At 60.2% G+C, this 55517-nt stretch carries 60 protein-coding genes (1 of these 60 running past the window's edge); 36 read left to right on the top strand and 24 right to left on the bottom strand.

Annotated features, from left to right (window positions below; all coding sequences use genetic code 11):
- The 4 genes in view from Q4S41_RS23415 to Q4S41_RS23400 are tightly spaced (at most 12 nt apart) and all read left to right on the top strand, a layout consistent with a single transcriptional unit that may run on beyond the window.
- Positions 1-876, top strand: partial view of a KAP family P-loop NTPase fold protein gene (locus Q4S41_RS23415; RefSeq protein WP_305033558.1) — the final stretch only. Its footprint begins 1032 nt before the window's first position; 876 of the gene's 1908 nt are visible here — the last part of the coding sequence; the start codon falls outside the window, past its left edge; its stop codon occupies positions 874-876.
- 3 nt (positions 877-879) lie between these two features.
- Positions 880-1686, top strand: a complete 807-nt coding sequence (locus tag Q4S41_RS23410; RefSeq protein WP_305033557.1) for a hypothetical protein — start codon at positions 880-882, stop codon at positions 1684-1686.
- Positions 1687-1688: 2 nt separating this feature from the next.
- Complete coding sequence (gene qatC, locus Q4S41_RS23405; RefSeq protein ID WP_305033556.1) at positions 1689-3020, top strand: Qat anti-phage system QueC-like protein QatC; 1332 nt, start codon at positions 1689-1691, stop codon at positions 3018-3020.
- A 12-nt stretch (positions 3021-3032) separates the two neighbouring features.
- On the top strand, positions 3033-3776 hold the full coding sequence (locus Q4S41_RS23400; protein WP_305033555.1) for a TatD family hydrolase: 744 nt from the start codon (positions 3033-3035) through the stop codon (positions 3774-3776).
- Between the two features lie 29 nt (positions 3777-3805).
- Here the strand turns inward: Q4S41_RS23400 and mobC are convergent, their stop codons facing one another.
- The 3 genes from mobC to Q4S41_RS23385 form a co-directional block, all read right to left on the bottom strand.
- Positions 3806-5818 (bottom strand): conjugal transfer protein MobC, encoded by a 2013-nt coding sequence (gene mobC / locus Q4S41_RS23395; RefSeq protein WP_305033554.1) that lies wholly within the window; start codon positions 5816-5818, stop codon positions 3806-3808.
- 135 nt (positions 5819-5953) lie between these two features.
- Positions 5954-6826, bottom strand: a complete 873-nt coding sequence (locus Q4S41_RS23390) for a relaxase/mobilization nuclease domain-containing protein (protein WP_305033553.1) — start codon at positions 6824-6826, stop codon at positions 5954-5956.
- A complete protein-coding gene (locus Q4S41_RS23385; RefSeq protein ID WP_305033552.1) occupies positions 6823-7146 on the bottom strand; it encodes a plasmid mobilization protein in 324 nt (107 codons plus the stop codon). The genes Q4S41_RS23390 and Q4S41_RS23385 overlap by 4 nt, the downstream gene beginning before the upstream one ends.
- Positions 7147-7834: 688 nt before the next feature.
- On the opposite strand from Q4S41_RS23385, the gene Q4S41_RS23380 reads away from it, so the two are divergent.
- From Q4S41_RS23380 to Q4S41_RS23360, 5 genes are all read left to right on the top strand, one after another.
- Positions 7835-8620, top strand: a complete 786-nt coding sequence (locus Q4S41_RS23380) for a ParA family protein (RefSeq protein WP_198070552.1) — start codon at positions 7835-7837, stop codon at positions 8618-8620.
- A 61-nt stretch (positions 8621-8681) separates the two neighbouring features.
- Positions 8682-9419: a hypothetical protein gene (locus tag Q4S41_RS23375; RefSeq protein WP_305033550.1), complete on the top strand. Its 738-nt coding sequence runs from the start codon at positions 8682-8684 to the stop codon at positions 9417-9419.
- Between the two features lie 173 nt (positions 9420-9592).
- The gene (locus tag Q4S41_RS23370) at positions 9593-11461 is read left to right on the top strand and encodes a sensor histidine kinase (protein WP_305033549.1); all 1869 of its coding nucleotides are present in this window, start codon (positions 9593-9595) and stop codon (positions 11459-11461) included.
- Between the two features lie 32 nt (positions 11462-11493).
- Complete coding sequence (locus Q4S41_RS23365) at positions 11494-12258, top strand: LytTR family transcriptional regulator DNA-binding domain-containing protein (RefSeq protein ID WP_198070549.1); 765 nt, start codon at positions 11494-11496, stop codon at positions 12256-12258.
- Between the two features lie 274 nt (positions 12259-12532).
- Positions 12533-13465 (top strand): alpha/beta fold hydrolase, encoded by a 933-nt coding sequence (locus Q4S41_RS23360; protein ID WP_305033548.1) that lies wholly within the window; start codon positions 12533-12535, stop codon positions 13463-13465.
- A gap of 231 nt (positions 13466-13696) precedes the next feature.
- On the opposite strand, the gene Q4S41_RS23355 is transcribed toward Q4S41_RS23360, so the two are convergent.
- The 4 genes from Q4S41_RS23355 to Q4S41_RS23340 form a co-directional block, all read right to left on the bottom strand.
- Positions 13697-15298 (bottom strand): c-type cytochrome, encoded by a 1602-nt coding sequence (locus Q4S41_RS23355; RefSeq protein WP_305033547.1) that lies wholly within the window; start codon positions 15296-15298, stop codon positions 13697-13699.
- A gap of 76 nt (positions 15299-15374) precedes the next feature.
- The gene (locus tag Q4S41_RS23350) at positions 15375-15917 is read right to left on the bottom strand and encodes an RNA polymerase sigma factor (RefSeq protein WP_305033546.1); all 543 of its coding nucleotides are present in this window, start codon (positions 15915-15917) and stop codon (positions 15375-15377) included.
- A gap of 186 nt (positions 15918-16103) precedes the next feature.
- A complete protein-coding gene (locus Q4S41_RS23345; protein WP_305033545.1) occupies positions 16104-16871 on the bottom strand; it encodes a LytR/AlgR family response regulator transcription factor in 768 nt (255 codons plus the stop codon).
- A 9-nt stretch (positions 16872-16880) separates the two neighbouring features.
- Complete coding sequence (locus Q4S41_RS23340; RefSeq protein WP_305033544.1) at positions 16881-17933, bottom strand: sensor histidine kinase; 1053 nt, start codon at positions 17931-17933, stop codon at positions 16881-16883.
- A 508-nt stretch (positions 17934-18441) separates the two neighbouring features.
- On the opposite strand from Q4S41_RS23340, the gene Q4S41_RS23335 reads away from it, so the two are divergent.
- The 12 genes from Q4S41_RS23335 to Q4S41_RS23280 all read left to right on the top strand — a co-directional run bounded on the left by Q4S41_RS23335 (position 18442) and on the right by Q4S41_RS23280 (position 28599).
- Positions 18442-19221: a hypothetical protein gene (locus Q4S41_RS23335; RefSeq protein WP_305033543.1), complete on the top strand. Its 780-nt coding sequence runs from the start codon at positions 18442-18444 to the stop codon at positions 19219-19221.
- Positions 19222-19272: 51 nt separating this feature from the next.
- Positions 19273-19590 (top strand): DUF4134 domain-containing protein, encoded by a 318-nt coding sequence (locus Q4S41_RS23330; protein ID WP_305013227.1) that lies wholly within the window; start codon positions 19273-19275, stop codon positions 19588-19590.
- A gap of 9 nt (positions 19591-19599) precedes the next feature.
- A complete protein-coding gene (locus tag Q4S41_RS23325; RefSeq protein WP_044518331.1) occupies positions 19600-19932 on the top strand; it encodes a DUF4133 domain-containing protein in 333 nt (110 codons plus the stop codon).
- Between the two features lie 26 nt (positions 19933-19958).
- Positions 19959-22445 (top strand): TraG family conjugative transposon ATPase, encoded by a 2487-nt coding sequence (locus tag Q4S41_RS23320; protein WP_305033542.1) that lies wholly within the window; start codon positions 19959-19961, stop codon positions 22443-22445.
- Positions 22446-22507: 62 nt separating this feature from the next.
- Positions 22508-23038, top strand: a complete 531-nt coding sequence (locus Q4S41_RS23315) for a hypothetical protein (protein WP_305033541.1) — start codon at positions 22508-22510, stop codon at positions 23036-23038.
- A gap of 30 nt (positions 23039-23068) precedes the next feature.
- Entirely contained in the window at positions 23069-23716 is a 648-nt protein-coding gene (locus Q4S41_RS23310; protein WP_198070539.1) for a hypothetical protein, read from the top strand.
- A 14-nt stretch (positions 23717-23730) separates the two neighbouring features.
- Complete coding sequence (locus Q4S41_RS23305; protein WP_198070538.1) at positions 23731-24381, top strand: hypothetical protein; 651 nt, start codon at positions 23731-23733, stop codon at positions 24379-24381.
- 39 nt (positions 24382-24420) lie between these two features.
- Positions 24421-25563 (top strand): conjugative transposon protein TraJ, encoded by a 1143-nt coding sequence (traJ, locus tag Q4S41_RS23300; protein ID WP_198070537.1) that lies wholly within the window; start codon positions 24421-24423, stop codon positions 25561-25563.
- Between the two features lie 39 nt (positions 25564-25602).
- Positions 25603-26217, top strand: coding sequence for a conjugative transposon protein TraK (gene traK, locus Q4S41_RS23295; RefSeq protein ID WP_196294758.1), 615 nt, complete (start codon positions 25603-25605; stop codon positions 26215-26217).
- 12 nt (positions 26218-26229) lie between these two features.
- A complete protein-coding gene (gene traM / locus Q4S41_RS23290; RefSeq protein ID WP_305033540.1) occupies positions 26230-27438 on the top strand; it encodes a conjugative transposon protein TraM in 1209 nt (402 codons plus the stop codon).
- 12 nt (positions 27439-27450) lie between these two features.
- A complete protein-coding gene (gene traN, locus Q4S41_RS23285) occupies positions 27451-28314 on the top strand; it encodes a conjugative transposon protein TraN (protein WP_201982562.1) in 864 nt (287 codons plus the stop codon).
- A gap of 93 nt (positions 28315-28407) precedes the next feature.
- Positions 28408-28599: a hypothetical protein gene (locus tag Q4S41_RS23280; RefSeq protein WP_305033539.1), complete on the top strand. Its 192-nt coding sequence runs from the start codon at positions 28408-28410 to the stop codon at positions 28597-28599.
- Positions 28600-28613: 14 nt separating this feature from the next.
- Here the strand turns inward: Q4S41_RS23280 and Q4S41_RS23275 are convergent, their stop codons facing one another.
- From Q4S41_RS23275 to Q4S41_RS23245, 7 genes are all read right to left on the bottom strand, one after another.
- Positions 28614-29342: a nucleotidyl transferase AbiEii/AbiGii toxin family protein gene (locus Q4S41_RS23275; RefSeq protein ID WP_198070533.1), complete on the bottom strand. Its 729-nt coding sequence runs from the start codon at positions 29340-29342 to the stop codon at positions 28614-28616.
- A gap of 8 nt (positions 29343-29350) precedes the next feature.
- Positions 29351-29701, bottom strand: coding sequence for a DUF6922 domain-containing protein (locus tag Q4S41_RS23270; protein ID WP_305033538.1), 351 nt, complete (start codon positions 29699-29701; stop codon positions 29351-29353).
- 167 nt (positions 29702-29868) lie between these two features.
- A complete protein-coding gene (locus tag Q4S41_RS23265) occupies positions 29869-30189 on the bottom strand; it encodes an antitoxin VbhA family protein (RefSeq protein WP_305033537.1) in 321 nt (106 codons plus the stop codon).
- A gap of 68 nt (positions 30190-30257) precedes the next feature.
- Positions 30258-31349, bottom strand: a complete 1092-nt coding sequence (locus Q4S41_RS23260) for a Fic/DOC family protein (RefSeq protein ID WP_305033536.1) — start codon at positions 31347-31349, stop codon at positions 30258-30260.
- A gap of 86 nt (positions 31350-31435) precedes the next feature.
- Entirely contained in the window at positions 31436-31735 is a 300-nt protein-coding gene (locus Q4S41_RS23255; protein WP_196294766.1) for an antitoxin VbhA family protein, read from the bottom strand.
- A 63-nt stretch (positions 31736-31798) separates the two neighbouring features.
- The gene (locus Q4S41_RS23250) at positions 31799-32077 is read right to left on the bottom strand and encodes a hypothetical protein (RefSeq protein ID WP_305033535.1); all 279 of its coding nucleotides are present in this window, start codon (positions 32075-32077) and stop codon (positions 31799-31801) included.
- 106 nt (positions 32078-32183) lie between these two features.
- Positions 32184-33770: a class I SAM-dependent methyltransferase gene (locus Q4S41_RS23245; protein WP_305033534.1), complete on the bottom strand. Its 1587-nt coding sequence runs from the start codon at positions 33768-33770 to the stop codon at positions 32184-32186.
- A 643-nt stretch (positions 33771-34413) separates the two neighbouring features.
- On the opposite strand from Q4S41_RS23245, the gene Q4S41_RS23240 reads away from it, so the two are divergent.
- From Q4S41_RS23240 to Q4S41_RS23200, 9 genes are all read left to right on the top strand, one after another.
- Entirely contained in the window at positions 34414-34680 is a 267-nt protein-coding gene (locus tag Q4S41_RS23240; protein WP_305033533.1) for a hypothetical protein, read from the top strand.
- Positions 34677-35027 carry an ArsR/SmtB family transcription factor gene (locus tag Q4S41_RS23235; protein ID WP_196294770.1) on the top strand — a complete coding sequence of 117 codons (351 nt, stop codon included), beginning with the start codon at positions 34677-34679 and terminating at the stop codon, positions 35025-35027. Before Q4S41_RS23240 ends, Q4S41_RS23235 begins: the two co-directional genes overlap by 4 nt.
- A 40-nt stretch (positions 35028-35067) precedes the next feature.
- Positions 35068-35532: a DUF6428 family protein gene (locus Q4S41_RS23230; RefSeq protein ID WP_044518371.1), complete on the top strand. Its 465-nt coding sequence runs from the start codon at positions 35068-35070 to the stop codon at positions 35530-35532.
- Positions 35533-35604: 72 nt separating this feature from the next.
- A complete protein-coding gene (locus Q4S41_RS23225) occupies positions 35605-36378 on the top strand; it encodes a metallophosphoesterase family protein (RefSeq protein WP_044518373.1) in 774 nt (257 codons plus the stop codon).
- A gap of 12 nt (positions 36379-36390) precedes the next feature.
- Positions 36391-36885, top strand: a complete 495-nt coding sequence (locus Q4S41_RS23220) for a GNAT family N-acetyltransferase (protein WP_305033532.1) — start codon at positions 36391-36393, stop codon at positions 36883-36885.
- Between the two features lie 13 nt (positions 36886-36898).
- Positions 36899-38005 (top strand): ACR3 family arsenite efflux transporter, encoded by a 1107-nt coding sequence (arsB, locus tag Q4S41_RS23215; RefSeq protein WP_305033531.1) that lies wholly within the window; start codon positions 36899-36901, stop codon positions 38003-38005.
- Between the two features lie 35 nt (positions 38006-38040).
- Complete coding sequence (locus Q4S41_RS23210; protein WP_305033530.1) at positions 38041-38472, top strand: arsenate reductase ArsC; 432 nt, start codon at positions 38041-38043, stop codon at positions 38470-38472.
- 103 nt (positions 38473-38575) lie between these two features.
- A complete protein-coding gene (locus tag Q4S41_RS23205; protein WP_044518383.1) occupies positions 38576-38758 on the top strand; it encodes a hypothetical protein in 183 nt (60 codons plus the stop codon).
- A gap of 85 nt (positions 38759-38843) precedes the next feature.
- Positions 38844-39713: a DUF4238 domain-containing protein gene (locus tag Q4S41_RS23200; protein WP_305033529.1), complete on the top strand. Its 870-nt coding sequence runs from the start codon at positions 38844-38846 to the stop codon at positions 39711-39713.
- A gap of 87 nt (positions 39714-39800) precedes the next feature.
- On the opposite strand, the gene Q4S41_RS23195 is transcribed toward Q4S41_RS23200, so the two are convergent.
- From Q4S41_RS23195 to Q4S41_RS23150, 10 genes are all read right to left on the bottom strand, one after another.
- On the bottom strand, positions 39801-40997 hold the full coding sequence (locus Q4S41_RS23195; RefSeq protein WP_305033528.1) for a restriction endonuclease: 1197 nt from the start codon (positions 40995-40997) through the stop codon (positions 39801-39803).
- Between the two features lie 50 nt (positions 40998-41047).
- Positions 41048-42295, bottom strand: coding sequence for a hypothetical protein (locus Q4S41_RS23190; RefSeq protein WP_305033527.1), 1248 nt, complete (start codon positions 42293-42295; stop codon positions 41048-41050).
- 98 nt (positions 42296-42393) lie between these two features.
- Complete coding sequence (locus Q4S41_RS23185) at positions 42394-43362, bottom strand: DUF4396 domain-containing protein (protein WP_305033526.1); 969 nt, start codon at positions 43360-43362, stop codon at positions 42394-42396.
- 78 nt (positions 43363-43440) lie between these two features.
- Entirely contained in the window at positions 43441-44073 is a 633-nt protein-coding gene (locus tag Q4S41_RS23180; RefSeq protein WP_305033525.1) for a DUF305 domain-containing protein, read from the bottom strand.
- A 196-nt stretch (positions 44074-44269) separates the two neighbouring features.
- A complete protein-coding gene (locus tag Q4S41_RS23175) occupies positions 44270-44878 on the bottom strand; it encodes a DUF305 domain-containing protein (protein ID WP_305033524.1) in 609 nt (202 codons plus the stop codon).
- A 97-nt stretch (positions 44879-44975) separates the two neighbouring features.
- Positions 44976-46733, bottom strand: a complete 1758-nt coding sequence (locus Q4S41_RS23170; RefSeq protein WP_305033523.1) for a hypothetical protein — start codon at positions 46731-46733, stop codon at positions 44976-44978.
- 126 nt (positions 46734-46859) lie between these two features.
- On the bottom strand, positions 46860-47483 hold the full coding sequence (locus Q4S41_RS23165; protein WP_305033522.1) for a helix-turn-helix domain-containing protein: 624 nt from the start codon (positions 47481-47483) through the stop codon (positions 46860-46862).
- 11 nt (positions 47484-47494) lie between these two features.
- A complete protein-coding gene (locus tag Q4S41_RS23160; RefSeq protein ID WP_305033521.1) occupies positions 47495-47872 on the bottom strand; it encodes a cupredoxin domain-containing protein in 378 nt (125 codons plus the stop codon).
- Positions 47873-47882: 10 nt separating this feature from the next.
- Positions 47883-50150: a heavy metal translocating P-type ATPase gene (locus Q4S41_RS23155; protein WP_305033520.1), complete on the bottom strand. Its 2268-nt coding sequence runs from the start codon at positions 50148-50150 to the stop codon at positions 47883-47885.
- Positions 50151-50283: 133 nt separating this feature from the next.
- The gene (locus tag Q4S41_RS23150; protein ID WP_305033519.1) at positions 50284-51195 is read right to left on the bottom strand and encodes a hypothetical protein; all 912 of its coding nucleotides are present in this window, start codon (positions 51193-51195) and stop codon (positions 50284-50286) included.
- Between the two features lie 379 nt (positions 51196-51574).
- Here Q4S41_RS23150 and Q4S41_RS23145 point away from each other — a divergent pair, with 379 nt between their 5' ends.
- The 6 genes from Q4S41_RS23145 to Q4S41_RS23120 all read left to right on the top strand — a co-directional run.
- On the top strand, positions 51575-52063 hold the full coding sequence (locus Q4S41_RS23145) for a hypothetical protein (RefSeq protein WP_305033518.1): 489 nt from the start codon (positions 51575-51577) through the stop codon (positions 52061-52063).
- 128 nt (positions 52064-52191) lie between these two features.
- Complete coding sequence (locus tag Q4S41_RS23140; protein ID WP_262386163.1) at positions 52192-52323, top strand: hypothetical protein; 132 nt, start codon at positions 52192-52194, stop codon at positions 52321-52323.
- Positions 52324-52372: 49 nt separating this feature from the next.
- Positions 52373-53320 (top strand): heavy metal-binding domain-containing protein, encoded by a 948-nt coding sequence (locus tag Q4S41_RS23135; RefSeq protein ID WP_305033517.1) that lies wholly within the window; start codon positions 52373-52375, stop codon positions 53318-53320.
- Positions 53321-53370: 50 nt separating this feature from the next.
- On the top strand, positions 53371-54195 hold the full coding sequence (locus tag Q4S41_RS23130; RefSeq protein ID WP_305033516.1) for a DUF305 domain-containing protein: 825 nt from the start codon (positions 53371-53373) through the stop codon (positions 54193-54195).
- A gap of 34 nt (positions 54196-54229) precedes the next feature.
- The gene (locus tag Q4S41_RS23125) at positions 54230-54757 is read left to right on the top strand and encodes a heavy metal-binding domain-containing protein (protein ID WP_305033515.1); all 528 of its coding nucleotides are present in this window, start codon (positions 54230-54232) and stop codon (positions 54755-54757) included.
- Between the two features lie 92 nt (positions 54758-54849).
- Positions 54850-55517 (top strand): TolC family protein (locus Q4S41_RS23120; protein WP_305033514.1); only part of this gene is annotated, 668 nt, incomplete at its 3' end.

The following is a 55517-nucleotide window of genomic DNA, read 5'->3' as shown; positions in this document are numbered from 1 at the left end:
ATCAAACAGGTCATCAACCCACTGCCTCAACCCTTGGCAGAGAGCTTGGCCTTTACCAGCGAGGCCAGTGCGCTACTCACAGAGGGGCTAAAGGGCAACCCCAGGCAAGTAAAGCGCTTCTTGAATGCCCTGATGCTGCGCCAGAAACTGGCTGCCGTAGCGCAGATGAATCACCTAAAGGATGAAGTGCTGGTCAAATTAATGCTTCTGGAATACGCTCATCCTAAGCAATATAAGGAGCTGTACGAATGGCAGTCGCAGCACAAAGGACAGCCGCCACAACTTCAAAAGCTGGAAACTTTGGAAGTGCCTGCCGGGGAAGACGCTGATGCACTGGTACGCCCGATAGCAGAAACCTGGACCGGGACCCGACTCCGGCGCTGGGTAACCATGGAGCCCCGCTTAGCAGATATAGACCTGCGGGACTACTATTGGATTTCCCGTGACCGGTTGTCTTCTACCTTCAGCGGGGTGGCCATGATTCCGCCCCTGGTACGGCGGCTTTTTGCATCGATGGCCAAACAGGATACTGCTTTGAATGAAAAGCTGCTTCCCGAAGCACGACAGCTGACGGATGTTGAGCGCGGGGCACTATTTGATTTGTTCAGTTCGCATTTGCGACAGCAACCGGGCGATTTGAAGGTGTTCGATGCGTTGGTACTTTTAACGCAGCATCGTTTACCCGACGCAGCTACCACTCTTAAGGAAGCTATCGAGGTAGCTGGCAGCAAAAACGTGCCGGCCTCGGTTGGTGTCCGGCTGCGTAGCATAATTCAGGCTGGGGGTGAAGAAGCGGAAGTACTGCGTTCAACTGTTGAAAAGCTACAAGCTTCTGATTCACGAGCAGGCCGGGCTTCGCGGCCTAAAAACCAATAAACCATGGGTACTTCTACCGATTATAAATCACCCAGCGGCACGAACTGGCGTGGTCATAAGTCCCGCGTCACACACGCTGCTTCCTCCGGCACGAACGACAGCAAAAAGCTGGAAAAGGTAGTTGGCAGCTTTTTGTCAGCGGCTGGCGCACCAGCAACCGGCACTGGGGGAACAGGCACTGGTAGTGGCTCGGGTGGTGGCGGTGGCAGTGGTGGCCGCGGTGGCGGCGGGAGGAGTGGCGGCGGCTCACGGGGCGGTGTTGGTGGACGGGCCGGGCGAAGCGCAGCCCGACGTTTAGGCAGTTTTGCCTACACACTAGGAAGCCAGGGGCTTGCTCCCGCTCTACAGGAATTAGGGCTAGGCAACTTAATAGGTAGCAACGCTGAATCAATCCAAGATGCACTGGTTGATGTGCTTTGTGAAGATGGCGGCCTGCTGGACGAGGGCGATGCTCGGGCGGCTATGGACGATTCCCTTGTTGAATTACTTGACGGCGCTCAAAATTATCAAGATGTAGAAACTGCCCTGACCGATAGTCTGAGTGCCGCAAATTTGCGAGAGGTACTGTACCGGTTTTTTGGCAACTATATCTATCGGCAGTTGCTGCGGCATCATTATGAGCGTTTGCTACGCGCCCAAGGCCAGCAATCAACCGAGGACTTTTTTCAGGAAGTGAAGTCAACCATCCGTAGCTCTATTGACGAGTTCACGACTCAGAATCCGGCACCGGTGTTGAATTGGAGTACTCACGACGTGGAAGGGTTCATCACGCAAGTGCAAGAGGATATTTTCGACATCTTTCAGGCATAGTAATGGGATTTACTTTAACTATCACCGAGCCCACCTCTCCCGGACAATTTGCTCAGATTCGGCTGACGGATGGTACTAAATCGGCCGCACTGAAGTTTGAGCAAGCATCTGACCTGCTGCGTATGTATCGGGTTGACACGCCAACGAGCGAATTGGTACTCGATGTTTTATTGCTCGGTATCACTGCCTTTGGCCTTGACCGCTTTGTGCCCCGCAGCACGGCGGAAGACGCTTGGACACGGGAGTTGCAACTCACGCTACCCGTTTCCGATGTGGCTCTCTGGGAGCAAGTGCGCGAAGGCGCTGAACGCTGTCTGACGTTTATTTCCGGTGATGCGTGGCAGCTAGAATTTGTGCCTCGCACAGAAAAACTCGTATTGCCGGCCGTACCATCCAATTTTCCGGTGGCACAGGTTGTCTCGCTCTACTCTGGGGGCCTGGATTCCTTCATTGGAGCTATTAATTATTTAGAGGCAAACCCAACGCACGCCATGATTCTCGTTGGGCACCGCGACTATCGGGGCGTGCGGGGCGTACTTTCCGACCAAACCGAAACATACGATGAGCTGAGCCGGGCCTACCCCGACCGAGCCTACCTCAGGCAGGCGGTCATCGGGTGCGTGCCAGCAACGGAAAACACGTTGCGCAGCCGCTCTTTCCTGTTTCTCTGCATGGGTTTGCTCGCGGCCCACGGCTCCGGTGATAACACAGTGCTTATGATACCGGAGAATGGCAATATCGCCCTTAACTCACCACTAACTCCTTCCCGCACCGGTAGTTGCAGTACCCGAACTGTGCATCCCCACTTCCTCACGTATTTTCGGCGGCTGCTCGCCGGATTAGGTATTCAGAACCCCGTAGAAAATCCACTAGGGCTTAGCACCAAAGGGGAATGTGTTCGTGATTGCCTCAACCAAACGCTACTACGCCGCGCGCATGGTGCCACCAATTCCTGCGCTAAGCGCAGCCACCGCAGCACTTGGCTCGATAAGCACGCTTCGCACTGTGGCCGATGCATGCCTTGCATTTATCGTCGAGCATCACTCCACACAATTGGGGCCGATACGGCGGCTTACGGTCGAGATATTTGCATTGGCGAAGTCGACCCCCAAGCCACGCTGATTTATACCAACGACTTTCGGGCCTGTCTCTCCTTGTTGCGCTCAAATCCTAGTCAACGGGAAATCGCGCGTGCGCTCCTGACCAGTGGTCACCTGGAGCTGAGTGACCTGGCTGCGTATGCAGCCGTCTTTCGGCGGGCACTGGCCGAAGTACGCAGCCTGCTCGTCGCCAAAGGAACACCCGCAATCAAAAGCGCGGCGGGCATTCCATAAAGTTGCTTCTCTATGCTTGACACCCACTGCCACATCGACCAATACCCAGACCCGTTGGCAATTGCCGAATTGGCAGAAAGGGAGAAGGTCACAACCATTGGCGTGACGACGCTGCCCAGCCATTTTCAGGAGGGTAGGGAATTTGTTAAAAATTTCCGCTATGTACGTCTGGCTCTGGGCCTTCATCCACTAGCGGCTTCACAGCACACACCCAGAGAGTTATTGCTTTTTAAGCAGTTGCTACCTTCAACTGCTTTTGTAGGCGAGGTAGGACTCGACTTCTCGCGGGCCGGTAAGGCAACGGCTACTCGTCAGGTGGCCAGTTTTCAATATGTGTTGGAGCAAATGCAAGGCCGGCCACGCTTTCTGACGCTTCACTCGCGGGGAGCTGAAACACGTGTTTTAACGATGTTAACTGATTACCAAATGCCACCTGCTGTATTTCACTGGTATTCGGGTCCAGTAACACATATCGAAGATATTCAAGCGGCTGGCCACTATTTTTCAATTAATCCGGCTATGCTTCAATCAGAAAATGGCCGGAGAATTATCCAGCAAATAATTCCTGACCGTGCCCTGCTAGAGTCAGATGGCCCCTATGTGCAGCTAAACAACCGAACCGTATTGCCCACCGATGGAGAACAAACCCTCATCCGTTTGGCTACTTTATGGGGCACTGATGCATTTGCGCTACGCGCGCAGATTCAGAGCAATTTCAACTCACTAATGCGACCAATAAAGGATGCGGCCAAGTGATATTTGACCAATAGTTGGCTCCGAGCAAATCAAGCTTTTTCCGACTTCTCCTTGATAAGGTGCCGTAGCGTGGGGTCCTGCCCAATGCGTAGCAGCTCGCGCGCGCACAGCTCCTTCACTTCAGTTTTCACGCGGTTGAAATTGGCCTTTATCATCTCTTCTGCCTCGTCCTTACCGGTGGCCGGGTTAATAAAGCTGGTAATGTCGGGAATGGGCTGGTAGGCCTGGGCCTCGGCGGCCACCGCCTTCACGTCCACCTGTATCCGGGCGTGAAATACCTTCTGGTCGATTTCCTCGCCGAAGTTGTCGGCCACGGCCCCCACGAAGTTGCCCTGGGTGAGGTTGGCAATGGTGCTGGCCGGAATCATGCTATCCATCTGAGTTGAAAGGCTGGTGCTGGTTTCGCGCATATTGATGCTCAGACTCTGGCGCTGCTGCAGAATTTTGCCGAACCGCTCGCTCAGCCACTTGCCGCTGTTGCCCGACACCTGCCCGCTGAACACGTTACCCACGGTGTTCTTAATGACTTCGGCCTCCTTCTGGCCGTAGTCGCGCTCCAGCTGCGAGAAGTCCTGAAAGCCCAGGCAGGTGCTCACTTTGTTACTGCGGGCCGTGGCAATGAGGTTGTCCAGCCCCTTAAAGTAGATGGTGGGCAGCTCATCGATGATGATGGACGATTTACGCTTACCCTTCTGGTTCACCAGCTTCACCAGCCGGGCGTTGTAGAGGCCCAGCGCTGCCCCGTAAATGGCTTGGCGCTCGGGGTTGTTTCCCACGCACAAGACCTTGGGCTCCTCGTTGCTGTTGATGTCAAGCGTGAAATCGTTGCCCGACATCACCCAGTAGAGCTGTGGCGAGGCCAGCCGGCCCAGCGGAATCCGCGCCGAAGCAATCTGGCCTTCCAGCTGCTCAATGGCATCTTTCTGGAACGCCGACACGAACGGCTTTACCAGATTCTCAATCTCGGGGTACGAAGCCAGCACCGGGAAAATCTCCTCGTAGTCGCGGCTCAGAAACTCGATGACGTGGGGAAAGGTGCAGTATTTGCCTTTCTCAAACAGCTTCAAAAACCAAATAATGGCCGCCACAAAGTTGATGGGCGACTCCACGAAAAAGTCGCCCTGCTTCTGAATCCAGCTCTTGTTGAGGTTAAGCATGATGGTCGAGGCGCTTTCGTAGGCGTCCACGATGTCGGTCATCAGCTCGGGCAGCAGCGGGTTGCAGCGGTGGCTTTTGCGGGGATTGTCGAAGTTGATGACGTAGAAGCCCACGGGCTTATCAAACTTGTCCTGGTGGCGCAGCAACGTGTTGTAGCAGATGCGGCTCAAATCGTCAAACTTGTAGTCGTAGATGTACATGCAGAAGCCCTTGGCCAAGTGCTGCCGGATGAACTCGTTGATAATGGCGAACGACTTGCCCGAGCCCGGCGTGCCCAGCACCATGGTAGCTCGAAACGGATTCACCACGTTCAGCCAGCCGTGGTGCTGCTTGCCGCGCAACTGGTATTCGGTGCGCAGGTTCACCGAGTACTCGTTTTCCATCAGCCGCTCCTCCTGCGGGAAGCTTTCGTTGGCCTTGTTAAAGATGTCCTTCATCAGGTCGTTGTTAAACAACCTACTCAGCCAGGCCCCGGCGCTCAGCAGCAGCAGAAAGCCCGCCGACAGCAGCCCGGTATATAGCGCCGTCGTTAGCCCGGCCCCCAGCGCGAAGCTGCGCACGATATCCGACCCGAAAATCAGCGCCAACCCGATGACCGCGTAGCCCGCCACGGAAGCCCCTTTGAGCTTTTCATTTGCCCGCCCCCGCGTGCCGAGGCAGCTCAGCAGTAGGAACACCACGGATAGCGTCTTACTCACCCAACTGGCCTTAAACAGGAAGGTATTTTTGGTAAAGCTCTCCAGAATATGCTCGACCACGGCCGGTGTCCAGCCCATGCTTTTGAAGTAGCCGAAGCAGTAATAGTAGATGTTAATGCCCATCAGCACAATGGCAAACAGGCGCATAAACTCCATGATTTTCCGCAGTCCTTTCTCGTCTTCCATCGCTTGAATCGCTTGGTGAATCAAGCAACTTACCCCCGCCGGCAGCGCCCGGCGCGGATTATTTGACGAGCGGTCCAAAGTCAGCGGTGAGGTGCACGCCAGGCACACGAATGAACCGCCCTACCCGTCCGGCCGCTACCGGGCGGGCCCTTTCCGGCGGGGGCGCTTCGTCGGCTCTGGCCAACTGGGCTTCGGCAGTACGGCTGGCGTGTCCGTGGCGGGCGCACGCGCAACTTCCGGCCCTAGCGCCGCCTGCAACCCGAGCGCGGCCAATGCCTCGCGTAGCTGCGCTCCTTTATAGCCTACCTCCTGCCCCCGGACCGCCACGCCATTCAGTTCAAAACTCACACCCCGAAGTATGCCCCCCTTGTCGTGGGTATAGCGAACTCCAATCAGCTCTTTTTGCAATTGCAAAGCCAGCCATTCCTCCCCTCCCCTATCAGCTTGCGCGAGTAAGTGCTGCAACGCCCGGCTGACCTGCTCCCGCGCGGCCTCTTTCGTGGGGTCCAGCGCCCGCAGGCTGCGCCGCCGCTCGGGGATGGGGTCCATCCCCAGTTCCTGGCTTATCTGCCGCGTAATGGCCGGTTGCCGGTAGAAGTTATTATCCGTCCGCAACGCCGGTCCTCCATCAATCGGCACACGGTTCAGGTAGATGTGCACGTGCGCGTGCTTCTTATCCCGGTGCTCATAAACCACCACCTGGTGCCGGTCAATGGGCGCACCAATCAGCTCACAATACCGCTGGGCGGCGGCCACTTTCTGCGCCTGGCTCACCACCTCCCCCGCCTTCCACGAGAGCACGGTGTGCCATACCGGCTTCTGAATCTTTTTGCTCTGCGCTGCCACCGCCCGCATATCCTGGGCCATCTCCCTGGGAGTACCCGGAATCAGATTAGCCACGACCAAAAGCGGGGCCTCCCCCGGCTCCTTGCCACGGCCCTGGCGCTGCCCCGCACCATAGGTTAGTGCCCCCTCGAAGTCATTGCCGGTGGTGGTCTTTGCAATCATACTAAGTACCCTCTGATAATGGCCAGCGCCTGTACTAACTGAGCTTCGTGGGAACTAAAGGACTTACCAGCCTGCGCCAGTCGAACTATCTGATTCAGGTTAGTACCGATACCTACCAGTTGCCGTCGCAGCTCCGGCGGGATATTTTCTTTGACCTCCACCCCCCGGCCTACGTCACGTAAATAAGCCGACACTTTTTTGTAGCCGGCGGCCGTTGCTTTTGCCTGCAAATCCTTTTTCTCATCCGGACTTACCCGCACGTCAATACGCAAAGTACGGCCTGCTTCAACGTTAATTTCGGCTTGCTTATCTGGTTCCATGATGATTCTCGTGACATTAGATTACCGAGGTTTACTAAAACTACTTTAGAATTTTGAATCACTAGTTGCTATACGCTAAACTAGCAAGCCAAGCCATGTGAGCCTGCGAACTTGGCGGTATCATTGAATCGGGCAAACGAAGTTTGTCCGGACAATGACATGGCTTGCTGGACGATGAACGAGCTATTGGAACGGGGGCGTTGCACGGTGCTAGGACTAGGGCTAGGCTTAGTGAGTTATGCCACAATGCAACTTTAAACCTTTGCAACTTTACACCATATGGTTTCAACAATTTTGTCTTTATTACATACATCATCTCCTGGTTAATTCTGCCACATTATCCCATTGCACCTTTGCAACTATACAACTTGAGACAGGACAGAATATACTGCGCCCGAAGATTTGATTGATTGCACCAATACACCAAAACAACTTTGCAACTTTACCACACAGCCTCTTTACAAATTTTTGCCATAAAGTTGCTTTGCAACAATACAACTAATTACCTTCGCCACATTACAACTAAACAACATTGTCGCATCCAACCTTTGTTGTTTTGCAACTTTGAAACTAGGCAACTTTCACTTTTTGCAACAAAGCAACTTTATTGCGTTGCACCATTGCACCTAAGTGGCTATGCCACAACGCCACTTTGCAACTAACATCTTCAAACCCTCTGGCCCTTCGCATGAATCAACCCCACGTACTCGCATTTGCCACCCAGAAGGGAGGCGCTGGTAAGTCGACCATCGGCACGCACATGGCCTCTGCGCTGTGCTACTACTATGGCTACAAGGTGGCCATGGTGGACTGCGACTACCCGCAGAACTCCCTGCACGCCTACCGCCTTGAAGAGCAGAACCGGCTGCAGTCGGAAGCGCCGTTTCAGGCCCGCCTGCTGAAGCAGGGCATCCCGCCGTATCCGGTTATCATTTCCAGCGTGGAAAAAGCCGTGAGTTCCATCGAGGGATTGTTTGAGCAGGACTATGATTTCATCCTGGTGGATACGCCCGGCACGGTGAACGTGGTGGGGCTCCCCGAACTGCTCCGGCTGGTGGACTACATTTTCCTGCCGATTGAGCCGGACAAGGGCTCAATTGCTTCCACCATGTCCTACATGGGCATTCTGGGTCAGTTCGTGCAGGCCCGCGATGAAGACTCCAACCTACTGGGCTTCTACGCCTTCTGGAACAAGTTCGTGAAGTCCGAGAAAAAGGGGATTTATGACAAGACGGAGGAGCTGTTTCAGGAGAAAGGGCTGCCCTTGCTCAAAAGCCGGGTGGAGCTACTGATGACTTACAAGGAAAACCGCTCCACGATGTTTCCGCTACCAGAGCGCGACCTCAGCCGGCTCGGTTTGGGCCAGCTCATTCTGGAAATCCTTACCCTCGTGGTAGGAGAGGGGGCCGTTACGCCCTCGGGTAAAACCATTGCGTTTACGGCCCCGGCTGTCGAGTCAGCCCCCGGCGCGTAGCCTCACGGCCCATCCGCCGCTGCTTTCCCTTTAAAATTTCAAGCCTGCATCCTCCTTCATCATGGCCAAAGCCTCCACCAAAAAACCTAAACTCACCCCGGAAGAACAAATGGCTGAGCTGGCCCGCCTGACAGGCTCCGTCGCGGCCATCAGCCACATGGGGACCAGTCAGCCCTTCGTACTGCCCACCCCGGCCCCGGAGGCTACGCCCACCCCGGAGGCTACGCCCACCCCGGCGGCTACGGCCCCGGAGGCGGCAGCGGTGCAGGAGGCGGCAGCGGTGCCCGTCGAAGCCGCGCCCGCGGTCCCAGCAGCAAAACTGGAACCGTCGGTGCCGGTCGCACCCGTTGCCGCCACGGAGCCCGCGCCTCAGCTTGCTGCGGCTCCCGAGCCAGCCGCCAGTGCAGTACCAGTAGAACCAAAGGGAGAAAAAGCATCGGCCGTGGTGGCACCGGTACCGCCGGCCGCTCCGGCGGCTGTGCTACCCGTTGCAGATGAGGAGGAAGAAGAGGCGGTGGAAGTGGAAGCTGCGCCGATGCCAGCTGGCACGGGGGACGGCAAGGATAAGCTGGACCTGACTTCCCTCTTTGCGGATTCAGCGGAGAAGAAGACCTTTCAGATTCGCATCACGGCCAGCCACCAGCAGTTTTTCCAGCAGATGGGCCTGCTGCTGGGTGGGGGGGCCTCCTCGACTGATGTTATTCACAACATCCTCGCCCAGTTCAAGGCGGCGAACGAGGCCCAGATTCAGAAAGCGTTTCAGCGGCAGCTGCGCCAGATGATGTCGCCCAAAAAGTAAGCGTATCCGTTAGGGGCTATTTCGCCGGCCCGGCTCGATTGGGGGCCGGGCGGTTCTTCCATCCCTATTTCAAACTATCCCTCCGCTGCCGGCCCACCTGGGCAGGGTAGGGGAGGGGTCCTATTCTCTACCAGCAATGCGCAGCAGCAGTACTTCCATTCACAGCCCCCAAGGTGCGTCGAAGCGACGTGGCGGGCGGTAAGCGTTTGACCGTGCTGGCCCTGCTGTGGGCCGGTACGGTAGCCCGCGCAACTGGTTTGCCGGCCGAAAACAGTCTGACCTCGTCCGGGGACAGCGCCACCGTTGACTCGCTGCGCGAGGTGGCCCGGCGGCGGCAACTGCCGGACTCGGTCCGGTTTCAGACGCTGCGCGCTTTAAGTGACGCGCTATTTGCGCAGGATGAGCCGGAGGCCCGCCGGGTAGGGGAGCAGGCCGTGCAGCTGGCCCGTCACCGGCGGGACTGGCCGCGCGTGGCCGATGGCTTGTACCAGCTGGTGGTGAACTGTGAGCGGGCGGCCGACTACGTGGCCGCCATGCGGTACAGCCAGGAGGGGGCCGGCGTGGCCAGGGTGCACCGGCTACCCGACGAGTGGCGCTTCACGCAGTGCATGGGCCTGGTATCGGTAGACACCAAAGACGTGACCGGGGGCCTGAAATACATGCGGCAGGCTTACCAGCAGCAAGGGGCCGTGGGAAACGTTCTACCCCGCGAGCGGGGCGGCCTGCTACTCAACCTGGCCAACACCTTTCTGGTGATGCAGCGCTACGACTCGGTGCTGCACTATGCGACCCGGGCCCTGCCATACATGCAGCGGGCGAAAGACGCCCGGGGCCTGGGCTACGTGTACCAGTTCCGGGGCGAGGTGTACGCCATGATTCAACCCCAAAGCAGGGCCACACTGGATTCGGCGGCCACGAACATGAATCGGGCGCTACGCGTCATGCAGCGCCACGGGTTTCGGCCCCAGACGGCCAGTTCGGCGCTGGCGCTGGCCCGCGTGTACCGGCTGCAAGAACAGCCGGCAATATCGCAGCGGATGGCGGAATTGGCCCTCACCCTGGCCCGCGAGCTGAAGATGCCCGATTACGAGGCCGACGCGTTGGCCAACCTGGCCTGGGCGCATGCCGACCAGGGTCAGATGCGCCGCTCCTTCGACCTTGACAACCGGGCCCAGAACCTGCGTGACTCCCTCTTCAACGGCGACAAGGCGCAGGCGCTGGCCCAGCTGCAGGTGCGCTACGACGTGAAGCTGCTCACTGAGCAGAAGCGGGCCGCCGAGTTTGAGCAGCGTAGCCAGCGGGCGCAGCTGCACTCGCTGTGGCTGCTGCTGGGCGGGCTGACCACGACCATCGGGGTGGGCAGCTGGCTGTACTGGCGGCTGCGGCGGCAGAAAGCCCTGCTGGCCGTGGCCAATCAGGCTAACTGCCGGTCCGTAGCCGAAAAGGAGGTGCTGCTGCAGGAAATTCACCACCGGGTGAAAAACAACCTGCAGCTGGTGAGCGGCCTGCTTGGCTGGCAGGCCGCCACCCTGCCCGAACCCGCGTTGGTGGCCGCGCTGGATGCCAGCCGGGTAAGAATTCAGAGCATGGCTTTGGTCCATGAATTCTTGTATCAAGCCGATAATCTGGCCGAAGTACGCATGGACCAGTATCTGCGCGAACTACTTGATTCTCTGAAAACGGCGCTTACTACGCCCGAGCAAACCATCCAGCTGAGTTCGGACTTGGCCCCGGTAATCATGAGCCCCAAAGAGGCCAGCACGCTGGGCTTGGTGGTGAACGAATTGGTGACCAATGCGTACAAGCACGCTTTTCGGGGCCTTCCCGAGGGCCACCTGCACGTTTCCTTCGCCAGCCGCCCCACCGGCTTTCAGCTCGTTATCGTCGATGACGGGGCCGGAATGCCGGCCGAGGACGCGCCGGCGAAGGCCCATTCCCTGGGCATGCAGCTGGTCCGCACGCTCACCAAACAGCTGAAAGCGAAGCTGTCGGTGACCCGTTCCTTTCCCACGGGCACACGCATGGAGGTTACTCGTGAATGACGAGCCTTGCGTCGTGTCCTTTATCCCACCCTATGTCTACCATTCTCATAGTTGAAGATGAATTGCTTATTGCCGCTGAGATAGAACGCACGCTGGTTCGTCTCGGCCACACTCCACTCGAACCCGTCGACAACAGCGACGAAGCCCTGCGCGTGCTGGCCACGCAGCCCGTAGAACTGGTGCTGATGGACATCAACATTGCCGGCGACTGCGACGGCATAGCGGCCGCCTTACTCATTCGTCGGCAGTTTGCTGTACCAGTGGTGTTCCTTACGGCACGCTCCGACGCCGACACCCTGAACCGCGCCAAGCTGGCCCAGCCCTACGGCTACTTGGTCAAGCCCTTCACCGATGATTCGCTGCGGGTGCAGGTCGAGCTGGCCCTTTACAATGCCTATCAGGCCGGCCCCACCGGCCCCGTCCTAGACAACGCCAATGCCGCCGACACGGAGGTGTTGGGAGCGGCCGAGCGCTGTCCCAAGTTCAAGGACTACCTGTTTGTGCGCAAGGGCTCCGGCCACGTTAAGGTGCTGCTCGCCGATATTCTCTATTTCGAAGCCCTGCAGAATTTCGTGCGGATGCACACGGTGCGGGAAAAGTTCGTGTTCGATTCCACGATGAAAGAGCTGGAGCAGAAGCTGCCTGACCAATTCTTTAAAACCCACCGCTCCTATATCGTGAATCTGGACCGTGTACAGGCTTATGAGGAGAGTAGCGTTTTGCTCGGCGAGGACTACGTGCCCGTCAGCCGTTCATCCAAGGACGAATTGAAAAACCGCATTCATCTGGTGGGGTAGCCTAATGCCCGCTATCAATGATTAGCATTCAGGCCACAAAATCCACTGTGGCGGTTGCAGAACCCGCAGCCAAGTCTCTCGAATCGGTTGTTTGTACTCCCAACCGTCCGGAAAGGCTAGGCTGACGGGCCATTGAAAGGCCAGAGCGTCAACCTGCAGCTTGCGGGCCTTAGGGGCAGTATTTCGTTTTTGGGCCTGCTTCGTTCAGCCGTTTCGGGAGGTCGGCTGTTACAGGGCTGTACGTTCTTTTTCACCCGTTTTCATTCTTCCGTTTATGGATTTGCATTTTGTCCGCCGCGGCACCGGCCGCCCCCTGTTACTAGTCCATGGCATCGGCGGCAGTTGGCGGTCCTGGAATACCATCATCGACGCGCTGGCCGCCGAGCGCGACGTCATCGCCGTGGACTTGCCCGGCCACGGCGAAACTCCCAAGATGACCGGCGAAAACTCCATCGCCACCTTGGCCGACGCGGTGACGTCCTTTCTCACTCAACATGACCTGCTCGGGATTGATGCCGTGGGCAGTTCGATGGGCGCGCGGCTGGTGCTGGAGCTGGCCCGGCGCGGCGGTGTACTCGGCGCCGTGGTTTCGCTGGACCCGGGCGGATTTTGGCAGGGCTGGCAGATTCCTTTTTTCTACCACTCGGTGGACCTGTCGGTAAAGCTGGTGAAGGCCCTGCAGCCGGTGATGCCCGCCCTGGCCGGCTCGGCGGTGGGCCGCACGGTGTTGCTCCCGCAGTTTTCGGCCCGCCCCTGGGCCGTAGATTCGCAGCAGGCCATCGACGAGATGTACACCTTCGCCCACTCGCCCGCCTTTGACGAATTGCTCGACCAGTTGGCGCACGGCGAGGTGCAGCAGCCCGCGCCCAAGGGCAGCATCCCCGGGCCGCTGGTCATTGGCTGGGGCCGGCAGGACCGGGTGTGCCTACCCAGCCAGTCGAAACTGGCCCTGGCGAAGTTCCCGGATGCGCGCTTGTATTGGTTCGAGCACTGCGGCCACTTCCCACAGTGGGACCAGCCCGCCGAAGCCACGCGCCTGATTCTGGCCGCCACCAGCCGCCAGCCCTTCACCGATGAATCCATTGCTTTGTCAAAATCAGAAGTGGCGGCACCGACTTTGCCGAAGGCGGCCGTCGTGGCAACCGCACTGGCGCTGCTAGCCGGTGGCCTTTGGCTGCTCTCGTCGCGGGGAAAGCGGGGACGATAGCCCGGCGAGAACCCCGGCGTAAGCACGATGGCTGCCCGGGTTCCCAGGCATAATAAAGCCCCGGCCCTTTATCAGGGCCGGGGCTTTCGTTTTCAATTACGTACTTGCTTGGCTGCTCTGGGCACCGCGTACCCCTCTGTTAGTGACAAAGACATTCAGGTCGCGGCTAAGCTTGTCCTGCCCGGTGATAAAAAGGCCGTGCGGGACGCCGCAGCTAATGCAAGGAGCTTATTACTTGCTGTCGGTGTCCAGGCTATTCAAGTAGGCCACTAGCGCGGTACGCTCGGCCGGGGTTACGGCGTAGAACGGGTGCGGCGCGGTTTTGCCCCGCTTGGGATTTAGCAGCTCGTCGAGGCTGTGCACGGAATCGTCGTGCAGAAACACGGGCTTGCGGGCCAGGTCCAGCAGCAGGGGCAATGCGTTGCCGCGCATGCCGCCGCCGGGGCTGGCATCCACTACCACCATTTTGTCATCAAATGTGCCGGGGGCATTCTGAATGGGGGTGAGCGGGGCCTGCCGCTGGGCCAGCACCTTGGGCGCGTAGCCAGGCCAGATGACGTTCATCGGCACCAGCTTGGCCTGGACAGCCACGCCCTGGTTGGTGTTGTGGCAGGACGTACAGTTTTGCGAAATGAACAGCGCCCGGCCGCTGGCCACCTGCGCGGCATTGCGCACCACGCCCTTGGGCGTTTGCAGGCTCGACACGTAGGCGTTCAGGTCGCGCAGCTTCTGCTCGTCCACGCGCTTGCCGGTGGGCGTGGGCGGGTCGCCGGCTTTGCCCTGCAGGTGGGCCGTGACGAAGGGGTAGCCGGTGACGCCCGTGGCGGCCAGCACCTTGGCGTAGCCGGCCACGATGGAGTCGCCGCCCGCCGCGCCGAGGGCGTGCATGAACTGCCGCCCGCCGGGCGAGAGCAGGTTGCTCTGGTCGAACAGGGCCGTATAAACCGTGTTGTTGAAGTCATCCAGCTTGTCGTTCTGGCCCGACGAGCCGTAGGGCGCGGCCAAATCCTGCCGGAAGAAGGGCGTGATGTGCACGGAATTGCCGTTACCGTCGGGCGAGTCGTCGAAGGTGCCCACGGGGTAGAACTTCGGGTTACTTAAGTAGGCATCCACCTCGGCTTCGGTCGATTTGGCCGTCAGGCCCTTCGGGGCGCGGCCGATGGTGCTGCCGTCGGGCTGCTGCAGCTGCAAGGTGGGAAACAGGGCGCGGGAGTTGGCGGCCGTGGCTAGCAGCTTGCCCACATTCAGGCCGTGCGGCGTAGGGCCGTCGATGCGCTTGCCAATCGTGCCTTTGCCCGTCAGCTCGTACATCGACTTGTCGGTGATGGCGTGGCACAGGGCGCAGGTCACGCCCACCTTGCCGCCCTTGGGCACCATGCCAATAACGGCGTTGGCCTTCACCAGCGCATCCAGGGTGGCGGGGTCGTTAAGCTTGGGCGCTTTGGCGGGCGAGTGGTCGGTTTTCAACTCGTTGGCAAAGGCCGCTTTCAGGTCGGCCGGCATGGCGTCCACGTCGAAGCTGACCCCGGCTTTCAGCGCGTCGAGCACCGTCAGCTTGGCGGATTTCATGCCTTGGGGCATCCGCACGGCATCGGTCCAGAAGCCTTCGTCGCCGAAGGTTTCGTTGCGGTACACGTCGCGGCCGGCCTCGGCGTTGCCGGTGCGCAGCGCTACGGGAGTGGCCCCGGTGTCGGCGGTGTCCGTCGCCGCTTGGGTGGTGGAAGTTTCGGTACTTGTCTTCGTGTCGGAACCGCCCTGGCAGGCGGCCGCCGCCACCACGGCAAGGCCCGAAACAAGAAGGGCGGGCACTCGGAAGTGGTGCAGGTTGGCCATCAGGTCAGGAGGTAAAGTAAAAAATGAGAGATGAAACAGGTTAATTGAGAAGATGCTGCTTAGGTAGGCGCTGCCCCTAGCGGGCCATGCGGGAGAGCACGACTAAAGCGGCGCGCGCCCGGGTTTTCACGGTGGCCAGCGGAATGGCTAGCTGCTCGGCCGTCTCGGCCTGGGTGCAGCCGCCGAAATAGAGCAGGTCCATGACTTCCCGCTGCCGGGGCTTTAGTTGCACGATGAGCTCGCGCACGCCAATGTGCTCGGGATAAAAGGCCGTGGGAGCCGGGCTATATTGTGCTCCAGCAGCCTCCAGCGACGGATTGCGGCGGTGAAAGCGATGGCGCGGACTGCGCAGGGCATCAATGGCCTGGTTGCAGCACACGCGCACCATCCAGGTGAACAGGCGGCCCCGCGTGGCCTCGTAGCTGCCAATGCTGAGCCAGACCTTGAGCAAGCCTTCCTGCAGCACGTCCTGGGCCATCGCCTCGTCCTGCACCACCCGCAGAATGACGGTGAACAGATTCCGGGCGTACTGCTCGTACAATTGCCCCAGAGCGCGCTCGTCCCGGGCCAGCAGGCGCTGCACCAGCTCTTGCTCGGCCGGGGCCGGGAGTGAAGCCACAGGGCTAGGTAGCGTAGTAGTAGTTTGGGGCATATAAGCTGGCAAAACATGGCTGCGCCACGAATGCGGCCCGACACCCGCTCATACGGCCGATAAGTAAGCAGTGTTTATCCACCGTGACGAAGTGGCCTTTTAGCGGGACGAGTAGCATATTCCTTAAGCAGTTGACCCAGCCAATAGCTGTACTTAAGAGACAAATTGCCGCAAAAACTGCTGAATGCCCTCGTTGCAGCTGCGCGAAGAGGTCAGGTGCGTGCCATCGTGCAGCGTGACCAGGTACTCGCCGTGCGTCCAGGGCCGCAGTTCTTTGATGTGGGTGGTGTGCACAATCAGCGAGCGGTGGATGCGCAGGAAGCGGGCCGGGTCGAGCTGGCTGGCCAGCTGGGTGAGCGTGGCGCGCACTAGGTGGGTTTCACCGGACGCGTGCACCGTGACGTAGTTGCCGGTGGCTTCGAGGTACAGCACCTGCTCGACGGGCACGAAGTAGAAACGTCCGGGTTGTTTCACCAGCAGCTGCGACGCATACGGCACCGGCGGGGCGGGCAGCGCCTGCACCAGCCCCTCCCACGCCGGCGCGGCCACCTGGCTGACCCGCTGGCGGACGTGCGCCAGGCAGCGGGCGAAACGGTCAGGGTCCAGGGGCTTGAGCAGGTAATCCACGGCGTGGGCCTCAAAGGCTTGCAAGGTATACCGGTCGTAGGCTGTCACGAACACCACCAACGGCCGCGGCCGGGCCGGTAGTTGCTGCAACACCTGCAGGCCGTTGCAATCGGGCATCTGCACGTCCAGAAATACCAAATCCACGGCCGGTCCGTGCGAGAGCGCGGCCACCGCCTCGGCCCCGGTGCCGCACTCGCCCGCGATGACAAAGCCCGGCTGGCCGGCCAGCAGCTGGGCAATGCGCCGGCGGGCCAGCGGCTCATCGTCCACAATCAGGGTTTGAATGGGGGCCATTGCCACAAATTAGTGGTGAAAGGGTAGTTCGATGCGCACCACGGTGCCCTGCCCGGCCGCGGGCAGCAGGCGCAGCGCGTACCGGTCGTCGTAGAGGGCGCGCAGGCGCTGCTCGGTATTTTCGAGGCCCACGCCCCGGGGGCCGGCCTGCTCAGGGCCGGGGCCGGAGTCGCGCACCTGCACCACCAGCTGCTGGCCCTGCCGCTCGGCGGCAATATGCAGGCGGCCGGTGCCCCCCGCGCTCAGGCCGTGGCGCACGGCATTTTCCACCAGGGGCTGCAGCAGCAGGTGCGGAATCAGAGCTGGGAGCGCGGCCGGGTCCACCTCGTAGGTCACGGCCAGCCGGTCGGAAAACCGCACCTGCTCCATGTCCAGGTACAGCTCCACGAAGTGCAGCTCCTGCGCCAGCGGCACCTGCTGGGCATCGGAGTGGTCGAGCACCAGGCGCAGGAACTCGCCGAGCTTGGCCATCATGTGCTGGGCGGCGGCGGGCTCGTCGCCGATGAGGGTGGCAATGGCATTGAGGGTGTTGAAGAGAAAGTGCGGGTTGAGCTGCTGCTTAAGGGCGTGCAGCTGGGCCTGCACCAGTTGCATTTCCAGGCGCACCGCGTCGAGGTTGCGGCGCTGCCACTTGTCGTGGTAGTCGAGGGCGTAGGCCACGAACAGCACCATCCAGTAGAGCGGAATCCAGAAATTAAATCCCGCCAGAATCGTGACCCATGAAACGGGCGCATTCGAGCCGCCCACCAGGTAGAGTGTGGCCATGAACAAGGCCCGGTAGGCCACCGTGAGGGCCACGCTGGCGGCCGCGTGCACCAGCAGGTAGGGCAGCCAGCGGGCGCGGCCGGCCGTGAGGTCGAAGCGCGCTGCCAGCACAAACACCACCGGTGTGAGCAGGGTCCCAATCAGCCCGTACAGCAGCGGCCCCAGCAGCACCGTGCGCCACAACACCGGCCCGGTACCCGTGACGGCCTGCCCATATGCCACCAGCAGCATGAAGAAGGCAAACGCCCCCCACGCGGCCGCCATGCGCAGCCAGGAGATGCGGAAAAGTAGGAGCATAGGGAAGGTCAACAGCCAATTCCGTTCAACGGGAAATACTCCCGCCGAGTTAAAAACGAATGGCGAGCGCAGCCGGGCAAGTCATCATTCCGCGCCCCGCTAATCAGTCGCTCGTGGCGGTTGCACAACTCGGTGTGGCGTCTGGAAACAAGGGGTTGATAAGCCGAATCGAACTGGAAAGAATGGCAAATGGGCCATTTACGTGCTTTTGACAGCCCGCCTACCCGCTTAGTGAGCCGTCCAGCAAGTTCTGCAACAGCCAAGTTTCTTTTCTCTAAAATTCAGGCTTGAATGATGTGCCGTTCGTGTGTCGGGGCTGCACCTCACCATCGAATTCCAACCATTCGTCAACTTTCTACCCAAGCAGTTTATAGCCCGGATAGGTTTGTAGCGTCAAATCACGGTTTGGCAAGTTCACGCCCGGGCCGGTCGGCCTGGGGTGCCACGCTATTTCCCCGCGATGCTCAGCGCCTATTCCTGGGGCCAGTTTGGCCTTTTCGTCCTGGTTGTGGTTGTTCTCTACTACCTGGTGGTGGGCCTGCTCTACTACCGGGTGGAACTCACGGCTCTGCTGACGCCGGGCAAAAAGATGGCTGGTGCCCAGCTCGCCGGCGTGGGCGGCAGCGCGGTAGCACCTCCTTCGCTGGTGCGTCCTACCTCAGCCTTCGTGAAGGCCACGCCGGGGGCCACGGAAGTCCGGGAAGATGCCGATGACGCGGAACGCCCCGAAGCCGGGGCGGACCAGAACTTGCCGGCAGCGGCCGAGCCGCTGGTCAGCGGGGCGCTGCCCGATTCCACCGGCACGGCCACTGGCCACGACGAAAGCACCAGCGACACCGCCCCGATGGAGGCATCGGCCGCCGCGGGTGACGAGGCGCAGGCGCAGGATGAGAATCGCACCGAAGAAGCCGACCAAGCCGATGAGCACTTGGCTGCGCTGGTCCGGCGCGAAGCTCACAGCCTGCCCACGGAGCCTGTGACTGCAGATACGGCCGCTGATGGGGTACTGGAGCCCGAAACCGTGCAGCTAGCCCCAATGGCGGATAGCTACGAGCCGCTGGCCACATTCGATGAGCCGGTGGCCTCGCGGCTAGACATTGTCCCTGTGGACCCGCCCAAGCTGGTGGCCGCCGCTTCCGTTGCCGAATACCTGACCCTGCTACAAGCCGGCCAGCAGCCCGCGCCGCCGGTCGAGTTGGCCGGCACCAGCCTGGCCGAGCAGATGGCCCAGCAGATGGCCCTCAACCACGCCGAGCTGGATGACCTCTTCGGCCCCGACGAGGAGTAGCGCAGCCTTTTTTCTCCCTAATCATTGATTCCCGACTCCTTTTCCCTTGCCATGACTAAGAAACCTTTCGTTACCTCGCTGGCCCTCGTGGTCCTGCTGTTCAGCTCACAACTGCTTTACGCCCAGACTGGGGGCGGCAACGGCACGGCCGGCATTCAGGATGCCACCACCCAGGTCACCAGCTACTTCGACCCGCTGACCAAGCTCATGTACGCCATCGGCGCGGTGCTGGGCCTGGTGGGAGCCATCAAGGTGTATGGCAAATGGAACGCCGGCGACCAGGACACGCAGAAAACGGCCGTGTCCTGGTTTGGCTCGATGATTTTCCTGGTCATCGTGGCCACGGTGGTGCGCTCGTTCTTCCTCTAGGCCGCCGCCATGCCCATCTACGACCTCAATCGCGGCATCAACAAGCCCGTCGAATTCAAGGGCCTGGTGGGCAGCAACATCTACTTTCTGGCCGCCGGCATCGGGCTGGTGTTCGCCCTGTTCGTGACCTGCTACCTGTTGGGCGTGCCGCTGGTGCTCACCGTGCTGGTCACCTTCCTGGCCGGGGGCGGCATGTGGGCCGGGGTCTTTGCCCTGAACCGGCGCTACGGCGAGCACGGGCTGATGAAGGCCGCCGCCCGGCGCTCCTCGCCCAGGTACATCACCAACCGGCACAGCCGCTTATTCCAACGCCTCAACGAGGACCCGACCAGCCGCGCCTAGCGGCTGGTTTGGGTGCTTTCCCGCTTATGAGCAATAAGGTTCTGCCCTCCGTTTCCCTCGAATCCAAGCAGCCCATCTACAAGGTGGAGAAGGATTGCCTTATCTCGAAAAATGCGGACGTGACCGTGGCGTTCCGACTGGATTTGCCCGAAATCTTTACCCTCTCCCGGGACGATTACGCCCAGCTGCAGGCGGCTTTCGTGAAGGCCGTGCGCCTGCTGCCCGACCATTGCGTGGTGCACAAGCAGGACTGGTACGTGGAGGATAAATACGCCCCCGGCTTCGAGGCCGAGCGCACGCTGCTTTCCTCAGCCTACGAGCGCCACTTCAACGAGCGGCCGTTCTTGAACCACTTCTGCTACCTCTACATCACCAAAACCTCGTCGGAGCGGCCCAACTGGGGCAGCACCTCGGGGCTGCTGGCCCGGCGCAACATCGTGCCCAAGGACATGCTCGACACCAAGGTGCTGGAAAGCTTTTTCGACAACGTGGGCCAGTTCGTACGCACGCTGGAAGGAGTGGGACCCACCAACGCGCCCTACATCCGCTCGCACCGGCTGACCTCGGATGAGCTGGCCGGTACGGCCGAAAAGGCCGGGCTGCTGGAAAAGTACCTGGCGCTGGACCTGTCCGACCAGGCGCTGCAGGTCGACCTCGACTTGACCGAAGGGCTGAAAGTAGGGGCGGAGTTCTGCCAGATGTTCTCGGTGGCCAACCTCGATGACCTGCCCACGTCGGTGGAAACCGACATTCGCTACGAGCAATACAGCACCGAGTACTCGGACTTCCCCATCAGCTTCGCCGCCCCGCTGGGGCTGCTGCTGGGTGCCAACCATATCCTGAACCAGTACGTGTTCCTGGATAACACCACCAAGACGGTGAAAACCTTCGAGCAGAAGAAGGACCGGCTCAACTCGCTCTCGCTCTACTCGCGGCAGAACGCCATCAACTTCGAGTATTACAATGCCTTTCTGAATGAGTTGATTGCCCACAAGCGCCGGCCGGTGCGGGTGCACTGCAACGTGCTCACCTGGGGCCGGCACGAGGAGGAGCTGACCGAGGTGCGCAAGCTGGTCAACGCCGCCTTCAACGCCATGAACTGCAAGCCGCGGCAGAACACGGTGGACATCGCGGCGCTCTACTGGGGCGGCATTCCGGGCAATGCCGGCGACTTCCCCAGCGAGGAAACCTTCTACACCTTCATCGAGCAGGCCGTCTGCTTCTGGGCCTGCGAAACCAACTACCGCAGCACCGGGGCCACGAAAGGCATCAAGCTCTCCGACCGGCTCAACGGCAAGCCCGTGCTGGTGGATATTTCGGATGAGCCGATGAAGAAGCAAATCATCTTCAACCGCAACAAGTTCGTGCTCGGCCCCTCGGGCTCGGGCAAGTCGTTTTTCACCAACCACATGGTGCGCCAGTACTACGAGCAGGGCGCCCACGTGCTACTGGTAGACACCGGCAACTCCTACAAAGGGCTCTGTGAGCTGGTGGGCGGGGTGTATTTCACCTACGAGGAGGACGACCCGATTGCCTTCAACCCCTTCCTGATTTCGGGCAAGCTGGACGTGGAAAAGAAGGAATCCATCAAAACGCTGTTGCAGGCGCTCTGGAAAAAGGACGACGAAAGCGTGAGCCAGTCGGAGTACGTGTCGCTCTCCACCGCCGTGAGCCTGTATTACGTGATGCTGGAAGCCAACGCGCTTATCAAGCCGAGCTTCAACACGTTCTACGAGTTTATTAAAGGGCCGTATCGCAAAATTCTGGAGGAAGAGAAGGTCCGGGAGAAGGATTTCGACATCGACAATTTCATCTACGTGCTCAAGCCCTACTACCGGGGCGGCGAGTATGACTACCTGCTGAACTCCGAGAAAGAGCTGGACCTCGTGCAGGCGCCCTTCATCGTGTTCGAGCTCGACAACATCAAGGACCACCCCATTCTGTTTCCGGTGGTCACGCTCATCATTATGGAAACCTTCATCTCCAAGATGCGCAAGCTGAAGGGGGTGCGGAAGATGATTCTGATTGAGGAGGCCTGGAAGGCGCTGACCACGCCGGGCATGGCCGCCTACATCAAGTATCTCTTTAAGACGGTGCGCAAGTTCTTCGGCGAGGCCATCGTGGTGACGCAGGAAATCGACGACATCATCGGCAACGAGATTGTCAAGGATGCCATCATCAACAACTCGGACTGCAAGATTCTGCTTGACCAGCGCAAGTTCATCAACCGCTTCGATGAGATTCAGGCGCTGCTCTCGCTCACGCCTAAGGAAAAAGACCTGGTGCTGAGCATCAACCGCGACAACAAGGCCACGCGGGGCCGCTACACGGAGGTATTCATCAGCCTGGGTGGGGTCGTGTCGAAGGTTTACGCCATCGAGGTGTCCAAGGAAGAATACGTGACCTACACCACCGAGGAAACCGAGAAAGTGCGGCTGTTTGAGAAGCTCAAGCAGACCGGCGATATGCCCACTGCCATCAAGCTCTTCGCCAACGAACTGCGCGAAGGGTAGGGCGGCTGATTTCAACCAAAGGGAAAAACATGAAAATGAGAATCACGCTTCCAATACTAGGCTTGGCCACTTTGCTAATTGGCTGCGGCTCCGACAAGGCTACGACGGCGATGGACAATAGAGCCGTCGAAACAGCTCCTCCAACCGTTTCCACCTCCCCCGTGGCCGTGGCCGCCGTGGCGTTTGCCGATAGCTTAGCGTCGGCTCCCAAAGCCGAAAAAGCTGACATCACCGCCGCCCGGGCTTTCGCGCAGGCCGTGAATACCTGGGAGACCAGCGACCTGAACGGTGCGGTGAAGGAGCACCCCGTGGTGGCCAACATCTGGAAGCGCTACCGCTACGTGCTGCGCACGGTAGTCCGCTCGCGGGGCATGAATCGCGTGAAGCCCGAAGATGTGGTCACTTGGAACGGCTTTACGCCGCAGTGCGAAGAAGCCATGAAAATGCTGCTGCCGCTCATCCAGGAGCCCAACGTGACGGCCACCCAGGCCCTGCCGACGCTGCAGAGCGTGGATTCTAGCATCGGTCGGGTGCGCTTCGCGGCCGAACGGCACATGATGTATTTGGAACACCCCTACACACGGACACTCTAGCGTCACCTCCTTCAACCACTTGCCTTCCCTATGAAAACGAAGATTGGCATCCTCAGCCTGGCGCTGCTGGGCTTCAGCGCCTCGAAAGCGTCAGCCCAGCTGGTAGTAACGGCCCCGGTGCTGGAAGTGCAAAGCGGCGTACAAACCGGCCTGCAGAACACCATGAAGGGGCTGGAAGCGGCGGCCAACAAGCTGGTAGCCCTGGGCGTGAAAGAACAGGAGCTGACCAAGACCTATTCGCTCAAGAACATGGAGCAGCACAAGGCCTGGTACGACGGGCTGCTGAAAGTGAGCAGCGCAGTGCGCGACTACCGCCGGGTGCGGGCCATTTACGCCAAGCAAACCCAGATTATCTCGACCTACTCCTCGGCCATCAATGTGTTGCGCACCTCGCGCTACATCACGCCGGCCCAGCTGACGGAGATGGTATCCATCTACACGAAGATGCTGGCCGAAGGAGCCAACACGGTGTCCGACCTGGCCACCATTACCAGCCCGTCCATGCTCAAGATGACCGACGCGGAACGAATGGAATTCATCGACACGCTGGACGCCAAAATCACTGACCAGCTGGGCCTAGTCAACTACTTCACCCGGCGCAACATGATGGTACTCAAGACCGCCCAGCAGGTCGAACAGGACCACCAGGCGCTGCTCAGCCTCATGGGCGCGCACTAACCCTTCCTCTCCCGATGAAAGCATTCACCACCATGTTGCTGCTTGGCCTGGGGCTGAGCGCACAGCAGGGCTTTGCCCAAGCTCCGGCCGTTATTTCCGCGCCCATCGCTGAATCCAGCTCGCGCAAGCAGATTGTGCACCAGGGCGTTTCGACCACCCTATTGGGGCGGGGCAAGGCCCTGGCCGGCGATATGCAAGTGGTAAGCGGCAAGATTAAGGGCATCGTGGACCAGACGCAGGCCCTGCACGCGCAGTGGTACAGCAGTTTGCTACAGATAAGCGCGGGGGTGCGCAACTACCGCCGGGTGCGGGAAATCTACGCCGCGCAGGCCTCGATGATTTCGCAGTTCAGCTCGGGCGTGGCCGACCTGCGCGGGCGCGGCCTCTCCCCAAATCAGGTAACCGAAGCGGCACAGGTGTACCAGGTGCTGCTGCAGGAAAACGTGGCCCTGATTGGCGAGCTGGCCACCATTATGACTACGAACCGGGCGGAAATGACGGACCCGCAACGCATCAAATTCATCAACAAGATTGGCGACAAGATGCAGCAGCAGCAATACCTGATGACCTATTACACCAATAAATGCCGCGCTGTGGCCCTCTCCCAGCAGCAGGCCATTCAGGACCGGGCGTCGGTGCTCACCCTCGTGGGCGCTAAGCAGTAGCCCTTTCGCTTTCATTCACCAGCCCCAAATCACCCGACTATGGAAATGAATTCCATCACCGCGCAAATGCTCGAAATGGAGCAGATGCTCAGCCGGCTTTATGATTCCATGCTGCCCCTGGTGGCGCAGTTCGTCACCCTGGGCCGGGCCGTGGGCGGGGTGGGAGCCCTCATTTTCATCAGCTCCCGGGTGTGGGGCCACATTGCCCGCGCCGAGCCTATCGACCTGTATCCGTTGCTGCGCCCATTTCTAATTGGGCTGGCCATCCTGCTGTTTCCGCAGCTGCTCGGCGGCCTGCGCGGCATCACCGGCGCGCTGGCATCAAGCACGGACTCGGTCCGGGTGGACCAGACCACCCAGATTACGGCCTTGCAGGACCAGAAAAAGGCGTTGTTGGCCGCCCGGCCCGAAAATAAGTACTTCGCCACGGACGAGGCCTACGAGAAGCGGCTCGACGAACTGGGCATGATGAACATGGGCCAGCAGCTGTCGCTCTCGTTTGATAAGCTCAAGTACGATGTGAACCAGAACTTCCGCGAGTGGATGAAGAACACGTTGGAGCTGTTCCATGTCGCGGCCCGGCTGCTCATCAACGTGCTGGCCACCTTCCTGCTCATCGTGCTGTCGGTGCTAGGACCGCTCACTTTTGGGCTGGCCATCTTCCCAGGCTTCGGCAACTCCATTCCTAAATGGCTGGGGCAATTCATCACCATCAGCCTATGGGTGCCCGTGGCCAACATTTTCGGAGCCATTATGGGCCAGTTTCAGATAATGATGCTACAGGGCGACATCACCCGCCTGACCTCTAACCAAGGCGTTGACTCGGCCGACTTCGGCTACCTCGTGTTTCTGTGCATTGCCATCACGGGGTACCTGATTATTCCCTTCATCACCGATATGATGATTGCGGCTTCCGGGGCAGGCCAGGCCGCCCGAGCCATGCAATCGGCTATGAGTGGTGGGGCGGCTATGGCTGGCGCGGCGGCAGGTTCAGCCGGGCGGGCGGGCGCGGCCGGCGTATCCGGGGCCGCATCGGGCCTTGGGGCGGCAGTTGGGGCCGGGCAGGCGTTAGCTGGCAATGCTGCCTCGGGCAACATGACGCGGAGTGAGGCCGCAGGTCACCGGGCTGGCACGGCGGTGCGCGAACGGGCGGCCAGCTTCGTCAACCGGCTACGGGGCTAGCCCTGGTTGCGCGGTGATTTCCCACTATTTCCTTTTCCCATGTTTGCTTCCCTCAAAACCATTGATTCGGCTTTTCAGCAGGTAAAAACCCTGGCGCTTATTTTCATTGTGGCCGTGCTGGTGCTGGCCGGCACCATCGCCTACTTCGCCTTCCAAACCACCAACGCCGCGGCCAATCGCATCTATGTGCTGGAAGGTGGGCAGCTGCTCACGGCTGGGGCGCGGGATGCGCGGGCTAACCGGCCGGTGGAGGCACGCAGCCACGTCACGCGCTTCCATGAGTTGTTTTTCACGCTCGACCCTGACCAGAAAGCCATCGACAGCAACGTCAATAAGGCCCTATACCTGGCTGATAACTCGGCCAAACGGCAGTACGAGAACTTCAAGGAGAAGGGCTTCTATAACGACCTGATTGCCGCCAACATCAGCCTGGAAATGACGGTGGATAGCGTGGTAGTGTCCAATTCGCGCCCGATGGTGGCGCGGTGCTACGGGCACCAGCGCGTCATTCGGGCCACCTCGGTTACCACCCGCAATTTCCTTTCCGAGTGCTCCCTGCGCGACGTGACCCGCTCGGAAAATAATCCCCACGGCTTTCTGATGGAAAACTGGCGGGTGCTCAAGAATGAAGACCTGAATACGCTTCCTCGCTAATCCTCCCCTGTTATGGCAACGGCAACCAACGCGCCGCACGACGCGCAATTTCTTCGCACCCGCAAGATGGCCACCTTTCTGCCGGTGGTAGGCGTGCCCTTTCTGGCCGTGATGTTCTACCTGGGCGGGGGCGGCCAGGGCACGCCGGCGGCAGCGCAGAACACCGAAACCGGCTTCAACACCAATCTACCCAAGGCCGAGAAAGGCACCATCACCAGCAGCAAGCTCGAAGCCTACGCCAGCCCGGTTGATACCCTGCGCAACCGGGGCCTGGTCGATGCCCGCCTCGATACGGCTTCGGGCTCGGGCCTTTCCTACGCGGTGGGGGCCGATGGCAAGGCGGGACCCAACGGCTCCGTCGATAAGTCGGTGGTTGAGGCCCAGCAGCAGCTCATTGCCGCACAGCAGGCCCAGATGAACGGCGGAGTTGCGCCCGGCACCGTAGTCCCTGCCACAACAGCCCCAGGGGCCCTCACCCCGCAGGAGCAAATGGAGCTAATGCGCAGCCAGCACGAACGCGACCTGGCCGAGCAGAAAGCCCAGCTGCAAATGGCGGCACTGCTGGCCCAATCGAACAGTGCCGGTGGGGGAGGAGCGGCCCCGCGCGCGGTTGCAGCCCTACCGAAAAAGAAGAAACCTACCACCCGGTTGCGGGCCATCGATGATGATGCCGTGGTGTCACGCCTGGGCTCCAACGGGCCGGGGCGCAAGCGCACGGCCTCTTTTCAGGGCTTTGATGCTGAAACCGGCACGGGTGGCGACGGAAACACCCTGCCGGCCGTCATCCACGAATCGCAGGAAGTGGTCAGTGGCTCACTGGTGAAAATGCGCCTCACCGAGTCGGCCGTCATCAATGGCCACTCTCTGCCAGCCAACACCTTTATCTATGGCAAGTGCAGCCTGGCTGGCGAGCGGCTCAGCATTGCCATTGAAACCCTCAAATCGGGCAACAGTGTGTTTCCGGCGGCGCTGGAAGTGTACGACGTGGATGGGCTGGAAGGCCTGCACATTCCCGGCGCCATTACCCGCGATGCCGCAAAACAGGCTGGTGCCGAAGGACTCGGTGCGGCCGACATGATGACGATGAGCGCCGACCCAGCCATGGCCGCGGCAGGCGTGGCGGTTAGCGCCGTGAAAGGCATTGGCCAGAAGAAAATCCGCTTGGTCAAAGTCCGCCTGAAGGCCGGCTACAACGTGATGCTCAAAGTAGATAAAGACTAACGACTCCTTCCCATGAAAACCACCCTATTTGCTACCAGCGCCCTTTTACTCGGCCTAGCGGCTGTTCCGGTGCAGGCCCAGACCTCGGCCGCCCGGATGCTGCAATACTCGGAAGCCAATAAGCTGCCGACCTATCCGCTCTATATCAGCGACCAGAAAACGACTCATCTAGTGTTCCCTTTTCCCGTCACTTACGTCGACCTGGGCAGCTCGGGCCTGATTGCGGCCAAGGCCACCGGCGCGGAAAATATCGTGCGGGTGAAAGCCGCTTCGGCCGGCTTTCCGGAATCGAACATGACGGTGCTCACCTCGGATGGAAAGCTGTACTCCTTCGTGGTGAACTACCAGCACGACCCTAAGGTGCTCAGCCTCGACCTGGGCGCGGCCGGCTCGGCTTCGTCGGCGCAAGGGGAAGCCATTTTATCGAACTCGCCCATCCCGCAGGGCAATCTGGATGCCTACTCCCGGCAAGCGCTGGCGGCGGGCGGTACCTCGGCCAGCGAGAGTGCCAACCAACTCAGCGTGCGCGCCGGCAACGTGGGCTACAAGCAGGAAACCCTGTTTTTTCCGCTGCACGTTGCCAACAAATCGAACGTGACTTACGACGTGGACTTCGTCAAATTCTACATTCAGGATAAGCAGGTGGCCAAGCGCACGGCCGAGCAGGCCTTAGAAATCACGCCCATTTACGTCTTCAATGGGGGCCTGAAAAAGATTGACGCCAAAGGCCAGCTCGAACAGGTCTACATCTTCAAAAAATTCACCATCCCCGAGCAAAAGCAGCTCATCATCGAGGTGTACGAAAAGGGCGGCGGGCGCAACGTCAAGCTCAAGCTTACCAACGCCGACCTGCTCAAAGCCCGGACTTTCAAATAGGCATTGTCAAGCTCAGCAGCTGGGCAGAAGCAACGAAAAGTGCCCGCACTGCGTTGCCTGCCTAGTTAGCGTGAAGATTTAACCCGTGTTGGTATGCGTAGCTTCCTGATTTTCGCGGCGATTATCGCCTTTCTGTATTCGTCTTGGGCTCCCAGTTGGGGCAGCACTGCCGCCACCTGGGGGCTGGTGCTCTTTGGCATAAGCAAGTTCTGGGGACTTTCCAGTAAGGTCACGCCGCCCAACCGCAATCCGTACAATCCCTACGAGCGGTACAAGCCTTTCTAGGCTATTTCTGCTGCTTATAACTTAAGCCCCCGGCGCTTCGGCTCGGGGGCTTTTTGTTGGTCTGGCAGTAAGGCTTTGGCATTTTCCTCTGCCATTGGCCCCAGCACCGGCATCACTAGCCGCTGCTCCACGATGGGTGGAAACAGGCGGTCGGGGCTGCGCTGCATCTGCTCCAGGCGCGCGGCAATGGCCGGCCAGCGGTAACCCTGCATTTCGGGCTTCATGTTAAAGTCGATGTCGCCGTGGAAGGCCAGGGCGCGGGGCACTTCGGATGATGATGTATTAAAGCGGCCTTCATAGGCTTGGCGCATCTGGTTCAGAGTGAGCTTTTCGCTCAGCGCGGCCACGTCCACGAAGTCGCGGAGCCTTTCGCCGCTCATCACCACACCGGCCAGCTTCATAGCGCCCAGGTCTTCGAGCGAGGCCAAGCGAATGTTGGAGTCGGGATAGAGCACGGGCGGTCGTAACAACGGGAAGCCATAATTCACCACATCGGTTTTCACCTGGCCGATGACGCCCTGGATGGCGGCCTTGTCCCATTCCGGTTCCTGGGCCCGCATTCGTTGGAGCGCGCCGTCGGCCCGCATCTCATATTTGCTTATCAGCAGGTCCTTGATTTCTCCGTCAATTGGGGTGGGGCCGTCCGAAAACAGGTCGAGGTCGCGGCTGCGACGGTGACCCAGATGTAACGCCAAAGCCGTTCCCCCTACCAGGACGAACGGCTTCAGCAAGGGCTCCTGCATGAGCTGCGCTAGGAGTTGAAGGTTTGCGGTATCGACTGCTTGCGCTGGTAGCATCTAAGCGTTTCCTTTTCGATGTGGAAGAACTGGCATACGGCCGCAATGGCGGCATCCGACATATAGGGTACCGTTTCAACGATTTCCTGCACGCGGGGCCTGCCGTAGTATTCCAGCATAGCGGCCCAGTCTTCTTTGCTCCCGCGCTGAATGACGCGCTGCACGATGGTACGCGCCATGGCCTGCGGGTCGATGGTTTCGGGGTCTACGTCCCACAATAGCGTGGGCAGGTGCTCGGCCAGGGGGGCCGGTACGACCTGCGGCTCGGGCGTTGCAACCGTAGCAGAAGGGGTGAGCTTTTCCATGAGTACAGGATGTGTGAGCCGGGGCTATTCGCCTTTCGTGTGACCGGGAAGCATATTCCCGAAAGCCGCATTGGGAACCAGAGGGAGAAAGGCAATACCAGGCCCTATTCTATTTAAACACCTTTTCAGGCCCTATAGTTGCGCTAAATCAGCCGGATTCAGTAAAGCTACGGCAGGCGAGGGCCTACGCTCGATTCATCAAAGTGCAGATATGGGTCGTACTGATGGGCCGGCTCTACTTGCGGGCCTGCTCCGGGCGCATACCTAGCGAAAGGGTCAAAGCCAGGAGCTGGCTGGTACTCGGCGTCGAGTGCGGCCGACAATTGCGCCAGGTCAATCTGCCCGGCAATGTATTGGTTCTGCAACTCCACCAGAAGGGCCGAGGGCGGTCGATTTTGGCTCATTGACACGCCAACTGCAAACTTCACCACCTCGCGTCGCTGCTGCTTGGTTTGCTCGTTTTCGGAGAAATAGAGTGCTTTTTCCACCACTACAAGATACGTATAAAAGCTTGCATCAGCGGCCTGGGCGGCACTAAAGCAGCTCGGTTTTGAACTCACAGCTTTGGACCTCGACGCCTAAGCTCCGGTGCTGTTTGCACCGGCTCGTCTTTGCTGGCTGCCGGTACTTTCGGTTGTTCCGGGCCGGTGGATGGCGCGGCCTGCAGCGGTGGCCCGACCACCAGTAGCACCACCGTAACCAGAGGTAACGCCTTTAACAACCGCGCCACGCGCTGGCGCAACCGGGCATCTTCCATCTTGGCGGGCATTTGCGCCAGCAGCTCGGCCCCGGTTTTCAGGATGGCCAGCCGCGCCGGCTGCTGCGCATCGGGATGCACCACGCCGCGGGTGCCCTGCATAATCTGCCGGGCTACCCCGGTGTGACGCCCTCCCAGCAGCGCGCGCCAGATAGGCTCCTGGCTCTGCTGTACCTCGCGCATGGCATCCACGCGCCGCAGAAACTCGGGCACTACCACGGGCGTGGCCGGGGCTAGCACCAGTTCCGGGAGCGGCGTGGTAATCTGGCCAAAAAAGGCGCGGAGCGGCTGCAAATCGGCTTCCGGGTTCCCGGTGGGCCGTAGAATAGCATAGTCCCGGGCCTGGTTGTATTGCTTGGGGTGCGACTGCGCGACGAGGTTCACGTCGTAGCCGGCATTCTCCGCCAGCACTTGAAAAGCCGCGCCCAAGGTCCGGCCATTGCCCTCCCGAAAGGCGTGGGCGTAGTTGTACTGGTCGAAATAGTAGGCCGCCCGGGCCACGAACTGGTCTTTATCCAGCCCCTTCAGAAAGCGCTCAGCGGCCAGCTGTTGCCCGATGGCATCCATTTGCGCGGGCAGTTGCTGGTAGCTGCCAAAGTACATGGTGTACAGGCCGGGACCGTCCTTATCGGCCGATGTTGACTTGGTAGCCTGAAACTCGCCCCAGGCGCGCGTTTCGCCGGCCCACGGGTACACATCCTGAAAAAGGTGGCGGTGCAATGCCTGCAGGCCCTGGGCATTGTGAGGCGTCACTTCCACGTGGCCGGCCAGCACCTCCAGCAGGCGGAAGTGGAAGCGGTTGCCTTCGACCTCGGCCAGCTTGTCCTCATCGGCAATGTTGAGCTTATTAATCAGGACACCGGTGTGGGGGTCGGTAAAACCGTCAGTCATAGAGGAAACCTGCGCGGGAACTGGGTAAGCAAGCAAAACGCCCCACCAACCGGCAGGGCGTTAGCGAATAGAATTGAAGCGAAGGGCTAGTGCGATAAAGAGCGGGCCTTGGTCACGGCGGGAGCCGGCCGGGGTGCCACCGCCAGGATGCCATCGGCTCCCCGCGTGGGTATCGGCTTCTGAGTCTGGGCTTGGTAATGCGCGTCAAGCTGCGCGTTAACCTCGGCCAGACTCAGCTCGCCGTTGATGTAGCGCTGGCTCAGCTGCTCGGCAAAGGGGCTCAGCTTGCGGTCCTGGGTTGCGTTCAGTGCGGCTGCCCGGTCCGACAGCGCCTGGCGCTGCTCGCGGGTTGCTTCCTTGGGGCCGAATTTTACGAGGGTATCCATGCTGTTTTGCCTGAGTGGTCTACTACGGCAAACGAAAGTTAGGCAAAAATGTGCCAAACCGGGCTACTGCTTCGCCCCGGCCGCCTGCGCATCGGCCAGGGCCGCGTCCAGTACCGTCTGCACGGGCACGGCCAGCAGCTCGGCTACCCGGAGCGCCTCGGCCACGGTCAGGCCGGAGGGGTCGGCTTCGCGCTGCTTGATGGTGCGGTAAGTCATTTGCAGGTGTTCCTGCAGCTCGCGCTCGGTGAAGGAGAAGCGGCCGTGGCGCAGCAGGTGGCTGAACTGCTGGCCCGCCGGCGGGGCAGCACCGGGCAGAGCCGAGGGAGGGGATGGGGTTTTCATGCAAGCAGTATAACGCTTCCCGGCATTACGGGAGAAGGAGCAGGGCGATAGTCCACTTCCCCGGTCACGTGCCAGCGGACAGTAGCCCGCCCGCTGGCATCGGTGCTCAGGCCGCAAGTTGCAGCTGCATTTGAGTGCCGGGCACGGCCAACGGCTCCGCTTCGGGCACTAGGGGGTGGGTCTTCGCGGTGGCGGCTTTGGCCTGGCGGGCGCGGTAGGCGGCCATTTCGGGGCCGGGCAGCCACTGCTTGCCGGCGCAAGCCCGAAGGTTGAACTCCTGCCAGAGAAATTCCTCGCGGAAAATCAGGTGCACGGTGCCTTTCTTGAAGGCCCGAATTTCAAAGAACCGGCTGTAGACCGTGTACACGCCGTTCGGGTTGGGGTTCTGATTGCCGTAGCGGTCAAGGGCGGTATCGATGCCCACGCAGGTATCGTAGTTCTCACCTGTCAGGTAGCACATCACCCGGTCGATGTCGGCGTAGTCGTCGCGGCGGCTCCAGTTCACCCGAAAGCCCTTGCCGGAGAAGCTTTCTTCCACCGCGTAGGGCAGAATCACCTTGCGGTTCACTTTCCATTGCGAGTTGGTTACCCAGCCCTCGACGTGCAGGCGGTTTTCCTTGTGGTACTTGGTAAAGGTGTCGAATACCGATTCCACGGCCTGTTCCATGATGGTTTCGCGGTTGTCGAGCACCAGCGCCACCAACTCAGCTACGGCCTCGTGAGTGAACTCCTGGTAGCCTTGGGCCTTGCTAAAGGCCGCGAAGTTGCGGCGCACGTCAGCCGTCATCAGCTTCTGGATGTTCACCTTATCGAGCACGAGCCCCCAGATTTGCTGGTTCATCTCGTCGGCGAAGTTGTTGTAGCTCGTGCGCAGGCTGCCGCGCTCCAAGCTGGCCTCGGCCAGTTTAAGCACGTCCTGGTACTCGCTGCGCAGCAGGCTTTTGGCGTAGAACTTCATGCCCTCGCGGGCCTGCAGGTAAGCGGCGTACTGCGCTTTCAGGCCCTCGTATTCGGCCGCCATGTTGCCGATAACATCGCGCGTGGCCACAGCATTGGCAAACAGGTTTTCGTTTAGCTCCGGCCCCCGGCGGCCCCGGCTGGTGAACTCGAACGTGAGGCGGTCCGCCTTGGCGGGTTTGTGCAGTCGCACCATACTTACCCCTACGTTGGTGGGGCGCTCGGCCTCGGCAAACACAGCCCCCAGCTCCTCACTGGTGCCGTGGTCCTCGATGAGGCGGGCCAGCAGCTGCCGGGTTTCGGTGTAGGGGTTGGCCAGCGTTTCGGTGTTGAGCAGGCATACTACGTCGCCGCCGGCAGCTACCACGTCCCAGGCCTTGAGCAAATGTCGGTCGCCGTTGGAAAATGGCGGGTTCATAATAATGAGGTCGAAAAAATGGTCGCCCCGGTAGTTCAGAAAGTCGTTGGCAATGACCTTGTAACCCTTGTCATGCAGCACGGCGCGCAGCTCGGGGTCGGCCTCACAGCAATACACGTTTTGCTTGCCGCTGCGGCTATGGTAATCCTCCCGGTCCAGCCAGGCCGTCAGCTCGTCCACGATGGCCCCGCTGCCGGCGCTGGGCTCCAGAATGGTAAGCTTGCGCAAAGCCGCGGCGGCCGGATTGTAGCGGCGGTACCGGTCGCCGCTCTCGGCTTCGTCGCCGGTAGGAGCGGGATTGAAAAACGGTTCGAGCATGCGCTGAATAACGGCGGCCGGGGTAGGAAAGAATTCAGGATTAAGCATGACGTCTGACGGGGCTAAAATGATAGTGAACAACCACTTGCTTATCCTATTAAACGCCATTTCAAATGTTTTTGTTGCTAAAAAGACAACAATATTTCACTAAAATCAACTGTCCGCTTTGGCCGCTTAAACCCTTCTTCCCCTTTGTTCCATATTGATTTTGCCAGCGGCACGCTGGTTCAAGCACTCCGCTGGCGGTACCGGCCCTTGCCGGTTCGGCCAGCAGCCATTAAACAAGGAGGAAGGCCCGGCCCAGGCAGCGGCGCTTACTCGGGGGCGGGGCTAGGCCTTCCGTCGCGACCAGCGGGAGCAGAGGAGAGCCGGCCCCGCCCTCGAGTAAGCGCCGCTGCCTGGGCCGGGCCGGTGGGAGGATTTTTTTGCGAGAAGGATAGGAAGGGCGCGACCAACGGGAGCGGTGAGTAGCACGGCAGCGCAGCGAACTCCTGCATAGCCTGGCCCAATGGGCTCGCGCCGCCAGCAATACCTTAAAACAGCTCGTTTTCCGCCCAGGAAGAAATATTTTAGCTATGTCGTAAACTTACGTCATTCTATGTCGTATATTTGCGACATACTTCCGACTTTGCTCCTGACTGCTATGTCTTCCAACGCGGATACCTTGGTTCATCCCCTGCTGCGTGTGGTGCTCGAACGGGTGCTGCGCACCGAATGCCTCGTCCTGGAAGGCCTGCGGCTCCAGACCCAGGGCTATAACGGCCAACCCGGCGGCGGCGGCGAGCAGCGGTTGAAAGCTGCCGAACAGCGCGCCTACCAGCGGGCCGAAATCCTGCTCACCCAACTGCTGGCCGCGACGGCAGCCACGCCAGCCTCCATTCCCAACGCACTCCCCGATTCCTCCTCATGACCTACGCTAAAACCGCCGCCTTCACCGAAGAGCAACAGCACCTAGCCCGCGTGGCCAAGGCTCTGGCCCACCCGGCGCGGGTGGCCATCATCCAGTTCCTGGCCAGCAAAAAGACCTGCATTTCCGGCGACATCGCCGCGGAGCTGCCCTTGTCCCGAACCACCGTATTTCAGCACTTGCAGGAGTTGAAGGCGCTGGACCTGATTCGCGGCGAAATCGACGGCCTCACGGTCTGCTACTGCCTCAATACCGAGCTGCTGCAACAGGTACACCAGCAGTTCACCGCCTTTTTCATCGAGGCCACGAGCGGCGCCGTTTGCGGCCCCGATGATGCCTGCGCCTGCTAACATCCTCCCTCTAACTCTCCCCTTTTTACGAAGCAACGCCATGAAAATCTCTGAAATCAAAAAGGCCCTGACCGAAGTGGACGCCATCAACTTCCGCCTGCCCACGGGCGAGTACCTGCCTTCCCATTTCCACGTCACGGAAGTGGGCTTGGTGAGCAAGCATTTCATCGACTGCGGCGGCGTGGAGCGCCAGGAAACCGTGGCCAACTTTCAGCTTTGGGAGGCCGGTGACTACGACCACCGCCTAGCTCCCCAGAAATTCCTGCACATCCTGAAGCTCTCGGAGAAAATCTTGGGACAGGAAGACTTGGACATTGAAGTAGAGTATCAGCAGGCCACCATCGGCAAGTTCGGCCTGACCTTCGACGGCACCGATTTCGTGCTCATGCCCAAGCAAACCGCCTGCCTGGCCCAGGATGCCTGCGGCATTCCGGCGGCCCAGCAGTTCGCGCTGCCCCAGCTGCAAACGGCCGGCGGCTGCACGCCGGGCGGCGGGTGCTGCTAAAATGACCACGCGGCGCGGCCCTCCCGGGTCGCGCCGCGTGACTTATCCCCCAATCCATTCCGCCCGATTTCGATGACAATTGCCTTTTTCTCCGACGTGCACGGCAATCTGCCAGCCTTGGAAGCGGTGCTGGCCGATATGGAGCAGCGCCGGCCCGACATGATTTTCTGCCTGGGCGATTTGGTGGGCTACGCGCCCTGGCCCAACGAAGTGGTGAATGAGGTGCGCCGCCGCGGCATCCCCACATTGGCCGGTAACTACGACCAGGGCATCGGGCTGGCCAGCAGCAACTGCGGCTGCGCTTACAAAACCGACACCGAAAAGGACCTGGGCGCGCAAAGCATTGCCTATACCAACCATATCATGGGCGACGAGGAGCGGCGCTACCTGCGCCTGCTGCCCAAACACATGCGGCTGGAGTTTCAGGAGGAGCCCTGCACCCTGAACCTGCTGATGGTGCACGGCTCGCCGCGCAAAATTAATGAGTACCTGTTTGAAGACCGGCCCGAGGCCAGCTTTCTGCGGGTGTTGGCCGAGGCCAACGCCGATATTATGCTATTCGGGCATACTCACAAGCCCTACCACCGCACCTTCGCCTACGAAGTGGAAGGCGAAACCCGCTACCGCCACGCCCTCAACATCGGCTCGGTGGGCAAGCCCAAGGACGGTGACCCACGCGCGGCTTACCAGTTGCTGCACCTCGACGAAAACACGAAGCTCACGGACCCTGGCAGCGTGCGCTCGGAACTTATTCGGGTCGAATACGACGTGGAGAAAGCCGCCCAGGCCGTGGAGGCCTCCCCGCTGCCGAACGAATACGCCGACATGCTGCGCAAAGCCTATTAAGCTACCAACCCGATGACCATTCAACCACTCGCGGAAACCCACTGGCCCGCCGTGCGTGCCATCTACGAGCAAGGCATTGCCACGGGCAACGCCACGTTTGAAACGCAGGCCCCCGAATGGGAGGCATGGGACCGGGCGCACCTGGCCCACAGCCGCCTGGTCGCCGTCGATGACGCCGGCACGGTGCGGGGCTGGGCTGCGCTCTCGCCGGTGTCGAGCCGCTGCGTGTACGGCGGGGTGGCCGAACTCAGCATCTACATCGCCACTGACGCCCGGGGGCAGGGCGTGGGCCGGCAGCTGCTGCAGGCCTTGATTGCGGACTCGGAGGCCCACGGCATCTGGACGCTGCAAGCCGGCACCTTCGAGGAAAACCGCGCCAGCATTGGCCTGCATACGCAGGCGGGTTTTCGCGTCATCGGCCACCGCGAACGGATTGGCCAGCACCACGGCGTGTGGCGCAATACGGTGCAGATGGAGCGGCGCAGCTCCTCCGTCGGGGTCGCTTAATTCACTATTTTCTATGACAACCCTGAATCAACCCCTGCCCGCCGCCCCGGCCCCCGCCGCGCTGGCTGAAAAGAAACTTTCGGGCCTCGACCGGGGCCTCACGCTCTGGATATTCCTGGCCATGGCGCTGGGCGTCGGCCTGGGCTACTTTGTGCCCGGCATCAACGGGGCCATCAACTACTTCTCAGTGGGCACGGTGAACGTGCCGCTGGCCATCGGCCTGATTCTGATGATGTACCCGCCGCTGGCTAAGGTCAAGTACGAGCAGCTGCCCACGGTCTTCAAAAACACGCGCATCATCGGCCTCTCGCTGTTCCTGAACTGGATTCTGGGCCCCCTGCTCATGTTTTTCCTGGCCATCTGGCTGCTGCCCGACAAGCCCGAATACATGATGGGCCTGATTCTCATCGGCATCGCCCGCTGCATTGCCATGGTGCTGGTCTGGAACGACCTGGCCGACGGCAGCCGCGAGTACGCTGCCGGGCTGGTGGCCCTGAATTCCATCTTTCAGGTGATGTTTTACTCGGTGCTGGCCTGGCTGTTCATCACCGTGCTGCCGCCTTACTTTGGCCTGAAGGGCTACGCGGTGAACATCGGCATCTGGGACATTGCCCGGAGCGTACTCGTTTACCTGGGCATTCCGTTCGCGGCGGGCTTTCTCTCGCGCACCGTCCTGCGCCGGCTGAAAGGCGACGCATGGTACGAGAACGTCTACATCCCGGCCATCAGCCCCATTACGCTGGTGGCGCTGCTGCTCACCATCGTGGTCATGTTCAGCCTCAAGGGCGAAACCATCGTGCAGGTGCCGCTCGATGTGCTGCGCATTGCCCTGCCGCTGGCCCTGTACTTCGGCATCATGTTCGTGCTCAGTTTCGCGGCCGGCAAGTATCTAGGGGCCGACTACGCTGAGAATGCCTCCATTGCTTTCACGGCCACCGGCAATAACTTCGAGCTGGCCATTGCCGTGGCCATTGGGGTGTTTGGCCTGAACTCGGGCCAGGCCTTCGCGGGGGTTATCGGCCCGCTGATTGAGGTACCGGCGCTGATTGCGCTGGTTAACCTGGCCTTCTGGTTCCGCCGCCGCTGGTACGGCGGCAAAACGGTGGCTTCGGCCGCGTAACTCTTCCCCTCTTCCTCCTGCTTTTTTCCCTGCTCATGTCTGATAAGAAAAACGTACTGGTGCTCTGCACCGGCAACTCCTGCCGCAGCCAGCTGCTGCACGGCTACCTCGCCCAAGAGCTAGGCAAGCGGGCCGCCGTCTACAGCGCCGGCGTAGAAGTCCACGGGCTTAACCCCCGCGCCGTGCGCGTAATGGCCGAGGATGGGGTCGATATCTCGCATCACACCAGCAACCACGTCGATGAGTACGCCGCCGTGCCGTTCGATTACGTGCTGACTGTGTGCGACCACGCCAACGAGGTGTGCCCAGTGTTTCCGTCGTCGGCCAAGAAGCTGCACCACAACTTTCCCGACCCGGCTAAGGCTACTGGCAGCGAGGAGGAAATTATGGGGCAGTTTCGCGCGGTGCGCGACCAGGTGAAAGCCTATGCCCACGACTTCGTTCAGGCGCAGTTCGAGACAACTTAAAAAAACTGAATAATAGCTATTTATGCTAGTAAATTCTTACGCGGAATTCTCCGTTCAAACTCACCGTTGAGGTAAAGAGAGTTTTTCCCTCTCGCCCTGCTATATGGCAACTAACAAACCGGCCGGCGACGGCCACCGCAACGGCGCAGTGCGCGACCGTTCGCAAGTTTTCAACCCCGTCACGGAGCAATACGTGAAGCGGAACACCACCAACGGCCAGTTCATGGACGTGAAGCAAGATGGTACGCCCTTCAAAGGCGTGCGAAAAGAGAAGGGAGGCAAATAGCACTACTTCTACTCTGTCTTTTGTCAGTAAAAAGGCGGCTCCGAAATTGGAGTCGCTTTTTTATTTTAATTGTTGCCCACCGCTGATGCAGGTATCACGCCGACACCACTACATTCCTCAATTCCTCATTAAGAATTTCGCGGATGCGGATGGAATGCTCTACTTGCTTGATAAGCAGACGGGTAGAATAGCCAAGCAGCGGCAAAGCCCAAAGGCTATATTCTTTGAGATGGACCGGAATACGGTTCTCTTCCACGGCCAGCCCAAAGACCATCTGGAGGCCTTGTATGCAGCTTTGGATGACAAGGCCGCCGCCGATTTGCAAAACGTCCTTCTCTCCCGAAAAGCTTCTCTCGAAGAAGTGGTGAGCATTGTTGCGCTGGCCAGCTCCCTTAAATGGCGCATACCGGCGAGCGACCCGCAGTTTGGCCGACTGAAAGAGGAGTTGAGCCTGGCCGACTTAAAAGCTGAAATCCGGCCCATCGACCAAGCTAACCCAGTCGACCTGAATGCGCTGAACCAGTTGATGGATTCGGATGCTATCAAAGAGGCCAAGCGTATACTGTTGCCCCTACTGCCGTTGTTTGACGAGAATAAGCTTACCGACATTCACGCCAGCTGGTTTATTCACTCGCAGCCCGATGAACGGTTTCCCTCCGTGATTGGAGACTGGCCCGTGCTGGAAAGGCCCAATGCTGACTATAGCAAATTAGAAGACTTCATCTTTCCGCTAAGCGCTACCGACACATTTATTTACAAGCACGGGGCCCAGAAGCGGATTAAAAGCCCAATTTTCACTATCCAGAAGGACTTGGCTACCCTTCACTATTCCACGCGTTACGTTGCCTGCATGAGCAAAACGCACTTGGAAACCATCGTGCAGATGTACAGTGTGATGCAAGCTCAAAACCAAGTAGAAAAGCTCACTGAGCTCTTATTTGACTTTATCGCCTAATTCCTTTAGCGACATTCGAAACCCTGAGCAATTATCAGCCAAGTTTACTCCCCACGTTTCGCGCAATCTTCAACAGGGTGCGGTTAACTACCCACGCCACCGCCAAGCTCTTCTAAAGCCCTTAGCCTCGGCATCCGCTACCGTCAAGGCATAAAACTCGCCTGCTTTATCCAGCTTGGTTCGGTCATACATCTGGTCAAATGGCAAGTGATAAATCCGTTCACCCGTTGCCGGACTGATGTGGCATTTTATCATCGGAAAAGCGCCCAGCCTGACCTGCTCCCGCACCTGGATGCCCAAAGCTTGGGCAAACTTGCGGGCCGTATCCGACAAATCAGTGGAGGTGCAAAACACCCCCAGAATGTTACTGGCGGAAAGTAACTGCGGAAAAAGGTGAAGCTGCTGTTCAACTAACTTTTTCTGCGCTGAGTCCAGGTAGAATTTGACGGTGGTACCAAACAGCTGGTTGATATGCTTCTCGTGAATGAGCTTGTGCTTGCTCCAGTACTTGCACTGCACGATTAGGGTGTTGCCGTCTTTACGACAGATTAAGTCTCTTCCCAAGTCTTCCTTGCCATTCTCAATCCCAAAATAGGTTACGGTATAGCCTTCGCACTCATACAAATACCCCACAAAGCGCTCGTAGTCACGGCCCAACTGGTAAGGGCTTTTCCGGCCCTGCATATATCTCTCCAAGGCCCGCTGGTTCCGCTCGGTCGTGGAGAGACTGCTATATTCTCCAGCCGTCAGAAAAACACTCACTGGGTCGGCCTCCTGCGGTGCTTGCTCGCCATACGTATCCTTTATTTCCAGGAGCGCCTCCTCCATTTCTCCTTCGCGAAACTCCGTCAGAAATGGAAACAGGCCTTCGTACTGGTTGATAACGTATTGCAGGTGTTTCAGCTGAGCAGCCAGAATACGTTTCTCTTTCCCTACCTCGCGCACTGCCTGGGCAGAGGACTTGGCCGGCCGGGGCTTAAAGGCCAAATAGTCAGCAACCTGATTGTTGTTAAGCAAGACCAGGTCCGCAATTGCACCAGCCAGCCAAGGAAAGCTTTTGCTTTTCTCGGTTAACACTTTTTCCAATCGAGCCACATCAGCGGCCCGCTTGTCGAGTATTTTCTCCCGGACGTTTAACTCGGAATTCCTGGTTTGGTAATCCTTGTAAAGACTACTCTTTTCCTGCGCCAGCTGCTTATCAAGCCGGTTTTTTCGAATTACTAATAGCCCCAATCCGACCAGAAATCCGAGCAACACCAACCATAGATACAGATACTCGGCCATAAAAAGTCAAGCCAACTCTTAATATTCTACTAAAGTACAGACACGGTCCCTCACACCGAGCGCGCAATTTTCAGCATGGCCGCCGGCGAATCACCAAACTTGCATAGCGCCTCGCAGTGCTGGCGCAGCTCCGAAAACAGAATGTAGCGGATGGTCGCGCCGGCGGCCCGGATGGCCGGCCGCGAGAGCTGGGCCTGCACTTCCTTCTCGCGGGCATCGGGCACCACAAGATAGAGCGCCGTCTCGTGCTCGGGCATGGAGAACGCCAAGTCCGTCAGGCGCAGGATGCCGCTGTAGATGCTGGTGCTTTTCTCCACCTCAAAGGCCGCTACCACGCGGTTGGTGCCGGGAGCGAACCACACGATGTCGATGAGGCGGATGGTGCTGGCCACCTCGGCCGGCACGGGCAGTTCGGGGTGCTGGTCGAGGCAGAGAAAGGAGAGCTTCTGGCCGCCGCAAAGACGGTTGCGGTCGTTGATGGCCGTGGTCACGTCGCAGCCCAGGGCCTTGCCCACACGCAGCAGGTGGTGCTGCATCTCGGTGTGCTGGTTTTCCTCCTGCGCCTCGGATTGCACCTCCTTGTGGCGCTTTTGGGCCTGCTGCTGGTACTTGTCGCGGTCCTCGTCGGTGGCAAACTGCTGGTCGCCGGCAATCATCTTCTTCACGCCCACGTCGAAAAGCAGCCCGCTCAGCGCGCCGTAGTCGAGGCTCAGGTGCTGGCGGTGCTCCTGATTAAGGTCGCGCAGCCGGTCGCGCATCCGCAGGTACTCGGACCAGGAGCCCAGCTTGATTTTCTCCCCAAACAGGGCGTTGAAGCCGTTGACGATGGCCGTGTTGCAGGGCGGCATTAGTGTGGGGTGCAGGAAATAGAGGATACTGGCCACGGCCGGCCCCAAGCCCTTGATTTTGCGGCGGTCCAGAATGTCGATTTCGCGCAGCAGCTGCTGCTCGGTGGTGGCCGCCAGACAGCTTTCCAGGAATTGGCCGAAGGCGCGCTTATTGTCCTCGTGCTCGTAGATGTCGGGGATGCGCAGCTTGGGCTTCCAGTAGAAGGGGTGCGCCGCGCCCTGGAACACCTGCTTCTGCTCGCTGATGACGCTGAGCACGAATTCGAGCGAAGTGCCCTTAAAATCGTTGCCGAAGCTGCCCGCCTTGATGTCCTTGACCACCTGCTGCACCCCGCGCCGAATGGAGCGGAAGGCCTTCAAGCGCTCCTCGTTATTGATGAACCAGGTGTTGTAAACGGACTCGGAATCAGCTTTGTATTGCTGAATAAGGGGCGGTAGCGCGGCAGACATATAATGGGGCGGGATAATTGGAATCACGAAGATGCGCAGAACCCCGGGGTCCGCAAGCCGCCGCACCCAAAATCCGTCGCCAGGGTTGCCGTTGCGGGCTAATGCGTCATCCCAGGCATGGACATTTCCGGCGTGCTCATCGGCTGGCCGGGCCGCATAGCGAGGTCCCCGTACCGGGCCGCTACGTAGTAGCCCGCTGCCAGCATGAGCAGGGTAAGCACCGTTACCAGGGCTTTGCGCCCGGCCGATACCTGGCCGTCGCCTTCCATGCGCATTCCTGGCATGGGGTGGCCGGCGGGCGAACTGGGCGCTGTTGGAGGCATGGCGTGTGTCATGCCGGCCATGGCCATGCCCGCGTGCTGGTGCCCGGCGGCGACCGGGGCCCCGCCCTTGCCCAGGGCCCGCTCGGTGCCCATGCCGTGCTTGAGCTGGTGCTTGACCAGCCACCAGTTGACGGGGTAGGCCACCACGACGCCCACGAGGGTAGCGGCCGACATCGAGGCCCAGAACCAGGGTGAGGTAGCTTCCATCGCCTTCATGTCCCGCGACATTAGAATAACCATCGTGGGCAGCATGCCGGCCATCATGGCGTTCATCGACATCCACTCCGGCAGAAACGAGCTGCGCACGGCCTGCCCGTAGCTCATGCTCATCATGTCCTTCATAAACAGGGCCTGGAAGATGAATAGCCCGAAAAAAAAGCCGGCAGCGTACTCAATCCAGATATCGGTGCCCATGTTCAAACCAAAGTAGCCAGTGATGGCGGCAGCCACGATGATACCGGTGGCGTCGCCGGCGGCGCAGTGAATCGTCGAGCCCACGGCCTGCTTCCAGAGCGGGGCCACGAACGTCTCGTGGGTGCCGGGCGCGGGCTCGCGGCACGAAAACCAGTAGACCAGCAGCCCCACCGGCCCGGTGTAGAGGGTGACTAGCACCCAGCCCCACTTCATCACTTTCATTTCCGGGGTGCTGGTAAACAAGTCCCAGGCGACGTAGGCCAATGATAACAGTGTGAGGCCGAACCAGACCCACAGCAGCCATTCCGGAGTCCAGGGAGTATTGTGCATTTCCATTGGGTGAGGGGATAACTTAAAAAGCAGCAGGCCATGTAGCCTGCTGCTTTTTAGTTAAAGGAGAGGATGAAATTAGTAGCCTTTGTTGGTCAGCAGCCACTCCTGCATCTCCTTTATTTCCATCATTTGCTCGTCAATTATCTGCCGCGCTAGGGCTTTGGTTTCGGTGTGACGGCCAAGGTCCAAATCCGCCTGCGACGTCTCGATGGCGCTCTGGTGGTGGTCCTGCATAAGTTGGGCAAAATCGCGGTCGGTATTGCCGGTGATAACGCGCAGGTCGTTGGCGCGCATCATCTTATCCATGGCCATCATCTGGCGCGTGTTAAACGCCGGCACGAGTGGCGTCTCCACCCGGTGCCCCGCCAGAAACGCGTTAAACTGCGTAATCTCGGCCTGTTGCGCGGCAATGATGCGGGTGGCCAGGTCCCGCATCTGGGTATCCTTGCCATTTTTCAATTCCTCCTGGGCCATCGTAATGGCCCCCTGGTGGTGCATCACCATCATCATGGAGTAGTCTTGGTCGGGGTCCTGGGTTTTCATCATGGCATCCATCTTCTTCATCATGTCGTGCATGAGGGTCATCATGGTGTTCTGGTCGTGCGCCTGCACTTTCAGGCTATCCGAGTCGTCTTTGCTGCACGAGGAAACGAGGGAAACGGAAGCCAGCAAAAGGGCCAGCAGGGGAACGCGAAATAGCTTTTTCATAATATCAGGACGTGGTTAAGTTTTCCTGCTTGCTGAAACGGCCTGCTTCAACCCAGGATTTACACCCCATCAGCTCCGGCTTGCATAATTTTCAATAAAATCCCGACGCCCGGCGCGCTGCCCACTTCCAATTACTTAAAAGAAAAGGCAGCCTATTTAGGCTGCCTTTTCTTGCATCGGGTTACTGCCCCGCATGCTATTTGTTGCGCGTGAGCCAGTCCTGCAGGGCCAGAATTTCCTGCCGCTGGTCGGCGATAATGGCCTGGGCCAGGGCCCGGGTGGTATTCTCGCGGCCATGCACTAGCAGCGCCTCGGAGTTGTCGATGGCGGCCTGGTGGTGGTCGACCATCAGCTGGGCAAAGTCATAGTCGGCCCGGCCTGTGATGGTGCGCTTGTCGCTGCTGGCCATCATCTTGTCCATGTTGGTTTTCTGGAGCTGGGTGAACTGCTGCACCAGCGGCTGCCGAGGCTGGTGGCCGCTAAGGAAGGCGTTAAACTGGGTGATTTCGGCCTGCTGCTTGGTGATGATGGTCTGGGCCGTGGTCTTCATCTCTTGGTTGGTACCGCTTTTCAGCTCCTCCTGCGCCATTTTGATGGCAGCCTCGTGGTGCAGTACCATCTGGGCCGCAAAATCGTGGTCGGGGTCCTGGGTTTTAGCTTGCGCGTCCATCTGGGTCATCATGTCCATCATGATGGTCATGTACACGCTTTCGTGGGCGGGGTCCATGTCGTGGCTTTTGGAGCAGGAAGCCAAAACCAGCCCGAAGAAGGCCAGCGCAAGCAAGGGTAAGCGGAAATGGGGCATATATATTATGAAGATTTGATGAGCATCCATAACACCCCGGCCGGCCGCTTAGATTTTACATATCGGCGCAATTTCCTTGCATAATTTCCGGCTTCCTTTACTCTCTCGATTCATCGTCTGCGCCGCGGTTGATGATGGGCAGAATCTGGTAGAGCATTTCCTTCGGGATGCCCAGCATATCGCGCTTTTCCGCGTAATTCTCCAGAAACAAAGCAAAGGGATGTACGCTCTGCATCTGCCGCTGCTCGTCCTCGGCGTCGCTGATACCAGCCCAAGTTGGTGCTCGCAGATAGGCCACGTACTCTTCCAGCACGTCTTCGAACACCAGCCGCCCGTCGCGGAAGTCCTCGTGGTAGGCCAGCAGCGTGTCCGCGTCGATGATAATCAGCGGGCGCACGTTGTGTACCGGTAGTCCTTCCTGCCCCAGCTTTGCCAGCTCTTCCTGAAACCAGTCGTTGACGACCACGTTCAGGCCAGGCTGGTTATAGAGCCGGTCGTGCACCACCAGCACCGGGTAGATTATCAGCTCCGCCGGGTCGAAATCGGTATCAAAAGGCAGCTTGTGGCGGAGCAGCCGGTCCACGTTGTTGGCCAGCTGCCTTGCGGCTTTGGGGTGCTGGTCTTCGTCTTCGTAGAACTTCTTCTTTACCTCATCCAGGTACGTGGCGAAGTCGTGGCCGGCCTTGGCAACCTTGTTTACCCACACATCCTTCGACTCGAATAGCACGGCCCGGCTGTCGTGGCGGAAATAGTAGTCGGGCTCAGATTGCTCTTTCAGCTGCCAGCCGTCGAAAATGGCCCGGCCGCTCAAGGCCAATCCCCGGCCCTGAAAGCTAGCATCGAGCAGCATATACATGAGGTACTGCTCCGAGAACAGGTCGCAGTACACCGAGCGCCAGTCGGGCTCCCGCTGGCTTTTTGGCAGGGACTGGTTGGCCAGATTAAACTGAAAATACAGCCCCTTGTGCATGGCTTCCACCACCAGCACCGGGTAGGGCAGCACAAAAGTGCCCGGCGTTTCCTCCACCAGCGGGGTAGCCCGCAGACTGGTGAAATCGGCTTTATCCAGCTTCTGGCCTTCGCGCAGCGCAAAGCGCTGCAGGAAGGCCCGGTCAGCTTCATAGTCCGGCTGGCTATCGGGTATCTCCACGGAGATGCGCCCCGGATTTTCCGCCTGCATGACGGGCTTCGTTACGCCACTGAGCTTCCGGAAATACTCGGGCCAATCCTGGCAGCCGAAGCGTTGCAGAAAGGCTTGCAGCAACGGGGCAAAACGCGCCTCCGCCTCCAAAAACTCGAATAGCCGGACCGATTTAATGAGCTGCAGGACGGCGATGTTGAGCAGGCGCAGGTTCACCAACTCAAAGTCGGAGAACGTCAGCGCCAACGCCAGCGCCGCAAGCGGCTGGGTCGGGAGTAGCGCCTTCGCCGCGGCCGACGCTTGCTCCTGCTCCGCGATGTACGGGCCGTTCAGCACCAGGCACGCTTTAAACAAGCTCTTCTCCAATTCGGCCGACGACTTGGTATCGGGCTCATCCGGCAGCTCGAAGCAGTAGTAGTAGAGCTGCAGCACCGTTTTGGGGTGCAGAAAGCTCAGCCGGCCGTGCCCCCGGTTTTGGAGCACCTTCGCCCGGTAATAGACCTCGTCGGCAAACAGCTGGCTGTGGGTGCCAAAGAACTGCTGCATGTCCGTGATATGGTTCCGCTTGGGAGCCGGCACCTGGCTAAGGTAGCCCAGCAGGTGCGACACGCATTGCAAGCGCCGTAGCCGGCTGATGCCCGAGAGGTACTCCTCAATGGGCAGGGCGGGCTCGGAAAAAAGGCAGGTGAAATCGACAAGTAACCCTCTGGTCATAAGCAGTGCAGGAGCCGGAAAGCTAAGTGAATGGCTCCTGATTTGATGAACAGGAAAAAACAAGTCGGCGTTAATTACGCTGCCGCTTTTTTCCTGCTAATTCTGCACCTACCCACTTACTCGCCACTATATCAGCGAGTCCAGGCTGCGGCGGGCGTGGCTCGCGGGCCCTAGCCGCTGAAACTCGGTGGGGGTGAGGCCGGTCACCTGCCGGAACTGGCGCGATAGGTGCGCCGGGCTGCTGTAGCCCAGCTGCTGGGCCACCTCGGCAATGGGCAGCTCGCCGTAGCCAATCAACTCCTTGGCGCGCTCCACCTTCTGGCGGATGATGAATTTCTCAATCGTAAGGCCTTCGGAAGCGGAGAACAAATGGGAAAGATAGTGGTAATCCTTGCTCAGGTGCTCCACCAGATAATCCGAGTAATTGAGCAGGCGCGGGCCGGGCGGCGGGTAGTGAATCAGGGCCACCAGCAGGGTTTTGATGCGGTCCACCAGCTGGTCGCGGGGGTCTTCGAGCAGCTCAAAGCCGGCATCCTGCAGGCTGGCCCGGATGGCTGCCCAGTCGGGAGCCGCGCCGTCGGGCGTGGACACGTCGGCCTCGCCCAGCGCCACCCGGTGAACGTGCAGGCCCAGCGCCGTCAGCTCTTCGCCCACCACCCGGATGCACTGCGGGCACACCATGTTCTTAATCAGCAGCCGGTGCGAACCGGGCGGGGGCAGGACGTGGGCAATGCTGACGTCGGCTTTCATGGGATGCGGCATTATTTCACCACTAAGCTACCCCGCAGCATGCCCATGCCGCAGGTGAAGGGGAACGTCCCGGCTTCTTTGGGCAGCAGCTCCACCAGCGTGGTCTTGAAAGCGGGCAGGTCGCGGCGAATGCTGAAATCCGGCATCAGCAGCTCCTCCGAGCAACTGTTTTCTTCGTCGCGGTAGAAGCTCAGCTGCACGGGCTTGCCGCGCTCCACCTCAATCACGTCGGGCGAGTAGCCGCCCTTCACGGTGATGGCTACCTCCTGCACGCCACTGGACGAAGACACGGCATTGGCCGTCTGGCGGGCCGAGAAAAAGAAGTACCACAGCACGAAGCCAGCGAGGGCCAGGCCGATGACGGTTACCATGATGGCGGGCGTATCCATAGGAGCGGAATTAATGATTGTCGAAACTGCGCAGGCGCAGCGAGTTGGTCAGCACCGACACCGAACTGAGGGCCATGGCCCCGGCCGCGAGCATGGGCGAGAGCAGAATGCCGAAGAAGGGGTAGAGCAGCCCGGCCGCCACAGGAATGCCCAGCGTGTTGTAAACGAAGGCAAAAAACAGGTTCTGCTTGATGGTGCGGATGGTCTGGCGGCTCAGCTCGATGGCCGTCACCACGCCTCCCAAATCGGAGCGCATCAGCGTGATGCCGGCGGCTTCCATGGCCACGTCAGTGCCTGAGCCGATGGCCAGGCCGATGTCGGCCTGGGCCAGGGCCGGCGCGTCGTTAATGCCGTCGCCGACCATGGCTACGGTGCGGCCCTCGGCCTGCAATTCCTTCACCTTGCCGGCTTTATCAGCGGGCAGCACCTCGGCGAAGTAGCGCGTGATGCCCACCTGCCCGGCCACCTGGGCGGCCGTTTCGGCATTGTCGCCCGTCATCATCACCACCTCAATGCCCAGCGCCTGCAGCTTTTTGATGGCGGCGGCCGACGTGTCGCGCACGGTATCGGCCACGCCAATCAGCCCCACGGCCTGGCCCGCGACGGCGATGTAGAGCACGGTTTTGGCCTGTCCTAGAAGTTGCTCGGCCTGGGTTATCAGGGCAGGGGAGAGGCTCACGGTTTCGTCGGCCAACAGGCGGCGGTTGCCAATTAGCACAGCTTGGCCGCTCACGGTGGCGGCGGCCCCTTTGCCTTCCACGGCCCGGAAGCCGGTCGCCGTCAGACTGGCCGCGCCCTGCGCCTCAGCGTGGCGCACCACGGCTTCGGCCAGCGGGTGCTCGCTCTGCCGCTCCACGGCGGCCACCACTTGCAGCAGCTGGCCAGCTTCCTGCCCGGGCAGCGTCCAGAAATCCGTCACGCTGGGCTCGCCCTTGGTGATAGTGCCCGTTTTATCCAGCAACACGGTGTTTACCTGGTAGGCCTTTTCCAGTGCCTCGGCGTTGCGAATCAGGACGCCGTGCTCGGCCCCCTTGCCGGTGCTCACCATGATGGCCGTGGGCGTGGCCAGCCCCAGCGCGCAGGGGCAGGCAATGATGAGCACGGCCACGAAGTTGACCAGCGCCAGCGGCAGGCGGGTGCCGGCCGGGGCCAAATCAAACCACAGCACGAACGTCAGAATGGCAATGACCACCACCGTGGGCACGAAGATGGCACTGACCTTGTCGGCCATCCGCTGGATGGGGGCGCGGCTGCCCTGGGCATCCTCCACCAGCTTCACAATCTGCGAGAGCATGGTGTCGGCCCCGACTTTGGTCACGCGGAAGCGAAAGGAGCCGGTTTTGTTGAGCGTGGCCCCGAACACCGGGTCGCCCACCTGCTTCTGCACCGGCAGGCTTTCGCCCGTGAGCATGGCCTCGTCCAGGGCCGAAGTGCCCTCGGTGATGAGGCCGTCGGTGGCCACCTTCTCCCCGGGGCGCACCACAACGATATCGCCCAGCTGCACCTGTTCGATGGGCACGTCGACTTCCGCGCCATCGGGCCGCACTACGCGGGCGGTTTTAGCTTGCAGGCCAATGAGGCTGCGCATGGCGGCCGAGGTCTGAGTCTTGGCCCGCAGCTCCAGCACCTTGCCTAGCAGAATCAGGGCAATGATGGTGGCCGTTGTGTCGTAGTACACCTCGGGCATCAGGCCCCGGCTGGTGAAAAAGCCGGGCACCACGGTAGCGGCCAGGCTGTAGAGGAAGGCTGCGCCAGTGCCCACGGCAATGAGCGTATCCATGTTGGCGGCCCGGTGCTTGAAGCCGTTCCAGGCCGACACGTAGAACTCGCGCCCGCTATAAAGCAGCACGGGCAGCGTGAGCAGCAGCAGGGCGTAGTTGAGCCACTGCATGTTGACGCGCGCCATCATCGCCGGCCAGAGCATGAGCATGCTCAGCGGCATGATGAGGAGAGCCAGGCCCACGGCCACCCAGAAGCGGCGCTTGAGCTTCTGGTAGGCCAGCGCCTTCTGGCGGTCGATTTCGGCGCTGCGCTCGGCGGCGCTGGTATCGGGGGCACGCTCCACCACGCCGTAGCCGGCGTTAATGACGGCTTCCTTCAGCGTAGCCGGGGAGGCTTGGGTGGGCACGTAGTCCACAGTGGCCTTCTCGGTGGCAAAGTTGACCATCGCCCGCTGCACGCCGGGCGTGCGGCTGAGCGACTTCTCAACGAAGGACGCGCACGACGCGCAGGTCATGCCTTCGATGTCGAGGGTTTCGGTTTTAGTGGCAGGTTCCATAAAAGCGGCGTAATGAGTGGTTTTTGAGCAGTTTAGCCGGCTGGCAAAAGCCCATATTCACACTACAAAGGAACGGCTAGCCTTTGGCGAAGTTGGTACTAAATACCGCCCCAGAATTGCATAATTTGACGGCCTATACCGCCATACCACCATCCTTGGCAGCCTGTTTTGCCTGCCATTCAGCGTAGCGCCACCGGGCAGACCCCAAGTTTACCTTAACGGTCGTGGAAACGGGGATTTGCAAGCCGAAGCTCTGGCGTAAAAACTCCAGCAGCACGGTGGTTCGGGTCACAAGCAGGTACTTCTTTCGGTTGAGCGTCAACTCTTCGGTTACGATGCCCACCAGCTTCTTTTCCAAGGCAGGGTCGTGCAGCAGATAGTTGCCCGTATCCCAGAGGCCGCTGCCGCTGATGCCTTCCATTTTGGGGCGCTTGTGCGGCTGGGGATTGGTGGCCGACAGCACGTCGCCCGTAAAGTCGAGCACGAGGTGAGTAGCCGGGTGGAGCCCGGACCGGGCATAATCAAATTCACCTGTTAGTTGGGTCTGAAGCGGGTATGGTGCTGATTTCACTTGGCCATCAAAAGACTTGGTCTTCGCCGCTGGAAAGCCAACGGACAGGTAAACATCCGTCAGGTGCCTGGGACTCGTGGAGAGTTCCGAAAGAGTCAGGAAGTGGTAGGCTTCCTGCAGGCGGGCAAGTTGGGATTCGTCGGTCAGTTCCAACGCAGCCAAGTCAATTTTGTCGTCCTTCCGTTTGCCCGAGGCAGGCAGTGAGGTAATGCGCAGCTCACCGGCTAGGGTGACTTCGTGCGGGGGCAGAATCACGAACGTCTCGTAATACTTGCCGGCAATAACGTGTGCCGCCGTCACCACAAAATACCGGCTATCCAAGGTTAGTAACACTCCACTGCCGCAGGCGGCGATGCGGCCCTTGTGCGTGTAAAAGAACTGGATGGTCGATTTGAGGATTGCCGCGGTAGCAATACTGAGAGGTTGAGCTTTGACTTCTTGTAAAAGCGAAGGAGGGGTAGGCGTAGGGGCCATGGGTAAAGGGTTAAAAAATTTAGTTATTGATTGGGGGCACCAAGAATTAAGCTTACTACCCCCTCTCACAGATAAATACGAAATCCACCCTGCCACTTAGAAAATGGCCCTGAATTATTTTTGATGCCCCTTGACTTTATCAGGCAGTTACCAGCAAACAGCTTATAAAATCACGCCAGCAACTTGCATAATTTTGCTTTTCCGCTCAGACTAGGGTATATCCAAAATGGAAGCTGATAGCCCTGAGTTGCTCAGTAACGCCATTTTATCAACCTACGTCCACCTTGCGCAAACCACCACCGGAACCCTTTCGCGGCATTGCGGGTAAAGAAGCAGCTCTACTCTTCTGAGGAGATAAGTCTAATTTTGCGGTTGCTTCATGCCCGTTATGTTCCGTAGCCTGTACCCTTTCCGCCGTTTGCTGGCGACGAGCTTCCTGCTCGTCTTCGTCAACGTGTTCGTGGGGCAGTGCTGGTGCGCAACGGTCAACCCGCTGTCGTCGGCTCCGCCGATGGCGGCCATGGACCACCACCAGGCCGAGAAGCCGGCGCACCCGGGCTGCCACGGCCACGGCGCGGTGGCGGAGCATTCGACCAAGCAGCACGGCCACGGCCACCCGACCAAGCCGGGCACCAGCCACGACTGCTGCAAAGACAAGTCGGCGTCGCTGCTGTCCTCGCTGACGACGCCCGCCCAGAAGCACTTATTCATGCCCGCCCCGGCCGTACTGCCGGCGGCTATCGAGTTTCATTTCCGGCCTCTAGCTGGCAAGTGGGACCGCACGGCTACGGTGGCCCTGGTTCCGCCCCGGCACCTCAAGCCCAAAATACCCGACATCCGTATTTTCATCCAGTCGCTGACTGTCTGATTCTTCCGACGCGCTAAGGCTCGCGCCGGCATAGCTATGCTATGTCCGGGGCGGGCCTTTTCGTTTGCTCGCCCGCGTGGCTAGGCCGCGCCCCCTCCCCCCATTTTCCTGGTTTTTCCTCCCCCGCAATGAAGAGTTGCTGTCAGGAGGCCGGCGCGCCGCCCCCCCGTGGGCCGGGCCGTCGCTGGCTGTCCTACCTGCTCTACGCCGGGCTGGCTGCCGCGCTGGGCTTCGTGCTCTGGCAGCAGTGGCAGGCGTAGCTCAAAGGGCCTTTTCAGGGCCTGTATTTCCCGTCCATTACCCTTTCTCATGAACCGTTTCCTTGTTCCACTACTGGCCGCTGCCAGCGTTTTCACCGTTGCCAGCTGCTCCTCAGATTCGTCCAGCAGCAGCGCCACCAACACTGTTACCACGCCCAGCGGCACCGACCCCAACAGCACGGCCGCGCACGCCGGGGGCCACACCTACGCCTGCCCCATGCACCCGGAAGTGACCAGCACCAAGCCCGGCGAGAAGTGCCCCAAGTGCGGCATGGAGCTGGTCCACAACGACCAAGTGAGCAACGGTAAGAGCTACCAGATGCAGTTCGAGCCCAAGCCCATGCAGCTCGTGGCCGGCCAGCCCGCCACGCTCACCTACACCCCGCAGGAAATCGGCAACGAGAAAGCGCCGGTGCCGCTGGCGGTGGTGCATGAGAAGAAAATCCACCTCATCATCGTCCGCAAGGACCTGTCGGTGTTCGACCACGAGCACCCCGAGTTCACGGCCGATGGCAACTACAAGGCCGCGTTCACCTTCCCCAAGGGCGGTGAGTACGTGCTGTTTCAGGACTACACGCCCGATGGCAGCGGCCACCAGCTCGGCCGCCAGGTGGTGAGCGTGCAGGGCCCCAAGTACACGCCCGTCAGGTTCAGCAAAGACCAGATGCAATGGAGCGAGGATGGCTACCAGGCCACCCTCGCCTTTGACAAGGAGCTGAAAGTCGGGCAGCTGTTGGGCATGAAAATCATGCTGAGCAAGAATGGCCAGCCGGTGACGGACCTGGATAAGTACCTCGGGGCGCTGGGCCACGTCGTGGTCATCAGCGAAGACACTGAGCGCTACCTGCACGTGCACCCCAACGACCAGGCTGACAAGGGTCCGGTCATCGGCTTCAACACCAACTTCGAAAAGCCCGGCCTGTACCGCGTTTTCCTGCAATTCAACCATGGCGGGCAGATTCACACCAGTGACTTCACCATCAACGTGAAGGCCTAGACCGCACCTCAGCACCTCATTTTTTCACTTCCAATTCCCAACCCAAACCCATGAAAAAGTCCGCGTTTTTCCTCGCCGCCCTCTGTTCGGGCACCCTGCTGCTGGGCAGCTGCAACTCCGATAAGTCGGCCGACACCACGGCCACTGCAACGACCTCGGCCCCGGCCGATACCACTGCCGCGGCCGGCGACATGGCCGGGATGGACCACTCGAAAATGGCGGACGGTGCCGCCGGCACTTCGCCTCTGATGGCCTCGATGAACGAGATGATGGCCAAGATGGACGCCATGAAGATGAAGGGCAACACCGACCACGACTTTGCTCACATGATGCTGGAGCACCACAAGGGCGCGGTGGCCATGGCCGACATCGAGCTGCGCGACGGCAAGGATGCCACCATGCGCCAGATGGCCGAGAAAATCAAAGCCGACCAGCAGAAGGAAATCGGCGAGTTGGAGCCCATTGCCGAGCGCCTCGACTCGGCCCCGACCAACTACAAGCCTCAGGACCCGGCCGACCCCTTCACGGCCCAGATGAAGACGTCGATGGACCATATGATGAAAAATATGCCCGCGACGGTGGCCGACCCGGACATGAACTTCAACATGCTGATGACCGTGCACCACCAGAGTGCAATGGACATGGCCGAAGCCGAGCTGGCTCACGGCAAGGACAGCAAACTCAAGGAGATGGCGCAAATGATGATTGACGCCCAGAAAAAGGAGATTGAGCAATTCAAAGCCTGGCACGCCAAAAACGCCGGCAAAATGCAGTCGGCCGGCGCTGCCTACGTGTGCCCGATGAATGACGGCGGCCAGAGCAATGCCCCCGGCAAGTGCCCGAAATGCGGCATGGACCTGGAGAAAAAAGCGTAGCCCATCCCTTTCGACCCTGCTTTTTAACCGCCCCATGAAAATGATTCGCCCCTTCCTCGCCGCCGTGGCCCTGCTGGCCGCCGCGCCCCTCGCCCACGCCCAGCACGCCGAAATGGCGGCGGGCGAAACCCACGCCCACGTGGCCCCCCACGGCGGCGTGGTGCGCTCGGCCAGCCCCTACCACCTGGAGCTGGTGGCCCAACCTACCGAACTGGCTTTCTACCTGCTGGGAGCCAAGATGAGCGCCGTGCCCAACAAGGGCATGAGCGGCTCGGTGCTGGTGCAGCTGACCACCAACGCCACCGTGACCGTGCCGCTGGCCCTGGCCGGCGATGACCACCTCACGGCCAGGCTGCCCGCCGGGGCCAAGGTGCGCACCGCCATCGTGACGCTGAACACGGCCGACGGCAAAGCCCTGACCGTGCGCTTCGACAAGCTGGACGAGGCCCACGCCCACAAAGCCGTGGGCGCGGCCTTTGCCTGCCCCATGCACCCGGAAGTGACGGCCAGCGAGCCGGGTAAATGCCCGAAGTGCGGCATGGCGCTGGTCAAAAAATCCTAGCTGCCGGCGGTCCGTTTCCGGGCCGCCCTTCGTGTTCCGCTCCCCTCCGTCGGCTGCTGCCGGCGGAGGGGCCAGCGGCCTAACCAATGCTTATGAACAATCTTCCCATTCATCGCCGCCGGCCCGGGCTGGTGCTCTTGCTGCTGTTGCTGGTGCTGCTGGCCGGGCCGGCGGGGGCGCAGCAGGTCGTGGTGCGCCTCGACAGCGCCGAGCAGCAGGCCCTGCGCCGGCACCCGCGCCTGCGCCAGTCGGCCGAGGAAATCGCGGAGCAGCGCGCCCTGAAGCGCGGCAGCTTTTCGCCCACCAACCCGGACTTTCTGTTCTCCGCGCCCACGGGCGAGCGGTGGGCCCCGGGCGTGGTGCAAACCATCGACTTTCCCACGGTGTACCGCCGGCAGGCCCAGGCCGCGCAGGCCGGCATCACCCTAGCCGAGCGGGGCCTGGATGTGAACCGCGCCACCGTGCGCCGCGACGTGCGCCAGGCCTACCTGAGCCTGCAATTTGCCGAAGCGCAGGTGCGCCAGCTCACCTACCAGGACAGCCTGTTTCGGGCGCTGCAAGTGGCCACCGACCGCCTGTTCAAGGCCGGCGAGGTAACGGCCTTGCAGCGCGTGAGCACCGAGGCCGAAGCCCGGCAAGTTCGCAACCAGCTCGACCAGGCCGTGGTGGACCAGCGCTCGGCGCAGCGGCGGCTGGGCCTGCTGCTCGGGCAGCCGGAAGCCAACCTCACGGCCGATACTGACCTGCGCCAGACCGGCCC

Origin of the sequence: Hymenobacter convexus (genome assembly GCF_030580955.1) — a bacterium.
Classification (GTDB): domain Bacteria; phylum Bacteroidota; class Bacteroidia; order Cytophagales; family Hymenobacteraceae; genus Hymenobacter.
This window is presented reverse-complemented; position numbering and strand designations above follow the sequence as displayed.

Coding starts and splice junctions, on each gene's coding strand:
- Q4S41_RS23410 (WP_305033557.1), top strand. CDS start 880: ATGGGTACTTCTACCGATTATAAATCACCCAGCGGCACGAACTGGCGT.
- qatC (WP_305033556.1), top strand. CDS start 1,689: ATGGGATTTACTTTAACTATCACCGAGCCCACCTCTCCCGGACAATTT.
- Q4S41_RS23400 (WP_305033555.1), top strand. CDS start 3,033: ATGCTTGACACCCACTGCCACATCGACCAATACCCAGACCCGTTGGCA.
- mobC (WP_305033554.1), bottom strand. CDS start 5,818: ATGGAAGACGAGAAAGGACTGCGGAAAATCATGGAGTTTATGCGCCTG.
- Q4S41_RS23390 (WP_305033553.1), bottom strand. CDS start 6,826: ATGATTGCAAAGACCACCACCGGCAATGACTTCGAGGGGGCACTAACC.
- Q4S41_RS23385 (WP_305033552.1), bottom strand. CDS start 7,146: ATGGAACCAGATAAGCAAGCCGAAATTAACGTTGAAGCAGGCCGTACT.
- Q4S41_RS23380 (WP_198070552.1), top strand. CDS start 7,835: ATGAATCAACCCCACGTACTCGCATTTGCCACCCAGAAGGGAGGCGCT.
- Q4S41_RS23375 (WP_305033550.1), top strand. CDS start 8,682: ATGGCCAAAGCCTCCACCAAAAAACCTAAACTCACCCCGGAAGAACAA.
- Q4S41_RS23365 (WP_198070549.1), top strand. CDS start 11,494: ATGTCTACCATTCTCATAGTTGAAGATGAATTGCTTATTGCCGCTGAG.
- Q4S41_RS23360 (WP_305033548.1), top strand. CDS start 12,533: ATGGATTTGCATTTTGTCCGCCGCGGCACCGGCCGCCCCCTGTTACTA.
- Q4S41_RS23355 (WP_305033547.1), bottom strand. CDS start 15,298: ATGGCCAACCTGCACCACTTCCGAGTGCCCGCCCTTCTTGTTTCGGGC.
- Q4S41_RS23345 (WP_305033545.1), bottom strand. CDS start 16,871: ATGGCCCCCATTCAAACCCTGATTGTGGACGATGAGCCGCTGGCCCGC.
- Q4S41_RS23340 (WP_305033544.1), bottom strand. CDS start 17,933: ATGCTCCTACTTTTCCGCATCTCCTGGCTGCGCATGGCGGCCGCGTGG.
- Q4S41_RS23330 (WP_305013227.1), top strand. CDS start 19,273: ATGACTAAGAAACCTTTCGTTACCTCGCTGGCCCTCGTGGTCCTGCTG.
- Q4S41_RS23325 (WP_044518331.1), top strand. CDS start 19,600: ATGCCCATCTACGACCTCAATCGCGGCATCAACAAGCCCGTCGAATTC.
- Q4S41_RS23320 (WP_305033542.1), top strand. CDS start 19,959: ATGAGCAATAAGGTTCTGCCCTCCGTTTCCCTCGAATCCAAGCAGCCC.
- Q4S41_RS23310 (WP_198070539.1), top strand. CDS start 23,069: ATGAAAACGAAGATTGGCATCCTCAGCCTGGCGCTGCTGGGCTTCAGC.
- Q4S41_RS23305 (WP_198070538.1), top strand. CDS start 23,731: ATGAAAGCATTCACCACCATGTTGCTGCTTGGCCTGGGGCTGAGCGCA.
- traJ (WP_198070537.1), top strand. CDS start 24,421: ATGGAAATGAATTCCATCACCGCGCAAATGCTCGAAATGGAGCAGATG.
- traK (WP_196294758.1), top strand. CDS start 25,603: ATGTTTGCTTCCCTCAAAACCATTGATTCGGCTTTTCAGCAGGTAAAA.
- traM (WP_305033540.1), top strand. CDS start 26,230: ATGGCAACGGCAACCAACGCGCCGCACGACGCGCAATTTCTTCGCACC.
- traN (WP_201982562.1), top strand. CDS start 27,451: ATGAAAACCACCCTATTTGCTACCAGCGCCCTTTTACTCGGCCTAGCG.
- Q4S41_RS23280 (WP_305033539.1), top strand. CDS start 28,408: ATGCGTAGCTTCCTGATTTTCGCGGCGATTATCGCCTTTCTGTATTCG.
- Q4S41_RS23275 (WP_198070533.1), bottom strand. CDS start 29,342: ATGCAGGAGCCCTTGCTGAAGCCGTTCGTCCTGGTAGGGGGAACGGCT.
- Q4S41_RS23270 (WP_305033538.1), bottom strand. CDS start 29,701: ATGGAAAAGCTCACCCCTTCTGCTACGGTTGCAACGCCCGAGCCGCAG.
- Q4S41_RS23260 (WP_305033536.1), bottom strand. CDS start 31,349: ATGACTGACGGTTTTACCGACCCCCACACCGGTGTCCTGATTAATAAG.
- Q4S41_RS23255 (WP_196294766.1), bottom strand. CDS start 31,735: ATGGATACCCTCGTAAAATTCGGCCCCAAGGAAGCAACCCGCGAGCAG.
- Q4S41_RS23250 (WP_305033535.1), bottom strand. CDS start 32,077: ATGAAAACCCCATCCCCTCCCTCGGCTCTGCCCGGTGCTGCCCCGCCG.
- Q4S41_RS23245 (WP_305033534.1), bottom strand. CDS start 33,770: ATGCTCGAACCGTTTTTCAATCCCGCTCCTACCGGCGACGAAGCCGAG.
- Q4S41_RS23240 (WP_305033533.1), top strand. CDS start 34,414: ATGTCTTCCAACGCGGATACCTTGGTTCATCCCCTGCTGCGTGTGGTG.
- Q4S41_RS23235 (WP_196294770.1), top strand. CDS start 34,677: ATGACCTACGCTAAAACCGCCGCCTTCACCGAAGAGCAACAGCACCTA.
- Q4S41_RS23230 (WP_044518371.1), top strand. CDS start 35,068: ATGAAAATCTCTGAAATCAAAAAGGCCCTGACCGAAGTGGACGCCATC.
- Q4S41_RS23225 (WP_044518373.1), top strand. CDS start 35,605: ATGACAATTGCCTTTTTCTCCGACGTGCACGGCAATCTGCCAGCCTTG.
- Q4S41_RS23220 (WP_305033532.1), top strand. CDS start 36,391: ATGACCATTCAACCACTCGCGGAAACCCACTGGCCCGCCGTGCGTGCC.
- arsB (WP_305033531.1), top strand. CDS start 36,899: ATGACAACCCTGAATCAACCCCTGCCCGCCGCCCCGGCCCCCGCCGCG.
- Q4S41_RS23210 (WP_305033530.1), top strand. CDS start 38,041: ATGTCTGATAAGAAAAACGTACTGGTGCTCTGCACCGGCAACTCCTGC.
- Q4S41_RS23205 (WP_044518383.1), top strand. CDS start 38,576: ATGGCAACTAACAAACCGGCCGGCGACGGCCACCGCAACGGCGCAGTG.
- Q4S41_RS23200 (WP_305033529.1), top strand. CDS start 38,844: ATGCAGGTATCACGCCGACACCACTACATTCCTCAATTCCTCATTAAG.
- Q4S41_RS23195 (WP_305033528.1), bottom strand. CDS start 40,997: ATGGCCGAGTATCTGTATCTATGGTTGGTGTTGCTCGGATTTCTGGTC.
- Q4S41_RS23190 (WP_305033527.1), bottom strand. CDS start 42,295: ATGTCTGCCGCGCTACCGCCCCTTATTCAGCAATACAAAGCTGATTCC.
- Q4S41_RS23185 (WP_305033526.1), bottom strand. CDS start 43,362: ATGCACAATACTCCCTGGACTCCGGAATGGCTGCTGTGGGTCTGGTTC.
- Q4S41_RS23180 (WP_305033525.1), bottom strand. CDS start 44,073: ATGAAAAAGCTATTTCGCGTTCCCCTGCTGGCCCTTTTGCTGGCTTCC.
- Q4S41_RS23175 (WP_305033524.1), bottom strand. CDS start 44,878: ATGCCCCATTTCCGCTTACCCTTGCTTGCGCTGGCCTTCTTCGGGCTG.
- Q4S41_RS23170 (WP_305033523.1), bottom strand. CDS start 46,733: ATGACCAGAGGGTTACTTGTCGATTTCACCTGCCTTTTTTCCGAGCCC.
- Q4S41_RS23165 (WP_305033522.1), bottom strand. CDS start 47,483: ATGAAAGCCGACGTCAGCATTGCCCACGTCCTGCCCCCGCCCGGTTCG.
- Q4S41_RS23160 (WP_305033521.1), bottom strand. CDS start 47,872: ATGGATACGCCCGCCATCATGGTAACCGTCATCGGCCTGGCCCTCGCT.
- Q4S41_RS23155 (WP_305033520.1), bottom strand. CDS start 50,150: ATGGAACCTGCCACTAAAACCGAAACCCTCGACATCGAAGGCATGACC.
- Q4S41_RS23150 (WP_305033519.1), bottom strand. CDS start 51,195: ATGGCCCCTACGCCTACCCCTCCTTCGCTTTTACAAGAAGTCAAAGCT.
- Q4S41_RS23145 (WP_305033518.1), top strand. CDS start 51,575: ATGCCCGTTATGTTCCGTAGCCTGTACCCTTTCCGCCGTTTGCTGGCG.
- Q4S41_RS23140 (WP_262386163.1), top strand. CDS start 52,192: ATGAAGAGTTGCTGTCAGGAGGCCGGCGCGCCGCCCCCCCGTGGGCCG.
- Q4S41_RS23135 (WP_305033517.1), top strand. CDS start 52,373: ATGAACCGTTTCCTTGTTCCACTACTGGCCGCTGCCAGCGTTTTCACC.
- Q4S41_RS23130 (WP_305033516.1), top strand. CDS start 53,371: ATGAAAAAGTCCGCGTTTTTCCTCGCCGCCCTCTGTTCGGGCACCCTG.
- Q4S41_RS23125 (WP_305033515.1), top strand. CDS start 54,230: ATGAAAATGATTCGCCCCTTCCTCGCCGCCGTGGCCCTGCTGGCCGCC.